The following is a 55891-nucleotide window of genomic DNA, read 5'->3' as shown; positions in this document are numbered from 1 at the left end:
CCCCACATGGCACTGTATGGCGGGGGAGCCGACGGCATGGAAATGCCTGCGGCGGCCGCAGCCGCTGCCGCACGCCTGTTGCGGCGCGGCGGCCGCTTCGTCATGGAGCACGCCGAAGTGCAGGCCGAACAAATGGCGGCACTGCTGACGGGCAGCGGGGACTGGGATGATGTGCGCACCCACCTCGACCTGACCGGACGGGACAGGGCAACGAGCGGCTGCCGCCGCTAGCTTGCGGCAGGTGAACTTCATGATTGGCCGGACGCGTTCAATCCCATGGGCGCCGTGATGAAAGAATGAGTCTGTGAGTACCACTTCCTATAACTGCACCAATGAAGCCCAACGCGCTGAAGGCCTGGCCCATGCCCAGAAAGCCATTGCAGCGAAGCAGGTCATTGTCATGCCCACCGACACCGTCTACGGCATTGCCGCCGACGCGTTCTCCCCGCAGGCAGTGGCGACGCTGCTGGCAGCCAAGGGGCGCGGACGCAACATGCCCCCGCCGGTGCTGATCCCGAGGATTGGCACGATGGAGGGCCTCGCCGTTGAAATTTCCGACGACGCCCGCAAGTTGGCTGAAAAGTACTGGCCCGGCCCGCTCACCTTGATCTTCCACGCCCAGCCAACCCTGACATGGGATCTGGGCGACACTGTCGGCACTGTCGCGCTGCGTGTCCCCGACGACCAGTTGGCCCTCGATCTGCTCACCATCACCGGGCCGCTGGCTGTTTCAAGCGCGAACAGGACCGGTCAGGCTGCGGCCCAGACAGCCTCGGAGGCCCGTACGCAGTTGGCCGAGTCCGTGGAGGTGTACCTTGAGGGCGGTTTCCGCCCGTTGGAAGGCACCGATGGCACGCCGTCAACCATTGTTGACGCAACCGGCCTTCGCCTGCGTGTAGTCCGCGAGGGGGCCGTCTCACTGGAAGAAATCCAACGGATGATCCCCAGCGCCCTCGGCGCGGATGTGGAGCCGGAAATGTGGTCCCCGGTGAACTTGGTGAAAAACGATCCTGTGGAAGCTGCAGAAGCTGCCGGGGAGGCTGTTCCTGCCATTGACCTGGTGAAGAAGGACGCTGCCGAAGCCGCCACAACGGCCGCCGGTGACGCCGGTGACACCAAGGATTCAGCCGACGCCAAGTCGTAGCCTTGCAATACGGCCGTGGCCCCCAAATTCAGGATTTGGGGGCCACTGCTGCATTACCGGAGGGGTCTGGGTGATCAGGGGGTCGCCGGGTACTCGACGTCGCCGACATGGTCGCCCCATTCAGTCTCGGGTCCCTCCTGGCCTTCATCCAGGGCCTCCCACATGGCCAGATGGGACATGAAGTCCGAGGGCGTTGCACCGTGCCAGTGCCATTCACCCGGGGGAGTGTAGACGGTGTCGCCGGGAAGCATTTCCACGATCTCCCCGCCGCGGGACTGCACCAGGCCACGGCCATCGGTGACGTGCAGCGTCTGGCCGTTGGCATGCCGGTGCCAGGCTGTCCTTGCCCCTGGTGCGAACCTGACAGTGTTGACGCGCAGCCGGGACGGGGCCTGTCCGGCGGCAATGACGTCGAAATGGACGTCGCCGGTAAACATTTCGGCAGGACCCTTTGTGGTCGGGGTCTTGGGCACTCGTTTCATGGGTTGCTCCTTTGGTGTATTGATGGGTCTTGGGCTGCAGCGTCGGGGCCGGACTGGGCCGGTGCGCTTGTCCAGCTGCCAAGCAGTTGCAAGGCATCCGACGAGGGGCTTCCTGCCGGGGCGGTATATACGAGCATCGTCAGGCCGGGGTCAGACGGGAACTCCATGGCCTCGTAATTCAAGTCCAGGCCGCCCACCAGGGGGTGATGCAGTTTCTTGGTGCCGGTTCGGTGAAAGCGCACATTGTGTGCTGCCCAGCGCTGGCGGAAATCCTCACTGCGGGTGGACAGTTCCCCCACCAGCTCGGTCAGCGCCTTGTCGCAGGGGTTCCTTCCGGCCTCTTGACGCAGCATGGCAGCGAGGTCGTCTGCGGCCCGGTCCCAGTCGGTGAAGAAGCTTTTGGACGACGGGTCAAGGTAAACAAACCGTGCGGTGTTTGCCGGCTGGTGGGGCGAGCCCAATATGGGCGCATACAGCGCCCTGGCCAGGTGGTTGCCGGCAAGGAAGTCGTGCCGGGCGTTGCGGATCCAGGCGGGGATGCCCGGCATCGCATCAAGCACCTCCTGCAAATTGGGCCGGACCGCCACCGCTGCCGTCCGCCGTCCTGCCCGCGCAACAGCCACCGGCTTTTTGGCCAAGGCAAATTTTCCGGCCAGGGCGAGCAAGTGCTCGCACTCGGCGTCGTCAAGCTGCAATGCGTGGGCGACAGCCTCCAGCACGCCCTCCGACACGCCGGCCAGATTGCCGCGCTCCATGCGAACGTAATAGTCGATGCTGACGCCGGCGAGCAGGGAGACTTCCTCCCGGCGCAGCCCCTTCACGCGGCGGGTGCCGCCGTACGACGGCAGGCCAGCCTGCGCAGGGGTGATCTTGGCCCGGCGGCTGGAGAGGAACTCGCGGATCTCAGATTTGTGGTCCATGTTCTCCACAGTACGCCGGGGCAGCGGGCCGAGGGAGGCACTGCCATTACCTGTATTGGGAGGAACTCCCACACGAAATACCGCCATGCTGCGGGCGGCATCGTCATCGCACCCTTGGCGTGCTCCTGCGGGAACTGTGCGTTCTGCCGAAGGGTGGTGTGGTTACACCTTCTGTCGGGCTGACCGGGCTGTCTGGGCCCGCTCCAGCACGCCGCGCACGGCCGGAGCCGGGCTGATCCCGGCCGACTCCGCCCAGCCGGGCGACTGCGCCTGGCCAAACCACATCAGTTCGACCCTTCGGATGGGGCCGTGGAGGCGTTCGCCCAGCAGCCTGGACACAAAATACCCGCCGGACAGGACCGTGTGGCACATCCACTCCGGCAGGCGCAGGGGTGTGCGGCCCCCTGCAGCAGCCAGGACGTCGCTGACGGAAAGGCCTTCCCAGGGTTGCAGCACCAGCGCAGGAACAACTCCCTGGTGCTGGCCGGTTTCGACCACAAACCAGGCCAGGGCGTTGATTGAACTTACCGGTGTGGGGGCAGTGCCGGGAGCCGCGACGGATGCCAGCGGCGATGCGGCGACCTTGGCCAGGGACAACGTGGTGGGCCGGTTCGGGCCTTGAACCGACGTGGCGCGCACCGTGACCCAGCCGGTCTCAGGCAAAGCGCCTGTCTCCCCAGCCGGAGCGGCTGATTCCCCGGCCAGCAGTTCCAAAACTTCCTCGCCCAGTGCCTTTGACCGCGAATACGCCGAAAACGGTGCGCGGTCGGAGCCCTCGTCAATGACCCGGCGGTGGCCCTGGACAGACGCACTGCTCAGATGGACAAGGCGGCGCACTCCCGCGGCCCGTGCGGCCAGGGCGATGACGGCGGGCAGCAGGGCATTGGCACCAGTCAGGGCAGGTGATTCGCCGTCGCCCGGGGTTGCCAGGCCGGCCGCATTGACGACGACGTCGGCGCCGGCAAACGCCTGGCGCAGCGAAACAAACGTGGCCCCGGCGGACGCAGCGGCGGCCCGTGCCTCCTCGGCAAGCAACCCTGCCGTTTCAGCGGTGGCAAGGAGCCTTGGCGCGGACAAGGTGTCGACATCGAAGCCGCGGTCGCGCAGTTCAGCGACAATGGCACTGCCGACAAAACCCGTGGAGCCGAGGACCAGCCAGCGCAAGCCGGAAGAGTTGCCGGAAGAATTGACAGTCATGTTAGACGTTGCTTTCCATTGGGGGCATGGTCTCAAAATCGGTGGCGGCCAGGATTCTGCGCGATTCACGCCAGCCGGCAAGCAGCCAGCCGCTGCCGCGCAATGTTTTTTCAACACCCACGAGCCGCAGCAGCTCCTTGGCGGCTGTCAGCGCCGTGCCCAGGCCAAATCCGACGCGGTTGAACTTGCCGTGGGCGCGCAGATATTGGGCCACCAGGCCACGGTTTCGCATCACGTAGTAGCGGCTCAGGTCGGAGGAGTCGTTGAGGTGCCTGATGCGCAGGTCAATGCTGCGCTGGGCCCGGGCTTTGTGCAGCACAAATTCGTTGACGTACATGACGGGGCGCTGCAGGGAGATCTGCCAGCCATAGATGGTGTCGTCCCAGGTCAGGAAGAAGCGCGGATCCGGCAGGCCGACACCCCTGACGGCGTCCGAATGCAGCAGCATGCCTTCGAAACACCCGACGTTCGTGGCGAATTCGTTCGACTTCTCAAAGGCGTCCCCGCGCACCGGCAACGGGAATCCCAGGAAGGTGTTGAAATTGTTTTGCCAGTAAAACGGCTTCCCGGCTGCGTCATAGCGGCGCCCCACGATGGCGTCGTATTTGTCCATCCACGGGCCAAAGGCGCCGATGGCCCCGGGAACGCACGTGACGTCGTCGTCCATCAGCCACATCCACTGGGCGCCCTCGGCCAGGGCCCGTTCCACGCCCGCCGAGAACCCGCCGGCACCGCCAACGTTCTCTGCGAGGCGGTGGTGAACCACCGAAATCGGCCTTGGCAGGGCGGCGAACTGTCCCTGTACGGTCGCAACCAGCGAGTCGGTTGAGTCGGTGCTTGCGTTGTTGACGATGATGATGCCGTCGGGGGCGGGGGTCAGCGCCGCGACGGAGGCCAGCAGGTCGGTCAGGTAATCCACACGGTTGAACGTGGTGATGACAATGAAGAAGCGCTCGCGCCGGTCCAAACTCAAAACTTTTGGTCCTTCATGGGGCCGAATTTTGCGCCCCGCAGTCCGGCTCCGTAGGTGCGGACCCACTTGGCAAGGCCCTTGACGTCGCCCTTTTTAAGGAAGAAGAGCGGATACCCGACGGCGTCAGCCACGAAGGAGCGCACGCGGAGGTGCTTGCGGGTGAGGTAGCCGCGGTTGCGGTAGTAGTAAAAGCTCTTGAACGGCGTTTCCGGGACCAGCACATGGAGCCTGTCGCCGAGCACTTCCTGCACCTCGCCCCAGCCGGCCGGATGCGTCAGGGCCACCGAGGTGACGGTGCCAAATTTCACCTTGGCCTGGCGCAGGCGGAGCATGAAATCTGTTTCGTCGCCGCGGATGAACAGGCGCAGGTCCGGCAGGCCGACCTTGAAAAACACGTCGGTGCGGATCAATGCGCCGTTGAAAAATTGGCCCACATTGTCGATGAAGCCCAACGGCTCAACCACCGAGCGCTCATGCGTCAGGTGGCCGTCAATGCGGAACGGGAAGGACAGCTTGGTGGGCTCGCCGGGTGCCACAATCAAGGGCACGACGACGTCGAGCCGGCGGGACTTGGCGGCCGCCAGCAGCGTGGCCAGGCAGGCAGGATCTTCCGGATGGGCGTCGTCGTCCATGATCCAGACCCAGTCGGCACCGGAGGCGATGGCGTTCAGGATGGCAAGGGAGAAGCCGCCAGCGCCACCCAGATTTGCCAGCGAACGCACATAGTTGACCTCGGCGGGCGCGGCGGCGGCGATGTCCTCCACGGCTTCGGTGCCCGAGTCCACCAAGGCAATGGCATGGGGGGTGTGGGTTTGCGCCGACAGGGCCCCCAGCAACGTGCGCACGTCCTCGGGCCGGTCAAAGGTGACGGCAGCGACGGCTACAGTATCTGTCAAGTGGAGTCCTTTCGGGTGGTGCTCGCGGCGTTGCCCGGCATCCGGCACGGCTAAACAGTGAGTAGTCATCGGAAGGGATTACTATTCTTGTGTAGCCTCCACTTTAGTACAGCCTCAGTCCCGTGGACTGTTGCGCCGTGGACAACAGTGCCCTAGCGGGCAACACCTTGGCAGAATACGGAAATACGAATCACGTTGAATACCTCAAGCACGCAGCCATACGGAAAAGCAGGGCTCACTTCCACTGACGGTGAAAGCAAGCCGCGGCTGTGGCTTTGGTCACAAGGAATTCTTGATTCGCTGTGCTGGGTGATTGCCTTGATGCTGGCCGTGTTGCTGCGCTACGAGCTGGATGTGAAGCTGATTAACTTCCCCGGCCTCACGGTTTTGATGGCCATCGCCGTTGCCACCCAGCTCATCGCCGGGTGGTACATGGCACTGTACCGGGGACGCTATATTTTCGGCAGCATTCAAGAGGCCCGCGTGCTGATTGCGGTGACACTGATAGTGGGTGTTGTCACAAGTATTCTTTTGTCAGTTTTCATCAACGAGCTGCACATCGCCCGTTCCGTGGCCGTTATTGCGTTCCCCTTCGCCGCACTTTCCATGGCAGCCGTGCGGTATGCCAAGCGGCTCTATGTTGAGGGCAAGCCGATTTTTGGTGAAGAAGCCCAAAAAACCTTGATTTACGGTGCCGGTTTTCTCGGCAATTCACTGGTGACCCGCATGGTCCAGGACCCGGAATCGCCTTACGTCCCGGTGGGTCTCATTGACGATGACGCCGCGAAAAAGCACCTGCGCCTGAGCTCGGTTGGCGTTCTGGGCGGCGGTCATGAGCTCCCTGAAATCATCAAGCGCACCAGGTCCACTGTGATCGTGCTGGCCATGACCCACCTCAGCGCCAAGCGGATCCGCGAAATCTCCGACAGCGTCTCGGGCCTTGGCGTCAAGGTGCTGGTGCTCCCGCCGCTGCAGGAGATGCTGAGCCCCGACACCAACCGGGACAACAAGGGCGGACTGACCGATTTCCGTGAAATCGACGTTGCCGACCTCATTGGCCGCACACCCGTGGAAACCCAGGTGGAACAAATCGCCGGCTACGTCAGGGGCAAGCGGGTGCTTGTCACAGGCGCCGGCGGTTCAATCGGTTCCGAACTCTGCCGCCAGCTCAGCAGCTTCGAGCCAGCCGAGCTCATGATGCTGGACCGGGACGAATCCGGCCTGCAGCACACCCAGCTTTCCATTGAGGGCCACGGCCTGCTGAACAACAAAAACATCCTGCTGGCGGACATTCGGGATGCGGATGCGTTGAACCGGATCTTTGCCAAGCGCCGCCCCGAAGTTGTTTTCCACGCCGCCGCGCTGAAACACGCACCCCTGCTGCAGATGTACCCGGAAGAGGGCTGGAAGACCAACGTAGTCGGCTCCCTGAACGTGCTCCAGGCGGCCCGCGGCGTGGATGTTGAAACGTTTGTGAACGTCTCCACTGACAAGGCTGCCAGCCCCACAACCGCATTGGGCCACTCCAAGCGGGCAGCTGAAAAGCTGACGTCCTGGATGGCGGGGGAGACGGGCAAACGCTACGTTTCGGTCCGCTTCGGCAACGTCATCGGCAGTCGCGGCTCCATGCTGCCGCTGTTCACCGACCAGATCAACAACGGCGGCCCTGTCACAGTCACCCACCCCGATGTGACGCGCTTTTTCATGACCATCCCAGAGGCCTGCCAGCTCGTCATCCAGGCAGGCGCCATCGGGCACGGCGGCGACGTGCTGATCCTCGACATGGGCGAGCCCGTGCGCATCATGGACGTGGCGGAGCGCATGATCGCCATGTCCGGGCGTGACATCAAGATCAAGATCACCGGCTTGCGCCCCTCGGAAAAATTGCACGAGCAGCTCACGGGTGACGACGAGGTCAACGACCCGGACGGCCACGCCAAAATTTCGCACACCCACGCCCGGCCACTGAGCCCGGCGGACCTGGACCTGGCGCTGTGGCTGCAGCGCTGCCAGGATGAGGCGGGCCCCGACGCCCCCAGCATTGACGAGTCCGACGGCGACGTTGCGGCAGGCGCCTGATGGAAACCTGGGCACAGATCACCGTTGGCGCCGTCGCGCTTGTCTTGGCACTGCTTCTCCCGTTGGGGGTGCGTCCGTTGTTGGCGCGGGCAGGGGTCCTTGACGTGCCCAATGCCCGTTCCTCCCATACGGAGCCCACCATCCGCGGCATGGGCATTACGACGGCGGCCGCATTGTCCGCCGCCATCCTCGTGGCGGTGTTCCTGCCGCAGAGCGGGGACGCAAAGCGGGCGTCGCTGACCCTGGTGGTGATCCTCGCCGTCGTGCTTGCCGCATCCGCCATTGGCTGGATTGAGGACATCCGCGGGCTGTCGGTAAAAGTCAGGGCCGGCCTGCAGCTGACCGTGGGCGGGCTCGCCACAGCCGCCGTGGCGATCATAGACCCCGGCCAGCAGCAGTTGTGGCTGATTCCGGCCGGCGCCATTGCTGTCGCCGCGTATGTCAACGTCACGAACTTCATGGACGGCATCAACGGCATTTCCGGCACGCACGGCCTGCTTGTGGGCGGGTTTTACGCCTATGCCGGTTTTGTCGCCGGCCACGGCTGGCTGGTTTACGTTGGCATTGCGATCGCCATGGCGTTCACCGGCTTCCTGCCGTGGAACTTGAGCCGCAACAAGGTTTTCCTCGGCGATGTTGGCAGCTACCTGCTCGGCGCCTCGATCGCCGTGACGGCCATGTGCGCGTTTTTGGTTGGCGTGCCCGTTGAATACATTTTCTCGCCGGTGCTGATCTACCTGACCGACACCTTTGTGACGTTCCTGCGCCGGCTCCTGGCCGGTGAGCGCTGGTATGCAGCCCACCGCCAGCATGTGTACCAGCGGTTGACGATCGTTGGCCTGAGCCATATTCAGGCCACGGCAGTTGTCTGCGCGGCGACGATTCTTGTCAGCGTCCTCGGCATCATGGCAGCACAAGGCGGAGAAGTCGCCCAGATTGTGGCCACGGCCGCCGGGTTTGTTGTGGTGTTGCTTTACCTGCGCACACCCACCCTGTTCCAGAAGCTCCTGCAGGGGCGTGCCGGGCGGGCCCGGCGTGCGGACGGTGCCAGCGGCGCTGGCGTGAACCCGCAGGACTGAAGCCCGGACCGCTGAAACGTCAGGGCCGGCGGGAGTTGTGAGGCCCTTGGCGCTTCGCGTCGAATTCAAGTTCTATCTCGTGTAGAATTTCTTTTGGTGACATTCACCCGTCTTTTTCCGCTTTGCCTTGATTCACTTGAATCGCTGGGCTGCGGAGTCAGGCGATCCTCCCTGACGATGGAGTTCCCATGAAGGACAAAAATGCCGCCGGCGGTGCTGTGCGCGGTCATTTGGCGGCTTCTGGTCCTTCTGCGAGCCCCAGCTGGAACATCCTGAAAAAGTGTCTTCTGGTTGACGGCATTGCCGTCGTCCTCATGGTGGTTCTGGCTTTTGTCTTCACCGACTCGGACGGCGTGCTCAGCGTGTTGTTTGGTTCCCTTCTGGTGGTGGCCTTTTTCGGTCTCAGCCTGCTGGTGGGCCACATCTTCAGCAGGAGAATGCCGGAGGCGGTGATGGGCATCTTCGTGATGACATATTTCGTCAAGGTGGTTGGATTCGCCGCCGTACTGTTTGCACTTGGCACACCCACTTGGCTGAACAAACCCTGGTTTGCCGCAGCTGCAGTGGTTTGTGTCTTGCTGTGGCAAGCCACCGAGGTTGTCATCTTCAGCAGGCAGCGCTTCCTGATCTTCGATCAACCAGCCGCGAAAATTCCGTCGGAAGATATTCGTCCGGACGGGGAATTGCCGGCGGGCGGCGACACAAAGGATCCTGCACATGACAACTAAGAAGCCTGACGACAATGAACGCCAGCACGTGGTGGTTCCGCCGAAGAACAATGCAGGGAAGCTGGACTACACCTACATTATTGGCGGAATCCTGCTCTGGGGTTTGATAGGGTGGGGACTGGACTTTTTGTTGCAAACGTCATGGATTGTGTTCGCAGCCATACCCGTTGGGGTTGTCTGCGGATATTACCTGGCACGACATCATCAACGGCATGGTCGCCAAGATGATGGCAACTAGCAATGAATCCCACCATCAGACTTTTTCACGGTGCTGATCATCTTTTGATGGACCACCACACTTGCCCTATGACCGAAACTGCAGAGAGGACAGCGCGTTGACCGCGTTTGCGCTTCCGATGGCCTCGAATGACGGTGGCTTCATTCCACCGACGATTAGCGACACCCACCTCCCAGACATCCTTCCCTGGATGGCCGAATACGGCACCGGGATTGGCAAGCAGATGATCATGGTCATCTTGTCGGTGGTACTGATTGCTGTGTTCTTTAAGGTCGCGATCCGAAACCCGAAACTGGTTCCGGGCCGAGTCCAGTTCTTCGCCGAAGGCTTCTACAGCTTCGCGCGCAACACAGTTGGCCGCGACATCATGGGTGAGAAGAACTTCCGCCCCTGGGTGCCGCTGCTCTTCTCCGTGTTCTTGTTTGTGCTGCTGAACAACATTTTTGGCGCCATTCCGTTCCTGCAGCTGCCTTCCTTCTCCCACGCCGGCAGTGCTTATGCAATTGCCTTGATCATCTACTTCACGTGGATTGCTGTTGGCGTGCAAAAGAATGGCATCCGCTTCTTCAAGCTGGCAGTCGTTCCTTCAGGTGTACCTGGCTGGATCCTGCCGCTGCTTGTGCCGTTGGAAATCATTTCCAACTTCATTGTCCGCCCGCTGACGCACTCCTTGCGTTTGATGGCAACAATGCTTGCCGGCCACATGATTGTGATCCTGGCAGGCAGCGGCGCGCAGTACTTGATCATGGAACAAGACAACATCCTGCTCAACGCCACCGGCGTCGCAGTGATCGCCGGTTCGGTGGCCATGTATGGCCTGGAACTGCTGATCATGGTGCTGCAGGCGTTCGTCTTCACCTTGCTGACCGCAATCTACATCCAGGGCAGCCTGGACGCGGATTCACACTAATTCTTTCTCCGCACCACCTTTGTTTTCTCGAATATAGAACCACCTCACAACCTGCCGGCACAACGCCGGTATCTTGAAAGGAACGAAATGGAACTCCACGGCTCGCTCAACATGATTGGCTACGGCCTGGCCGCAATTGGCTCGGCTATTGGTGTTGGCATGATCTTCGCTGCTTACATCAACGGTGTAGCACGCCAGCCGGAAGCTCAGCGCATCCTGCAGCCCATCGCACTGCTTGGCTTCGCCCTTGCAGAAGCACTGGCCATCCTTGGTCTGGTCTTCGCCTTCGTCGTTGGCGTCTAGTCCAAAGTCGTTTTTGTCCTGTCTTTTCGGGGCTGAAATTTTCATGGACGAATATCAGATAAGGATAAGTGAGAAATGATTACCGCAGAAGTAATCCTCGCTGCTAGTGAGGGTGCAAACCCGCTCCTGCCGAACTGGTGGGAAGTTCTAGTTACAGCTGTGGCTTTCGCTGTCCTGCTCTTTGTGGTGAAGAAATACATCGCACCCACCTTCGAGAAGTCATACACGGACCGTGTAGAGGCCATCGAGGGTGGAATTGAGAAGGCGGAAGAGGCCCAGGCCGAAGCTAACGCCCTCTTGGAGCAGTACAAGGCCCAGCTGATGGACGCTCGCACGGAAGCCAATGGCATCCGTGAGACCGCCCGTGCAGAAGGCGCCCAGATCCTGGCAGACCTGAAGGCGAAGGCTGCAGAGGAATCTGCACGCATCACCGCACAGGCACAGGTTCAGATCGAATCCGAGCGCGTTGCCGCAGTGAACTCCCTCCGCAACGAGGTTGGCACTTTGGCTACATCGCTGGCAGGCAAAATCGTTGGCGAAGCCCTCAACGACGATGCGCGTTCCAACCGTGTGGTTGAGCGCTTCCTGGCCGATCTGGAAAACCAGTCGAACGCGGGTGCATCGAAGTAATGGCAGGTGTATCGAGCAAGTCATTGGCAGCGGCTCTGGAGTCGTTGGAACCCAAGCTCGCCACTGCGTCGATCGCATTGGCCCAGGACCTTTTTGCAATCTTGGAGCTCCTGGACAGCAACGCCGGCCTGCGCCGCGCCCTGACCGATCCCACTCGCGAGAGTGCGGCCAAGGCAGCACTGGCCACCACGCTCATTGCAGGCAAGGTCAGCCCCGATGCACAGTCAGTGTTTCTGGAACTGGTTGCCTCACGCTGGAGCTCGGCACGTGACCTGGGCGATGCACTGGAAGTCTTGGCAGCAACCTCGGCGATCGCGGTTGCCGAAGGTCAAGGTGGCGGTTCTGCCAACCTGGACAAGCTTGAAGAGGAACTCTTCACGTTTATCCGAGTTGTTGGGTCCAGTCATGAACTGCAGCGCGCATTTGACGATGCACAGGCTGCGGGTTCGGCCAAGGGCGCCCTGGCGCTCAAGGTTGTCCCCGAGGCCGGCGACGTTTCCGCGCTGTTGATCCGCCAGGCCGTAACTTCCCCCCGGGGGCTCAAGCCCACGGCCCTGGTGCAACGTTTCGTGGAATTGGTTGCCAAACGCCAGCAGCGCTGGATTGCCTACGTCAGTGTCACCCGTGACCTGACCGCAGTGCAGTTGAACCGCTTGCAGGCCGGCTTGAACAATCTCTACGGTCGCGAATTGAAGATCAATGTCAATATCGATCCGACATTGGTCGGCGGAATCAAGGTTGTTGTGGGGGATGAGGTTGTTGACGCAACCGCAGCCACACGACTGGCTGATCTTCGCCGCCGGTTGGCAGTCTAGGAAGCTTTAGTTTCCTGACAGCCAGTCCACAACAGACTGAATCAAACATTTCGGCCACCGCAGCCACTATCGCGGCGGTAGCCACAACTTAGGAGAGCAGGGACTGCAGATGGCCGACTTGACCATCAATGCCGACGACGTCCGCAATGCCTTGAATGAGTTCGCAGCGTCCTATGAACCGGGCAACGCGGAACGCGTCGAGGTTGGCCGGGTCACCACGGCAAGTGACGGCATTGCCAAGGTGGAGGGACTTCCCTCCGTCATGGCCAACGAGCTGCTTCGTTTCGAAGACGGCACACTGGGCCTGGCCCAGAACTTGGACACTCGCGAGATCGGTGTTGTAGTCCTTGGCGACTTCACCGGCATCGCCGAAGGCCAGCAAGTCCACCGCACCGGGGAGATCCTCTCCGTGCCGGTAGGCGACAACTTCCTTGGCCGCGTCGTTGACCCCCTGGGTCAGCCGATTGACGACCTGGGCGAGATCGAATCCGATACCCGCCGTGCCCTGGAACTTCAGGCACCCGGTGTTACCGAGCGCAAGTCGGTTCACGAACCGCTGCAGACCGGTATGAAGGCCATCGACGCCATGATCCCGATCGGCCGCGGCCAGCGCCAGCTGATCATTGGTGACCGCCAGACAGGCAAGACGGCCCTGGCCGTTGACGCCATCATCAACCAGAAGGCCAACTGGGCTTCCGGAGATGTCAAGAAGCAGGTTCGCTGCGTTTACGTGGCAATCGGCCAGAAGGCATCAACGATCGCTGCCGTCCGCCAGACCTTGGCAGATCACGGCGCCTTGGAGTACACCACCATCGTGGCCTCCCCGGCATCTGACCCGGCCGGTTTCAAGTACTTGGCTCCGTACGCCGGTTCGGCCATCGGCCAGCACTGGATGTACGCCGGCAAGCACGTCTTGATCGTGTTTGATGACCTGTCGAAGCAGGCTGAAGCCTACCGCGCCGTGTCACTGCTGCTGCGTCGCCCGCCGGGCCGCGAAGCTTACCCCGGTGACGTGTTCTACCTGCACTCCCGCCTCCTGGAACGTTGTGCCAAGCTCTCTGACGAGCTCGGTGCGGGTTCAATGACCGGCCTGCCGATCATTGAGACCAAGGCGAACGACGTGTCGGCCTACATCCCGACCAACGTCATCTCCATTACGGATGGTCAGATCTTCCTGCAGTCGGATCTCTTCAACGCCAACCAGCGTCCCGCCGTCGATGTGGGTGTCTCTGTCTCCCGCGTCGGTGGTGCAGCACAGGTCAAGGCCATGAAGAAGGTTGCCGGTACCTTGAAGCTGGATCTGGCCCAGTACCGTGACATGCAGGCATTTGCCATGTTCGCCTCCGATTTGGATGCCGCAACAAAGCAGCAGCTGACACGTGGCGCGCGTTTGATGGAGCTGCTCAAGCAGGGCCAGTACGCGCCGTTCCCGGTCGAAAACCAGGTTGTTTCAATCTGGATGGGCACCAACGGCTACCTGGATTCCGTCCCGGTGGAGGATGTCCTCCGCTTCGAGACAGAATTCCTCGAGCACCTGCGCCACAACACGTCGGTCCTGACCACGTTGGCTGAAACCAACCTGCTGGAACCCTCAACTGTGGACGCGCTCAAGTCCAACATTGACTCCTTCAAGAAGGGCTTCTTCGCGGAGGGCGACGACCAACTGGTTGGCGCCGGCCATGAAGAGTTCGGTGCTCTTGCCTCCGAGGACGTTGACCAGGAAAAGATCGTCAAGCAGAAACGCTGACACCATCCCTGAGAAGGTTGCCGGCCCCACGGGGCCGGCAACCCGAACAAGGGTAAGGAAAGGACAAACATGGGAGCCCAGATACGGGTTTACCGCCAGAAGATCGCATCGACCACGTCGATGCAAAAGATCTTCAAGGCGATGGAACTTATCGCTGCGTCCCGCATTGGAAAGGCACGTGTACGTGTCACGGCGTCATTGCCGTACTCCAATGCGATTACCCGTGCCGTTTCTGCCGTTGCGTCCCAGTCCGAGGTCGACCACCCGCTGACCACCGAGCCCACACAGATCCGCCGGGCTGCGGTATTGGTAATGACTTCAGACCGTGGTCTTGCCGGTTCCTACTCCGCCAGCGTATTGAAGCAGGCAGAGCACCTTATTGAATTGCTGCACGGAGAAGGCAAGGACGTCTCGACCTATTTGGTCGGCCGCAAGGCGCAGGCGTACTTTGACTTCCGTGGCCGCGATTACGCCAAGGTGTGGACCGGCGGAACCGACGCCCCGGAATACGAAACAGCACGTGAACTGCGCGTGGCCCTGCTAGAGGACTTCGCAACAGACTTTGAAGAGGGCGGGGTTGATGAGATTCATGTCGTCTTCACCCAGTTCAAGTCGATGGTTGTTCAGGAGCCGACGGTAATTCGTTTGCTGCCGCTGGAAGTGGTGGAGGAAGAAGTTGAGTCTTCATCCGAGCTGCTGCCGCTGTACGAGTTCGAACCGCAGCCGGAAGACGTCCTGGACGCCTTGCTGCCGCGGTACATTGAGTCACGCATCTTCGCGGCACTTTTGCAGGCAGCAGCTTCCGAGCTTGCGGCCCGCCAGCGCGCCATGAAGTCCGCCGGTGACAACGCCAGCGACCTGATCAAGAAGTACACGCGACTTCGTAACAACGCCCGGCAGGCGGAAATTACGCAGGAGCTCTCCGAGATCGTTGCCGGCGCTGACGCGCTCAACGCCTCCTAGCAGCCCGATCAATACTTATTCAATGCCATCCACACAAGTGAAGTGAGAGAGATGACTGCCCAACTTAACGAGCAGGGAACCGCTGCGAAGGCAGGTGCCACAGGCCGCATCGCGCGCGTCATCGGCCCGGTTGTCGACGTCGAATTCCCGGCAGACGGCATTCCCGCCATTTACAATGCGCTCACCACCGAGATCACTCTCAACGGTGAGACCAAGACCATCACCTTCGAGACCAGCCAGCACCTTGGCGACGGCCTCGTACGCGCCATTTCCCTGCAGGCCACCGACGGACTTGTCCGCGGCACCGGTGTGCAGGACTTGGGCGCCCCGATCACCGTGCCCGTGGGCGACGGCGTCAAGGGCCACATCTTCAACGTTTTGGGCGAGCCCCTTGACGTGCAGGAATCGGAGCTCAACATCTCCGAGCGGTGGCCCATCCACCGCAAGCCCCCGGCATTTGCCAGCCTCGAAGGCTCCACGGAGATGCTCGAGACCGGCATCAAGTCAATTGACTTGCTCACCCCGTACATCAAGGGTGGAAAGATCGGACTGTTCGGTGGTGCCGGTGTCGGCAAGACCGTTTTGATCCAGGAAATGATCACCCGTGTGGCCCGCAACTTCGGTGGTACTTCGGTATTCGCCGGTGTTGGTGAGCGCACCCGTGAGGGCAACGACCTTTGGGTTGAAATGGAAGAAGCAGGTGTTCTCAAGGACACCGCACTGGTCTTCGGCCAGATGGATGAGCCGCCGGGCACGCGTTTGCGCGTTGCCTTGTCGGCACTGACCATGGCTGAGTACTTCCGCGACGTGCAGAACCAGGATGTGTTGCTCTTCATCGACAACATCTTCCGCTTCACGCAGGCCGGTTCGGAAGTTTCCACACTGCTGGGGCGCATGCCTTCCGCTGTGGGTTACCAGCCCAACCTTGCCGACGAGATGGGTCTCCTGCAGGAGCGCATCACCTCGACCAAGGGTCACTCGATCACGTCCATGCAGGCCGTTTACGTGCCTGCTGATGACTACACCGACCCGGCCCCGGCCGCGACCTTCGCCCACTTGGATGCGACCACGGAACTTTCCCGTGAAATCGCTTCCCGTGGACTGTACCCGGCCATCGATCCGCTGACGTCCACGTCACGAATCCTTGACCCGCAGTACGTGGGCCAGGCTCACTATGACACGGCTGTCCGTGTCAAGCAGATCCTGCAGAAGAACAAGGAACTCCAGGACATCATCGCGATCCTCGGCATCGACGAGCTCGGTGAAGAGGACAAGATCGTTGTATCGCGTGCTCGCCGCATCCAGCAGTTCCTGTCGCAGAACACCTACACGGCCAAGCAGTTCACGGGCGAAGAAGGCTCCACGGTTTCCATTGCGGACACCATCGAAGGCTTCACCGCGATCTGTGACGGCGACGTTGACCACATCGCCGAGCAGGCGTTCTTCAACATCGGTGGCATGGACGATGTAGAGCGTCAGTGGGCTGCAATCCAGGAATCGACGAAGTAATCATGGCTAATCTGGAAGTTGAAATCGTAGCGGCCGACCACGGTGTGTGGTCGGGTGCAGCGACCCTGGTCAAGGGGTTTACCAGCGAGGGCGAGATCGGCATTCTTCCCGGTCACACCCCGTTGCTCGCGGTTTTGGCGCCGGGCTTGCTGGAAATCGCCCCTGTTGACGGATCCCGCTTCTTTGTTGAGGTGGACGGCGGCTTCTTCTCGGTTGATGACAATCGGGTTGTAATCGTTGCTGACAATGCGCAGTTGAAAGACGGCGCAACGTCTGGCTCAGGTATCCGCTAGCACGCGATTGATGAACGAACTCGGTATGCCGTTCATCGCACTGGCCGGAGCATTCCTGCTGGTTGTTGTAATACTGTGCCTGTTCGGGGTGCGCCGCATGACATTGCGGCGCACCCTGGGCACAGTTGACGCCTCCATTTGCACAGCGAACAATCGCTGGGCAATGGGGGTTTGTCGTTATCAGGAGTCGGTCCTTGAATGGGTCCGGCTCCTTTCGTTAAGCCCCCTCCCCGCACGGACGATGCAGCGCAGCAAGATAGTGCTGGTGGGCCGCCGCGAACCCACCGAGCTGGAGCTGACCCGGGTCCCGCCGGAAGTGGTCATCGTGGTCTTGTCCTACGAAGGGCGCGAGGTGCTCCTGGCCATGAAATTTGGCGCCTACGCCGGCCTGTCATCATGGCTGGAGGCCGGCCCGCACATCGGTGTGGGCACCTGGCGTTAGGGTCCGGCAAGTTCCCAGTCTGTGCCGCTAACATGACTTCGCTTCCACTTTTTTGAGTGGGTGTCCCTCAAAGAGTGCGGCGGCCAAGTGAACTGGATCAACGAACTGAGCTTGACCAGCGGCCCCCTTCCCGTCATATTCCAGCTGCTGGGAGCGGCCGCCGTCGTTTTCCTGCTGGTCCGGCGCTCACTTCGCTGGTGGCTGTTTGCCGCGGCAACCGCGGCCGCTTCCTGGCTGGCCTCCATGGCCGCCTGCTGGGCCGTCATCCACGTGCTCTACTGGTGGCCCGAAGACCTGCCCGCAGCGGTCATCGGCAACCTTGCACTGGCACTCTGGGTTGTGGTTTTGGGAAGCACGACGGCGGGAGGCCGCCTTGGCGGATTCGTGGGGTCGTTGCAACACTGTTGTTGGTTAGGTGTTCAATAGTAGGTCACGCATGCGCTCGGCTGGTGTACTCCAGTCGAGCGTTTTGCGTGGGCGTGCGTTGAGTTCTTGGGCGACGTGTTCGAGGTCTTCGGGGCTGTAGATGCTGAGGTCCGTGCCTTTGGGAAAGTATTGGCGCAGGAGACCGTTGGTGTTTTCATTGGATCCGCGTTGCCAGGGGCTGTGGGGGTCGCAGAAGTAGACGTCCATGTCGGTAGCGATGCTGAAGGCCTTGTGCTTGGCCATTTCCACGCCTTGGTCCCAAGTCAGTGAGCCGCGCAGGTGGGCCGGCAGGGTCATCATGGTCTTGATGAGGGCATCGCGTACTGTTTCGGCGGTGTGGTCACCTGGCAGGTGCACGAGCATGACGTAGCGAGTGCTGCGCTCGACCAGGGTCCCGATGGCCGACTGATTGGAGGCGCCCATGATGAGGTCCCCTTCGTAGTGGCCCGGCACGGCACGGTCCTCGATCTCAGCTGGACGCTCGGAAATATTGATCATCGGGTCCCGGAACCTAGATGTGCGTTCTTCCGGGTTTTTACGAGTTATTCGGCGGGTCCGACCCCTTCTCAGCGCCGTGGATACCTCACGACGAAGTTCACCTCGGGATTGGAAGTAGAGGGCTTGATAGATCGTTTCGTGGCACACACGCATGTCCTGATCGTCGGGGAATTCCAGAACCATCTTGTTCGATATTTGTTCCGGTGACCAGCGCTTGCGCAGTCCGTCTTTAATGAAGGACTTCAGCCGCGGGCAGTGCTGGATTTTTGACGGTTTAGGTCGTGGCCGCCGAACCACAGAACTACGGTGTGCACCATAGGGCCGATAGCCACTGACCGGACTGCTGTTGCGCTTGATCTCGCGGCTGATCGAGGAGACGTTTTTCTGCAAGGTTGTGGCTATTGCTCGTAAAGATGCCCCTTTGGAGAGCATGTCGTGAATGACCTCCCGATCGGCCAAGCACAGATACCGACTGTCAATGACGCGTTCAAGTCGTTGCAACGTCGCTCGAGGAGAGCCAGAGGCGTTAGTGCGAGAAGTCATTCCTTTGTTATAGTCCACGGCCCGGCCATTGGGATAAATACGGCCATTCTTTGTCCTGTGGATCCCGGCATCCCACTCCTGCGCCGTGGTGGAGTGAATGCCCAACTTCATGGCTGCGTCATGGCGTGTGAGCCCCTCGGACCGAAGCCGCAGGAAATCCTCCCGGCTGGGCTGTTCGGAACGCTTACGTGCCAGTCCTGCCCGTCTTACCCACTGATAACAGGTATTCCGATTCAGGCCCAGGATGTTTGTCACCGTGGTGACGTTGCCAATCGCCTCGAACAGATCGAAGAACTCTTGCTTCTGCTCCGGCGAATACTTAGGCCCTCCCGATGGCCTCTGACTCCCAGGAGATTCCTTCGTTAAAACGTTCTTTTCCGTTAAAGACGACATGGTCGTTGCAACTCCCAAAAAGATTAGGTGTTGCAACGACCACTGGAACCCAAGCCTGCGCCGCCGTCGTTCCTCCCGCTCGCCCCGGCCAGGCAGGGCTGCCGGAAACTCTGCGCTTCGCCGGGGCCTGTCCGTGGCCTCCACCCTAGTGGTTCTCCTGCTTGTCGGGGTTCAGATAAACGCCGTCTTCGGCCAGTACCCCACCGTTGGCAGCGTGCTGGATTCGCAGCCGGCGATCTCCACGGCAGCCCCGCCGGCGGTGCAATACGGTGCCGCAGCACGCGATATGTCAACGCCGGTGCGCGAGCGGTGGACCGCGCCAGCCGGGCTGGGCACCTCGGGAACGATACTGTCTGCAGCCATTCCCGGAACTGTCTCAGGCTTCAAGGCCCGCAATGCCGTGGTGTATCTGCCCCCAGCATATTTCACCACCGTTCGGCCCGTGCTGCCAGTTTTGGTCCTGGTCAGCGGGCAGCCCGGGTCGCCTGAGTCGTGGCTGCGCTCCTCCACGCTGGTCCAGGAGCTTGATGCCTTCGCCGCGGCCCATGGGGGCGTGGCGCCACTGGTGGTCATTCCCGACCCCAACGGCAGCGAGGAGGTCAATACCATGTGCATGGATTCGGATCTGGCCCGGGCAGGGACGTACATGTCCCAGGATGTGCCCGCCTGGATCAAGACCCACCTCGACGCCGACACGAACCCGGCCCATTGGGCAGTGGGCGGTTTCTCGTACGGCGGCACCTGCGCCATGCAGATGGTCACCCGCCATCCCGGCGTGTACCAAACGTTCATGTCCATTTCGCCGGAAAGGGAACCGGCATTGGCGATCAAGCGGACTGTGACGGTTGGCCGGGCCTTCCACGGCGACACTGCCGCGTTTGATGCACTGCTGCCTTTGACGTTGATGGCCCACAACAAATTTCCCGAGATTCACGGGTGGTTTGCCTCGGGGAGGCAGGATGCCGCGTATTCTGCCAATGTGAGGGTGCTTGAAGCGGCGGGACGCAGGTCCGGCATGAGGATTGGAAGTGCCCTGTTCGACGGCGGGCACTCCTGGTCAGTGGTCAATGCGGCACTGCCGCAGGGGCTCAGCTTTGTCTTTTCCCGCATTGGCCTGGAATGAGCGGCAACGGGACGGCTGGCCGGGCTTCGAAAGGCAGGGCCCCTTTCCTGCCTGCGGTTGCGCGCGCTGCCGTTGGCTGGGTGCGCCGTGCCCCGCTGAGTACGGCCCTCATGGGTGCCACGATCATTGTTCACGTGATGACCGGGGCGTTCCTTGACCGCTTGCCCGGAACGGTTGCCGGCGACTGGGGGTACCAGTCCACAGACCTGCTGAGCACGCATGGGTGGAACATCTTCACCACTGTTTTCCTCAGTTCCAGCACCGCCGCCGCGCTTCTCGGAGTTGTCGTGCTGGGAGCGGTGCTGGGTCTGGCCGAATCCACGCTTGGCACCCTGCGCACGGCCGGACTTTTCATCGCGGTCCAGGTTGCCGCCGTCGTATTTTATTCAGCGGCTCTTGGTCTGGGCGGCCTCGCCGAGATCGACATGCCTGCCGGGATGGACCAGGCGACGTTGCTCGGACCATTTGCGGCGTCGGCGGGTACCTTAATGGCTGCCAGCCAGGGCATCAGCCTCCTCTGGCGGCGCCGGGTGCGGGTGTTGATTCTGGCTGGGGCGTTGATGCTCAGCGTGTATGTGGGCCACGCCCAGCACATCTTTATCCTGCTTGGGTCGGTGGCGGGGCTGGGTTTGGGATTGCTTTTTCTCAAGGCCGCCGGGCACGGTGCCGCGGGGCGGTCCACGAGCCGTGAAGTGCGGACGATTCTGGCCATGGTGGTGGCAGTTTTTGCAGTTGGCCCGCTGGCTGCTGCCGTGGCGCATGTGCCTGTGGGCCCGCTGGCAGTGATGCGCACCTGGATCACGAGCCAGGATCCCACGCTGTCCCAGTGGCAGGGGAGTTGCCTGGTTGCCAGTGCGGCGTGCCACGGGATGGAGCACAATCTGGGGCTTTTGGGATCGGGCGGGCATTTGCTGGCCTTGATGCCGATGGTGCTGCTGCTTGTCTGTGCCGAAGGGCTGCGCCGCGGCAACCGGCTGGCATTGTGGGCCGCCGTCTACCTGCACATAGTCATCGGCATAGTCTCGGCATTTTATTTTCAGGTCTTTGCGGGGCTGGGGCTGTCCCTGCGCCGGGGGCACCGCAGCCTGAGCGTCGACGAGTCCGTGTGGGAGCTCCTCCCCGTCGTGCTGGTTCCGGTGGTCATAGCGGTTCTGTTGGTGGTGTTTCGCAGGCATTTTCGGGTGGACCCCGATCCTGCACTGCGGCGGCGGTCGCTGGTGTTCCTGCCGCTCACCTTGCTTGCTTTGGTGGGTGCATACACGGTGGCGTGGCTGGTGGAGGGCAACCTGCGCAATCCGCTCGGGTTGGTCGCCCTGGTCGCAAGCATTCCCCGGATCGTGCTGCCGTATCCCTTTCCGTTCACCTACTCGGCGAGCGTTTATCCCCACGGCTTCTTTTCCGAACTTCTCTTTAGTTTTGGCGGCCCGGTGCTGTGGGTGCTCAGCTCGGTGAGCATTCTGGCCGTATTCCTCAGCCGGCACCTGCACAGCGGTGCGGCTGACCGGGGGAGGGCACAGGCGCTGGTGCGGCGGGGAGGAGACTCGCTGTCGTGGATGACCTTGTGGCCCAACAACCAGTACTGGTTCAACGCTGCGGGGACGGTTGGCGTGGCGTACCAGCCGCACAGCGGTGTTGCCGTCACCGTGGGCGGGCCCATGGGTGAAGCGGCCGAATATGCAGGTGCTGTGGACGAATTTCTCGATTATTGCTCCGACGAGTCCCTGACGGCATGTTTTTATTCTGTGTCGGATGCCGCGGCCGATCTGCTGGAGCAGCGTGGCTTTCGGCGCATCCAGGTTGCCGCGGAAACACTGTTGGACATTCAAACAATGGACTTCAAGGGCAGGGACTGGCAAAACGTGCGCACTGCGTTGAACAGGGCGGCGAAACTTGGCGTCACTGCCCAGTGGTGCAGCTACGGCGACCTGACACCGGGCCAGCGCACCCAGGTCCACGAGATCTCGGAGGACTGGGTTTCCGGCCAGGCACTGCCCGAACTCGGATTCACCCTCGGCGGCCTTGAGGAGCTCAAGCATGATCCGGTGCAGCTTTGTCTGGCGGTGGACAACTCCGGGAAGATTCACGCGGTGACTAGTTGGCTGCCGGTTTTTGCACAGGGGGAGGTCGTGAGCTGGACGCTTGATTTCATGCGCCGCAACGCAGGATCCTTCAACGGGGTGATGGAATACCTCATTGCCCAGGCCGTCCACCACTTCGCGGCCACCGTGGAGTACATATCGCTGTCGGGCTCGCCCCTGGCCGGCAATTCCGCAAATGCCGACGCGGAAGTTGGAAACCTGGACCGGATCCTGGCACTGCTTGCCCGCACCCTGGAACCCGTCTACGGCTTTGCCTCGCTCGCCAACTTCAAGCAGCGCTTCAAGCCGCGCCACAGGCCCCTGTATTTGATGTATCAGGATCCGTTGTCGCTCCCCGGCATCGGCCGGGCGGTGGGCGAGGCCTATATGCCCAACATGTCGGTCAGGTCGCTGGCCAGACTGTTGCGCAATCCCTGATCCGGGGTCCGGACCTGTCGCCAACTGCCCCAGGGCACAAAACAGCCCCCGGTGTTGGAACCGGGGGCTGTCCCGTAAAACCGATGGGTGGTTGCCGCCAGTTTAGAGCGTTGTTACGCCGGTGGCCTGAGGGCCCTTGGCGCCTTGGCCAACCTCAAACTCAACCCGGGCGTTTTCTTCCAAGCTCTTGAATCCGCCGCTTTGGATCTCCGAGTAGTGGACAAAGACATCTCCCTCGGCGTTGTCCGGGGTGATGAAGCCGAAGCCCTTTTCAGCGTTGAACCACTTGACGGTGCCCTGTGCCATACTTTTCTCCTTGTAATGAAAACCAATACTGTACTGCTCTGTGTATTGCCCGGCCGTGGCATGGAAGCCGAAGACCGGGCGAGTTCAGCATGACATGTGTCACATGCAAGGTCAATGACGTGACCTGCGGTGTTGCCAGTGTGACTTAGTTGAGCCACTGTCCGGCGCGCATGACGCGCTGCAGGGCCAAATCGGCGTCAACAATCAACACGTCGGCGCGCAGTCCCCGGCGAAGTGCGCCCACCTCGTCAGTCAGTCCCAGCACGGCGGCCGGAACAGCCGTGGCAGATTCCAGTGCATCCGTGAACTCCACTCCTGCCGCCGTGGTGCGCCGGACGACGTCAAGCAGCGTGGCGGTGCCGCCCGCGATGGAGCCCGTGGCGTCCAGGGTGGCAACGCCGTTTGAAACCGTGACGGGCGAGGGGCCGAGCATGTACTGGCCGTCAGCCAGGCCGGCAGCCGCCATGGAGTCCGTGACCAGAATAATGTTCGCAGAACCCACAATGTCAAAGACCGTCTTGACCGTTTCAGGGTCCAGGTGGGTGTTGTCGGCAACAAGTTCGACGGCGGCGTTCCCGGCGCTGGCGGCGCGCAGGCACGCGGCCACGGGGCCGGGGGAGCGGTGGTGCATGGGCGGCATGCCGTTGAAGAGGTGGGTCACCGTGGGACGTCCGGAGACGCCGTCGAACCCGGTGGAATCCAGCCCCTCCCGGGCCTGCTCCAGGGAATCGGCGGCCGTCGGGGTGTCGCAGTTGGTGTGGCCCACCGAGGGGGTGACGCCATGCCGGGTCAGCAGGTCGACCAGATCGGCCGCCCCCGGAAGCTCGGGGGCGTAGGTCATGGTCACGATGGAGCCCTGGCCGGCCTCGATCAGCGCGGACATGAGCTCCAGATCAGGGTCCAACAGGAAGGCCGGGTTCTGGGCGCCGCACCGGGCATGGGAAAGGAACGGGCCCTCAAGGTGGATGCCTGCCAGCAGGCCCTCAGCCGTCAAGCCGGCGTAGACGCCGATCCCCTTCAGGAGATCTTCGGGGGAGGCCGTCACCATGCTGGCAAGCAGCGTGGTGGTGCCTGCCCGGTGCAGGAAGTCCACGGCTGTCCTGGCCGAGGCCTCGTCGCCGCTGGGGAAGTCCCCGCCATTGCCGCCGTGGTTGTGGACGTCGATCAGTCCGGGCAGGATCCGCTGGCCCGACGGCAGCGAGATGACGTTCGCGGCAGCCATCCCGGCGGGCTCAAAGCCGGGCTCATCGAAGTGGTCCGCACGTCCGGCGTAGACAATCCTGTCGTCCTCGACGGCCAGCAGGCCATCTTCAATGATGCCGTCGTCGGTGACAACGGCACCGTGGATCAAGTATTTGGTGGATGCGGGCGCAGGAATCGGAGCAGTCATGCCCCAAGTCTAATCAGCCCGGACGCCGCTATCGCTAGAACAGCCGCGAAGAGCTGTCATCCACGCCGCGCATGGCGTCGTAATCGAGCGTTTTGCACTCAATGCCGCGGTCCGTGGCAAGGGTTTTTGCCTGCGGCTTGATCTGCTGGGCGGCGAAGATTCCCCGCACCGGTGCAAGCAGCGGGTCCCGGTTCAGCAGTTCCAGGTAGCGGGTGAGCTGTTCGACGCCGTCAATGTCGCCGCGGCGCTTGAGCTCAATGGCAACAGTGGCCCCGGTGGAGTCCCTGGCCAGAATGTCGACCGGGCCGATGGCAGTGAAATATTCACGCCTGACCAGGGTGAATCCGGTGCCCAGAAGCTCGATTTGTTCGGCCAGCAGGCGCTGCAGGTCGGCTTCGACGCCGTCCTTGATCAACCCCGGGTCGATGCCAAGGTCATGGCTCGAGTCACTGAGGTGCTCATAAATGTTGATGATCAAGCGGTCGTCGGCCTTGCTTGACTGCACGATCCACTGGTCGATGACGCCTTCCTCAAGATCGACGTCGTCGGGGCTGACACTGCGCAGGGTCGCAGGCGGACTCATCCAGTTCAGCGGCTTGTAGGAGCCGCCGTCCGAATGCACCAAAACGGAACCGTCGGCCTTGACCAGCAGCAGCCGTACGGCGAGGGGAAGATGGGCTTTGAGGCGTCCGACGTAATCGACGGAGCACTTGGCAATCACTAAACGCACGCCCTCCACTCTAGCCGTTGGGAGCGGATCCGTGGTGCGCTGGCGCGGCGGGGTCGCCGGGTCGCAGCAGGTAAGCGGGCCCGGTCCAACGCAGGCCGGCCGCGTCGCGAAGGCCCCCGCCGTGCGGCACAATGGAACCATGCCCCGCTCGAACCAGCCCCGCCGCCGCCGCACGTCCTCATCACGGAGCACCAAGCCGGCCCGGAGCACCAACGACGACGGCGAACTTGACCTGAACCGGATCAGAATGGGCATTCCAGCCACCGAATCCGCACCCGACGGCGTGTGGGCGGTCCGCGCCATCAGCGTCGGCAACGCACAAAAGGTGTACACCTGCCCCGGCTGCCACCACAACGTGCTGCCGGGTGTTGCACATTTGGTGGTGTGGCAGGAGGACGCCATGTTTGGCGCCGAGGCCGGACTGCGCGACCGCCGGCACTGGCACACAAACTGCTGGCGCGGACGAAGCTACCGCTACAGGTAGCCCCGCCGGTTCTCCTGGTTCGCCGGCTCTCGTCGTCCCGCGGCTGCGGGACCGGGTGCGGCGCCCAGTAGGGTGGAAGTCATGGTTTTTGATCCAGCAGCCCTTGACTACGTTGACGCCGGCACGCCCGTGGCAGTCCGCGCCTCCACCATCCTGCCCGCGGTGCGGGAGAACATTGAGTTGAAGACCGCAGACGGGCTCACGCTCGTAGGCGAACTGGCCATGCCTGCCGACGGCGTCGTGAAGGCCACATTGATCATGCTCCACCCGCTGCCCACACACGGCGGCTTCATGGACTCCCATGTTTACAAGAAGGCGTCCTACCGGCTGCCCGCGCTGGCCGGCATTGCCGTGCTGCGCTTCAACACCCGTGGCACCGCCTCGCCGCGGGGCACCAGCGGGGGCACCTTTGAAGAGGGCATCGGGGAGCGTCTGGACGTTGAGGCGGCCGTGCAGTTTGCCGTTGACCGCGGCCTGCCCAACCGCTGGCTGATCGGCTGGTCTTTTGGGACCGAACTGGTGCTCAAATATGGTGCTGTGCCGCCGTTGGCAGAACTGGTTGAGGGGGCAGTGCTGCTCTCACCGCCGCTGCACAGGGCGGACGACGCCGACCTCAAGACCTGGGCTTCCCAAGGGAAGCCGCTGACCGTCCTGGTGCCGGAGTTCGACGACTATCTCCAACCTCCAGCCGCCACAGAACGCTTCGCACTCGTCCCGCAGGCCCGCCTTGTCGCGGTCGACGGCGCGAAGCACCTGTGGGTGGGGGAGAAGTACGCGGGCCGGGCGTTGAATGAAATTGCCTCAACAGTCCTCGGAACTCCGGTTGAGCTGGCCGTTGAATGGCACGGGCCGGTGGCGGCGCTGCCGGCTTAGATCTTGTCCTGTCTGGCAATGAAGACTTCCTTGACCAACAGCATGACGGCGGCTGCAGTCGGGATGGCGATCAAGGCACCCAGGACGCCCAACAAACTGCCGCCGGCGATCACTGAAATAACTGCCACTGCACCCGGCACGGCCACAGCCTTTTGCATGATGCGCGGTGAAACAAAGTAAGCCTCAAACTGCAGGTAGGCCAGGTAGCAGATCGCATAGATCAGCGCCGTCTGCCAACCGGCCGTCAAACTGACCGCGATGACAACAACCGCCGCAATCATGCCGCCGACCAGCGGGATGAACGCCAGCAACGCCACCAGGAACGCCAACAAGACGCTGAACGGGACATCCAAGATGGTCATGATGATGAAGGCAACCGTGGCATTGAGCACCGCAACACAGACCTGGCCGATCACGTAGTTGCCGACCCCGCGGGTGATTTCCTCGCTCAGCTCCTCGACCCGTGCACGGCGCGAACGGGGAGCAAGGCGGTAGCCCCACTTCTTGATGGCGGGCAGCGATGCCAGGAAGTACAGGCTCAGCACCAGCACAATCAAGGTGCCGAAGAGGCCGTTGGCAATCGTGCTCCCCACTCCCAGCACACCACCAAAGATGCCGCCTACAGCCTGTGCGTTCTGGAAGAACTTGGCAACCTGATCGTTGATGGTGTCAAGGACGTGGTACTGCACATCCAGCTGCTGGAAGAACTCGGAGTCAAGGAAGTCCTTGATCCAGGTTGGTGCCTTGTTGACGATCTGGGTGGTTTGTTCAATGATCGTCGGGATCAAGGTGGCGAAGAACAACGCCACCACGCCCAGCAGGGCCCCCAGCACAATCACAATCCCCAACGGCCGGGGCACCTTGCGCTTCTCCAGCCAGCGAACCACCGGATCCAGCCCCAAGGCAATAAACAGGGCTGTCACGATCCACAACAGCAACGACTCGGTGTTGGCGAGCATGTAGCTCAGGAACAAGGCGATGCCGACGCCCACAGTGCCCATGAAACCAAAATAAATGGGGTGGCGGAACATGCCGCTTGCCGGCGCCGCTTCGACAGCCTTGACTGCGGCCGCCGTGGCCTCGGGCTGCCCGTCGGGATCAACGGGAAGGTCAAAGCGGACGCGCGGCTGGGCCCCCGGCAGTGGCTGGAGCACCTTCTTCAGCACCCAGGCCCGCCAGCCTCGTGGCTGCGGCGCCCGGGCGCCGCGCTCGGACGCCATGGCGGCAGTCACGGGGGCGGCCGTGATGGTCAGCGACTCTTCAGGCAGCCCGGAGGCATCCCCGGCAACAGCGGAAGGCGAGGCGTTGCCGCCGTCGTCCCCGGCATCCGCCGAGGCTGCATTTTCATGCTGGTGGGCGGCCGGATTGTCGTCCGGGAGGGGGGCCGTTGCGCTGGGATCTGGGGTGGAGCTCACTGTTAAGGCCTTCGGATCAGGGGCGGCGGCGGCAGTAGCCTCCGATTCTCAATTGTCAGTAGAGTACCAGCGCCGGGCGGCTGCGGCGGCAAGCCACGGGTATGAGGACGTGAGAAATCTCAAAGGAGCATGACCGATGTATAACGGTTCGGTTACCCTTGAAATAACGACCACAGCAGTGTTCCGTCGATGTTAGGTAATTTCTTGCGTTTAAAAATTGCGATCGTCCTGGCTGTTCTGGGCCTTCTGGTGTTGGGCACCGGCATTGGCCAGCGCACCATTTGGCTCCCGCCTGCCACGCTCACGGCCAGTGCGCCGGCCGGAGTCACTCCCGCGCCGTTGACTGTCGTTGGGCCCGAGCTGCTCAACACTCGTGACGGCAAGTTCACCATGACCGTTAAAAGCGATGGCCCCATCCAGCTGGCCGTGGCGCGCGAGCGTGACATCAACGGCTGGATCGGCGACGCCGCCTACACCATGGTCGGCGGTGCCAACGACGACTTCACAGCCCTGTCCACCGAAAGCAAGGCCGGTGCTGAAAAGGTGCCCAACCCGGCCGGCTCGGACATGTGGGTCAGCGAGGAAAAGGCCACCGGTGAGCTTACCTACACCTGGCAGTCACCCGGTCACGGCGACTGGGCACTGCTCCTGTCTTCCGACGGCACTGCCCCTGCACCGACAGACCTTTCAATCACGGTTGACAACGAATCCGGTACGCCCTGGGCAGTGCCGCTGATGATCATTGGCTCGGCACTGCTGGCTTTGGCTGCACTGCTGTTCTTCCTGGCCCCGCGCAAGCCCAAGACCGCCGAGGCTGCGCCCGGCCGACGATCCGCAGGCCGGGCGCCCTCCGACCCCGCCACCGGTGCCCTGGAAGTAGACAAGATTGTTGCTGCGCGCGGCACTGCTGCTGCCGCCGGAGTGCCGGATGGCGACTCCACTGACACGAAAACCACTGACACGAAGTCCACGGACACGTCCGACGGCGCAACCGGAACCGATGGTGCCGCTGCCGCGACAAAACCGGCTGCCGCCGGGGACGCCACGGCGGCACTGCCTGCCTCCCTGCGGGGCGACACGGAGAAGTCCGACTCAGTGAAGTCCGGCACAGCGCCGGCTGCCTCACCGTCCAAGGCGGAGGGAGCCAAGCCTGCTGCCGGAGCTGCTGCCGGCACTGATGCTGGAAAACAGGACGCGGATAGCGCCGCGCAACCAAGCCCCGAAGATGCTGCGTCACCGAAAACGACAGGCTTGCCTGTCGCAGGGACTGCTGCAGGACTCAAGGGGGCCGGTGGCACGAGCTTGGATCAGGATCCAGCTGCTGGCAGCAATGCTTCAGCCAAGACTGACGCCGCCGCTGGGACTGACACTGCTGCTGGGGCCACGGCCACAGCAGAAGGGGCCGCAAAGGCTTCCGGCAGCAACGCCGCCGGAAACGAAGGTTCCTTTATGAAGAATGTCTTTAAGAGGGGCAGTGCCAAGAAATCTGCCGGCAAGGATCCCAAGTCCGGCCCCGACAAGGATTCACCCGACAACGATTCAAAGGGCGATTCCGGCCCAGGTCCCGATTCCGGCTCAGGTGGCAACCCCGCCGCAGCCGCGGAGTCCGGCAAGAAGGTCCTGCCCGCTGATGAAGCCGGGCAACAGGACGGGACGAAGAAGGAGGACGGCAAATCCGAATTCAGTGTGTCCCGCTCATTCGAACTTCCGGCAGACGCTGCAAAAAACCCAACCGCTAAGAAGGGCCTCCAAATGAAAGCACGTTGGGGTGCTGCGCTGGCAGTTGTGTTGGTCGCAGGAAGCGTGGGGCCGGCCGTCGCTGATGACTCCAGCACACCGGCTCCGGCGCCCAGCGTCACGGCTGAGGCCCCCGCCACTTCCGGTGCCTCCTCGACCGCCAAGGCGACAGAGGATTCCGACGCACCGGGCTTCCCCAACCTGCTGGACAGCCAGGTGCAGCGGATTGCGGAGTCCGTGGCCACTGTGGTTGCTTCGGCTGACAACGCGAAGGATGCCAAGGTACTGGAAGCCCGTGCTGCCGGGACGGCACTGCAAATGCGCACCGCCAACTACAAAATTCGGGCCGCTGTTGAAAAGCAGGAAGCCGCTGAACCGGTCAATGCCACCAAGATCCTGGCCAAGGTGGTCACCACCACCGAGACCTGGCCCAGGTCGGCCATGTTTGTGACGCAGGGCGAGAACAACGCCCTGCCGCAGCTGCTGACCCTGGTGCAGACAAGCCCGCGGGAGAACTACAAGCTGACCTCGGCAACCCCCTTGCTGCCCGGCCAGACGTTCCCCACCGTGGACAAGGAAGGCACCAAGGAAGTGGCGCTCGACTCTGCCGACGGGCTGAAGATGAGCCCCGAGGCGGCAATTTCCGCCCTGAGCGACCGCCTGACCAAATCAGACAGCAAGTTCAAGGATTCATTCAACGACAGTGTCTACATCACCAGCGTCTTTGACCTGCAGAAAAAGGTTGCTGCCGAGGCCAAGGATGCGGATTACGTGTTCAGCCACAAGGGCAACAAGGACACTGCGGTATCCATGCGCACCGCGGACGGCGGCGCCTTGGTCGTGGTTGACAACACCTTTGGCATCGACGCAACGAGCAAGGCCAATGCCACACTGACCGTTGGCGACGACGCTGCCGTATTCACCGGTGGCAAGACAACGACCACCGGGTTCAACTTGAACTACGCAGAACCCGTTGTCATGTACATCCCGCCGGCCTCGGGGGATGGCAAGATCACGCTCGTGTCCGCGACCCGCGCCCTTGTCGGTGCATCGTTTAAGTAGCCTCCGGCAGCCAGAGGCACAGCCATGGCCAAGCGAAGCAAATGTCCCCAAGTTTCACCCGCGGCGAGAATTCGAATCGCCGCGGGCCGGCACAGTTAGAGTGAGTTCATGAGTCAAAACAGCCCCATGCCGCCCAACGCCGCGCCAGGGATCAACCTTCGCGGCGCCGTCGACCTTTCAGCCCTCAAGAACCGGGCCACGGCAGCCACGCCGGGCGCCCCCGCCGGCGGCTCGCCGTACGCGGTGGACGTCAACGAGCAAAGCTTCCAGGAGTTTGTCCAGCTGTCCCAGAAAGTCCCCGTGGTTGTGTCGCTGGGATCAGGGCGCTCCCACCAGTCCGCCCAGGTCAACGCGGTGCTTGAACCGCTCGTGACAGAGCAGGGCGGCAAGCTCGCACTGGGCCGGGTTGATGTGGACACCAGCCCACAGATTGCACAGGCGTTTGGCATCACCGCCGTTCCCACCGTCATTGCGTTGATCAACGGCCAGCCCGTCCCCATGTTTGAGGGGGAGCTTCCCGAGGAACAAATTCGGGAATTCTTCACCGAACTGCTCAAGGTTGCGGCCAGCAACGGTGTCACAGGCACCTTGGGCGGCACCCCGGACCCGGAAGCCGAGCCGCAGGAACCACCGCTTCCCCCGTTGCACCAAGCAGCGCGCGACGCCATCGACGCCGGTGACTTGGCCTTGGCGGAGACGAGTTATGAGAAGGCGCTGGCTGAAATGCCCAATGACGCCGCGGCCAAGATCGGGCTGGCCCAGGTGCACCTGATGCGCCGCACCGCTGAAATCAACGTTGCGCAGGCAGAGGAAATCCGGGCGCGTGCGGCCGGGGACCCGGACGACGTCGATGCCGCCTTGGCAGTGGCTGACCTGGATGTTACGGGCGGCCATGTTGAAGACGCGTTGGCGCGCCTGGTCAAGTTCATCGGCACGCACTTTGGCCCCGAGCGCGAGACCGTCAGGGTGCGCCTTCTGGCACTGTACGACGTGGTGGGCGTGAGCGACCCGCGCGTTTCGGCGTCGCGCCAGGCACTGGCCCGCGCCTTGTTCTAGGAACGGCAATGTTCTAGGAACAGCACTCTTCCAGCAACGGCACTGTTCCAAAGGCGGCTTCCTCCGGGAGGCCGCCTTTTGCCTGCCCAGCACGCTCAGGCGGGCAATCTCATCCTTTTGGATAAGTCACAGGGCCCACCCGGATTGTTAGGGTGTGAAGATGAACACTTCTTCTGCACAGTCTCCAGGCGAGGGACGACCTCCGGCCCTGTCCATCCGCGGATTAACCAAACGATTTGGGCCCAAGATCGCCGTGGACAACATCGATCTCGATGTTCCGGCGGGCTCCTTCTACGGTCTGGTGGGACCCAACGGTGCAGGAAAAACCACCTCACTGTCGATGGCCACGGGCTTGCTGCGTCCGGACGCCGGACAGGTGTGGGTCCATGGGGTGGACGTTTGGCAGCAGCCGTTGGAGTCCAAGCGGCTCATGGGCCTGCTGCCTGACGGCGTGCGCCTCTTTGACCGGCTCAGCGGCGAGCAGCTCGTCGGCTATGCCGGCCTGCTGCGTGGCATGGACAAGGACACCGTGGCGTCCCGGGTCAAGGACCTCCTGGCCGCCCTGGACCTGAGCAAGGATGCAGGAACCCTGGTGGTTGACTACTCAGCCGGCATGACGAAGAAGATTGCCCTGGCCGCCGCCTTGATCCACGCCCCGCGGCTGCTGGTGCTTGATGAACCCTTTGAATCGGTGGACCCGGTCTCGGCCGCAAACATCCGGGACATTCTCCACGACTACGTCAACTCCGGCGGAACCGTCATTGTCTCCAGCCACGTCATGGACCTGGTGCAGCGGATGTGCGACCACGTTGCAGTGATCGCCGGCGGACACGTCCTGGCCGCCGGCACGGTGGACGCCGTCCGTGGCAAACAAAGCCTTGAAGAGAAATTTGTGGAGCTCGTTGGCGGCCGCAATGAGAGTGCAGGGCTGGCATGGTTGCGCACCTCGTAAGGCTGAAGCTGACCCTGCTGCGCAACTCGCTCAAGCGCAGCCCGTGGCAATTGGTGGGGTTGATCCTGGGCGGACTCTACGGCCTGGGCGTGCTCGTCATGATCCTCGTGGGGCTGGCAGCCCTTGGCATGGCAGAGCCGGACCTCATTGGGACCGTCATCGTGCTTGCCGGTGCCGCCGTGACCCTTGGCTGGCTTGTCATCCCCGTGGTGGCTGCCGGTCTGGACATGACACTGGACCCGGCCCGGTTCACGACTTACTCGATCCCGATGAAGTCAATGCTTGCGGGTCTGCTGGTGGGCAGCTTTATTGGCATCCCGGGCGCTGTCACCTTGGTTGCCTCGGTGGGCACCGCGGCGTCCTGGTGGCGTCATCCGCTGGCGGCAGCCGTTGCCGTGGTGTGCGGCGTGCTCGGTGCCGTGACCTGCATTGTTGCCTCACGGGCCATCACGGCGGCCAGTGCCAGCCTTGCCTCCTCACGCCGTTTCAAGGATGTCAGCGGCATCGTGCTGTTGATCCCGCTCATGTTCCTCGGCCCCATCATCAGCGGGGTTTCCGCCGGTGTGAGCGACTTCCGCGAGTACCTGCCGGCGCTGGCAAACACCGTGTCCTGGACGCCGCTGGGGGCAATTTGGTCGGTGCCTGCCGACGTTGCCCATGGTTCCTACGGTGCGGCCGGCTTGAAATTCCTGATTGCACTGGCCACGATTGCCGCCCTGGCCTGGGCATGGAAGGCGTGCCTGTCCCGCGCCCTCGTCACCCCTGCCTTCGCCGGAGGAGCCCGCCGCGGCGGCGGAAAACTGGGCTTCTTCAACTGGTTCCCGGCAACTGCCACGGGAGCCGTCGCCGCACGCTGCCTGACGTACTGGTTCCGCGACCCCCGCTACAGCGCCGGGCTGCTCATTGCCCCGCTGCTGCCGCTGATCTTCGTGTTCGCGGGCTCACAGGCAGGCGGCGGCAGCGCCATCGGCCTGGCCCTGGGCTTCGGCGGCGCCCTGGCCGCGTTCCTTGTGGTCTGGTCCATCAGCGCTGACATCTCCTACGACAACACAGCCTTCGCGCTGCACATTGCCACAGGTGTCAACGGACTTGCCGACCGAACCGGCCGTGCCGTTGCCGCCGGGGTGCTGGCGCTGCCGCTGGGAGTGCTGTACGCCGTCGTTGGTGCGATCTTTGCCGGTGACATTGGCCAGCTGCCGGCAACACTGGGCGTGGTCCTGGGTGTTGTGGGATCCGGGCTTGGGCTGTCAAGCGTTTTCTCGTCGCGCTTCACCAGCAATGTGCCGCTGCCCGGCGACAGCCCGATGAAGACCCGGCCCGGCAACGGCTTGTCCACGGCGTTGATTCAGCTGGCCGGGTTTGCCGGTCTGGGCGTGCTGGTGCTCCCGGAGCTGGTGCTCGCGATTGTCGGCATCGCAACAGGACAGCTGCTGTACTCGTGGCTGGCCCTGTTGGTGGGGATTGTGCTCGGCGCCGTCTTCCTCGTTGTGGGCATCCGGCAGGGTGCCGGCATCTACAACAAGCGCGCCCCCGAGCTGCTGCTCGCGGTGTCTGTGGACCGTTAGTGGAAGGCGCCGGGCAAAGCTAAGGTTGAAGCAGCAAAACAGCGATATTTGAGAATTGCACGGCACGTGGGTGCCGCGAAAGGAAGCGTGTTCAATGGAGGTCATCATCCTCCCCAGCAGCAAGGAAATTGGCGCCCTGGCCGCCGACGCCATCGAGGCCCTGGTGCGCAACAAGCCCAACGCCGTCATTGGGCTGGCCACTGGGTCATCCCCGCTGCCGATTTATGACGAGCTGGCACGCCGCCACGACGACGAGGGCCTGAACTTCTCCGAGGCCAGGGGCTTTGCCCTTGACGAGTATGTGGGGCTGCCGGTTGGCCACTACGAGTCCTACCGCGAGGTCATCCGCCGCGAGTTCACGAACCGCGTGGACGTCGCCCCGGACAATGTGCACGGCCCGGACGGTGCCGCCGCCGACATCGTGGCGGCGTGCCGTCAGTACGAGGATGCGATTGCGGCCTCCGGCGGCATCGACCTGCAGATCCTGGGGGTTGGCACGAACGGGCACATCGGGTTCAACGAGCCCGGTTCGTCCCTTGCCTCGCGCACCCGCATCAAGACCCTGGCGGAGCAGACACGCCAGGACAACGCACGATTTTTTGACAACATCGACCAGGTCCCGCACCACGTCGTGACCCAGGGCCTCGGCACCATCATGGACGCCCGCCACCTGGTCCTTGTGGCCTATGGCGAGGGCAAGGCCGACGCCGTGCGCGACTTCGTGGAGGGCCCCGTGGCCGCCGCATGCCCCGCATCGATCCTGCAGTTCCACCCGCGTGCGACGGTCATCATCGACGAAGCCGCAGCGTCCAAGCTGGCGGGTGCGGCGAGCTACCGCAACGCCTACAGCAACAAGCCCGTCTGGCAGGGCGTCTAGGGAAGAACGACGGCGGCCGGGCAGGCGGTCACTCAACCCGGCTGCCCGACCGCCCTTGGGAAATGGCTTTGGAGAATGGCTTGGCCGGGGGAGCGTCACCTCGGTGAGTCGTGGACGCGATGACGCTAGAATGGTTTCATGAGTTTGCCTCCAGACCCCTTCGAAAACCAGCCCATGGGAAACCCCGAGCGCAGCGGCGGCTCAACAGCCGTCATTGAGCGCGAGGAATTGCGCCAACAAGTTGAACCGGGTGACAGCGAGCGGTTCTCGCACTATGTGCGCAAGGAAAAGATCATGGAGTCGGCCATGTCCGGCGATCCAGTTGTGGCGCTGTGCGGCAAGGTCTGGACGCCGGGGCGCGATCCCAAGAAGTTCCCCGTGTGCCCCGATTGCAAGGCCATCTATGACGGGTTGATGCCTGAAGGTGGCAAGGGCAAGGGACCCAAGAAGCCCAAGAAATAGTTCGGGCCGTAATTATTGTTTGGAACGGCGCAATGCCGTTGATTGGCCGCGCCCGGAATTGGCTGCGGAGATGTGAAAGAAGTGATTGGATGGCGGGAATTTCGTGACGGAGACTTTGTTTGGTGGCCCGTCGCTGCCTCCGGCCTACCCTGAGCGTGCCGCGTGGGGAACCGCCCAGAAGCTCAGGGCCTGGCAGTCCGAGGCCATGGAAAAGTATTTCCTGGAAAGTCCCAAGGACTTTCTGGCAGTGGCCACCCCGGGTGCTGGAAAGACCACGTTTGCCCTGCACATCGCGACGCAGCTGATCGCCCGCGGCAGCATCAACAGGGTCACGATCGTCACCCCCACCGACCACCTGAAACGCCAGTGGGCGGATGCCGCCGCGAGGGTCGGCATCGCGATCGATCCCAACTTCAAGAATGCGGACGGCCGCCACGGCAAGGGATTTGTTGGCGTGGCCGTGACGTATGCCCAGGTGGCCAGCAAGCCGATGCTGCACCGGGCCAAGACAGAGGTAGCGAAGACCCTTGTCATCCTGGATGAAATCCACCACGGCGGCGACGCCCTGTCCTGGGGTGACGGCATCCGCGAGGCATTTGACCCCGCAGTGCGGCGGCTGGCCTTGACGGGAACGCCATTCCGCTCCGACACGGCAGCCATTCCCTTCGTGGAATACGCCGAGGACAAGGATGGGATCCGCCGCTCCAAGGCCGACTACACCTACGGCTACGGGGAAGCGCTGAAAGACCATGTGGTCCGCCCCGTCATGTTCATGGCCTACTCGGGCCAGATGCGCTGGCGCACGAGCGCCGGCGAGGAAATGGCTGCCAGCCTTGGCGAGGCAGTCACCAAGGACGTCACCGCCCACGCCTGGCGCACGGCCCTGAACCCGGCAGGGGAGTGGATTCCCGCCGTGTTGGCCGCGGCCGACAAACGCCTCACCGAGGTGCGCCGTGCCGTGCCCGACGCCGGAGCCATGGTGATTGCCACCGACCATGAGGATGCCCGGGCCTATGCGGCCCAGCTAAAGAAGATCACGGGTGAATCGCCCACCGTGATCTTGTCCGATGACGCCAAGGCTTCCGACAAGATCGACGAATTCTCTGCCGGCGACAAGCGCTGGATGGTTGCTGTGCGGATGGTGTCCGAAGGTGTTGACGTGCCCCGTTTGGCCGTCGGTGTCTATGCCACCTCGACCGCGACGCCGTTGTTCTTCGCCCAGGCCGTGGGCCGCTTTGTGCGCGCCCGGAAGAGGGGGGAGACGGCGTCGATCTTCCTGCCCTCGGTCCCCAACCTGATGGAACTGGCCAACCAGCTGGAACTTGAGCGGGACCACGCCCTTGACCGCCCCGACAAGGACCCCGACGGCTTCATCGAGGAAGACGACGAGATGGAGGAGGCCAACCGTGAGGAAAAGGCCTCCGACACCCTGGAAAAATTCAAGTTTGAGGCTCTGGAATCGCAGGCGTCCTTTGACCGCGTGTTGTTCGACGGCGGCGAATTCGGCACCGGCGGCGCCATCGGCAGCGATGATGAAATGGATTTCCTCGGCATCCCCGGACTGCTGGACGCCGAACAGATGGGCGTCCTGCTCCGCCAACACCAGGCGGACCAGCAAACCCGCAGGAGCAAAAAAGCCCCGGCCGCCGAGCCGGAGGCGCCACCGCTGATTGACCACCGCATGCTCATGGACCTGCGTGGCGAGCTGGCCAAGAACGTTTCAGCGTGGAGTGCCCGGTCCGGGATGCCCCACGGCATGGTGCACAGCGAGCTGCGGCGCATCTGCGGCGGACCGGCGGTGGCCCAGGCCAACGAATCCCAGCTGCAGACCCGGCTGAAGAAGCTCCAGGACTGGTTCATCGGCCGCAAATAGAACTAGCCCGCAGAAGTGGTTGCTAAATCAACCGTAAATGGATGATTCAGCAACCACTTCTGCGGGCCAGTTGCCGGGAGCGGGACTATTTGACCTCTACGCCGGCGTCTTCGAGCTCCTCGAGGGCTTCCTCGATGGCGTCCTCGTCGATGCCCGTGATGTACTCGCGCAGCACGGTGGTGTTGTAGCCGGCGTTGACGGCATCCAGGGCCGTGGCGCGGACGCAGTGCTCGGTGGCGATGCCAACGATGACGACGTCGTCGACCTCGTTTTCACGCAGCCAGTCATCCAGGCTCACGGGCGCCTCGGCGTCCTCCTCGGCTGCTTCGTGGGCTTCGCGTTCGCCCACCGCGACCTCGTCCTCAGGGGCCAGCAGCCCGTCGAAGCCTGAGTAGGCGGCGTCAAACTTGCCCTTGCGGAAGTACGCGTCGATGTCCTCGGTGTCCAGGTTGCGGTGCAGGGCGGCACCCTTGGAACCGGCAACGCAGTGCACCGGCCAGCTCGTGCGGAAGTCAGGGGTGTCGGAGAAATGCGCCCCCGGGTCGACGTGCCAGTCCTGGGTGGCAACAACAAAGTCCAGGTCCAGGGAATTTTCCATCAGTTCACTGATCTGGGTCGCCAGGTCGGCGCCGCCGTCAACGGCAAGGGAGCCGCCTTCGCAGAAATCATTCTGCAGGTCGACAATGATGAGGGCCTTGGGCATGGGGTTGCTCCTTTTAGTTCGCTGCGGACTGGTTTGCCGCAGGTATTGCTTGTTCATACTCGGTGGGGATCACGGGCTCCCCGCGCTGGAGCCGCCGTGCGGCACCGGGCAGTTCAGCCATGGACGCGGCATGTCGGGCGGTGGCCCGCTCCACGCCTTCGGAACCGGTCCAGCCCGGCACCAGCACGCCGTCGACCATGAACTGCTCCAGCAACACCCTGTCATTGCTGTCGCCGGCGGGACTGTGCCCGATGCCGACAACCTCGCTGGTGGCAATGCCGGCGGCATTCAAGCGGCGCGTGGTGTACTTTCGTCCACCGACGCTGGCCTTGTTCTTTGCAGCCTTCGCCACTGAAACAAATTCGCCGTCGTCGCCTTCACGGGACACCAATTTATACACCATGGAGGCCGTGGGCGCACCCGAACCTGTTACCAGGGACGTCCCGACGCCATAGGAGTCAACCGGTGCGGCGGCGAGGGCGGCGATGGCGTACTCGTCCAGGTCGCTCGTGACGGTGATGCGTGTGTTGGTGTTCCCGAGCGAATCCAGCAGGGCCCGGACGTCGCGCGCCTGGGCGAGCAGGTCCCCGGAATCCAGCCGGACGCCGCCCAGGGCGGGCCCCGCAATGGCGACGGCCTTGCGGACGGCGGCTTCGACGTCGTACGTGTCAACCAGCAACGTGGTGCCGGCGCCCATGGAACCGATTTGTGCGCGGAAGGCTTCCTCCTCGGAATCGTGCAGGAGGGTGAAGGAGTGGGCGGCGGTGCCTTGGGTCAGCACGCCGTAGCGCAGGCCGGCTTCAAGGTTGGAGGTGCTGTGGAACCCGGCGATCACGGCGGCGCGGGATGCGGCCACGGCGGATTCCTCGTGGGTGCGCCGCGAACCCATCTCGATGCACGGGCGGGAGCCGGCGGCGCCGATCATGCGGGAGGCGGCGGAGGCGATCGCTGAGTCGTGGTTGAGGATGGAAAGGACGTACGTTTCCAGGATGCAGGCCTCGGCAAACGTGGATTCAATCGTCAAAATGGGTGAATTCGGGAAGTAAAGTTCGCCCTCTGCATAACCGAAGACGTTGCCAGAGAACTTGAAATCGGCCAGCCACGCCAGGGTTTCGTCGTTGACGACGTTGTTTTGGGCCAGAAATTCCAGTTCTTCCGGGCCGAAACGGAACTGTTCCAGACCCTCCAGAATGCGTCCCGTGCCGCCCACAACGCCGTAGCGGCGGCCCTCAGGCAGGCGCCTGGCGAACGCCTCAAACACGCTGCGGCGGTGCGCCGCCCCGGAGTGCAAGGCGGCCTGGAGCATGGTCAGCTCGTAGTGATCCGTAAACAGTGATGTGCGGGGGTGGGCCCAGCTTGATGGCGTAGTCACGGAATTCACTTTAGTGCGGCAACACTAGAATGGACACATGAGTGTCAGCACAGCCCCGGAAACAGACCGGGAAGTCTCAACCAGCGAACTCATCTCCCCCGACATCCCGTGGGAATTAATCGTGTGGAACGACCCGGTTAATTTGATGAGTTACGTCAGTTACGTCTTCCAAAGTTATTTTGGCTATTCAGAGGCGAAGGCGGCGAAATTAATGCTTGAAGTTCACACGGAGGGCAAGTCCGCCGTGGCGCACGGAGCAAAGGAAAAAATGGAAGCACACGCTGTTGCCATGCACGGCTTCGGACTGTGGGCAACAGTGCAGAAGGGCGGCCCCCGTGGCTAAAGCCTTCTCCGCCGGCCGCCGCGGCATCACCGGCTTCCTGGAACCCGCCGAGCGCGACCTCCTGCGCAAGCTTTTCGCCGACATCATCACCATGCTGGAACCTGAAACCCCCGCACACGAGGACCCGCTGGCCGCGCTGATCGGCCTGGACATGGACGTCGCCGTCCCCGCGGACCCGGCCCTGCTGCGGCTGCTGCCCAACGCGGTGAAGGACGACGACGACGCGGCACTTGAGTTCCGCCAGCTCACCGAACGCTCGCTGCGGGAAACAAAGATCGGCGCGCTGCGTGCTGCCGCGCTGGGCCTGGAATCGGAGAAGCTGGTCCTCGACGACGAAGCCGCCAAGCTGTGGGCCATGGCCTTGAACGACGTCCGGCTGGTCCTGGCGGAACGGTTGGAGATCCGGGACGAAGAGGACGCCGAGAAGGTGCACGAGGTTCAGGACTGGGGTGAGGCGGACGACGTCGAAAGTTACCTGAGCCTGGTGTACAACTTTGTGTCCTGGCTGCAGGAGAGCCTGGTCCAGGCCATGCTGTCGGCACTGCAGCGCACCAAGTGAGCCGGCATGGCCCGAAAGTGTGTTCTTGGGCGCAAATGACACGCCTGCGCGCGGTGACAAACTATTGTTGAGACGACCATGAGCACAACACCAACAAGCCCAGCCGCTGACCGGCCCATCGGGATTTTTGATTCCGGGGTGGGCGGATTGACCGTTGCCCGGGCCGTCATCGACCAGCTGCCCAACGAATCGATCCTCTACGTGGGCGACACGGCGAACGGTCCGTACGGTCCGCTGCCCATTGCCGAGGTCCGTGCCAACGCCCTGGGCGTCATGGATGAGCTGGTGGACTCGGGGGTGAAGCTGCTCGTCATCGCCTGCAACTCGGCCTCCGCTGCGGTGCTGCGCGACGCCCGCGAACGGTACACGGCCCGCTACGGGATCCCCGTCATCGAAGTGATCCAACCGGCCGTTCGGCGTGCCGTTGCTGCGACGCGGGAGGGCCGGGTTGGTGTCATCGGCACCGTCGCAACCGTGGGCTCCCGCGCCTACGAGGACACGTTCGCCGCAGCCCCGAACCTGCGCATCACCTCCGTCGCCTGCCCCGACTTCGTGCGGTTTGTCGAGTCCGGCATCACGGCCGGCCCGGAACTGCTGTCCACGGCCGAGGCGTACCTGGCCCCGCTGAAGGCAGCCGCCGTTGACACGCTGGTGCTTGGCTGCACGCACTACCCGTTGCTGACGGGCGTCATTTCCTACGTGATGGGGGATTCGGTCACGCTGGTCTCCAGCGCCGAAGAAACAGCCAAGGACGTGTTCCGGGCCCTTGTCAGCCACGACCTTGAACGGCTGTCGGATACAGCCCCCACGCACCAATTCCTGTGCACCGGCGACGCCGACAACTTCGGTGTGCTGGCCAGGCGCTTCCTTGGACCCGAGGTCCACGGCGTGGAACAGGTCAGCCATGTCTCGGCACACTATCCCACCGGATCGCTTGCCCTGGTTACGGACGACATGTTGGCGGCAGCCCGGCAAACTGCGTCCGGAACTGTTGCCGGACGGGTCTCCAATTTTGTTTTGGCCGATTCGGTGGGCAGACTGGCTGTTCCGGGAGATGGCACGGGGGAGCGAACATGAAATTGACGATTGTTGGATGCAGCGGGTCCTTTCCCGGTCCGTCGTCGCCCGCGTCCTGCTACTTGTTGCAGGCACACGACGGCGTGCGTCCCTGGCGCGTGCTCATCGATTTGGGCAGCGGTGCCTTGGGGGCCGTGCAAAAATACATGGATCTGGAGGACATTGACGCGATCTTCCTCAGCCACCTGCACCCGGACCACTGCATGGACCTTTGCGGCCTGCACGTGGCGGTGCGCTGGAACCCCGATGGCTGGAACCGCGGCCGCATTCCAGTGTGGGGGCCGGCCGAAACAGCCGACCGGCTGGCGACCGCCTACGGCCTCGACCTTGATCCCGGCATGCGTGAAGAGTTTGACTTCATCAATTGGCAGGAACGCGAGCCTGTCACGGTGGGCCCGTTCAAAATAACCCCGTTTGCTGTCAACCACCCTGTCCCCGAGGCGTATGCGCTGCGGGTGGAAGTCACCGAATACGACGGCACAGGCCTTGACCGCACAGCCGTGCTGACTTATTCCGGCGACACGGACAGTTGCCAGGGCCTGGAAGACGCGGCACAGGACGCCAACTTGTTCCTCTGCGAGGCCGCCTTCGAAGAGGTCCGCGACGACCACATCAAGGACGTGCACCTGACAGGAAAGCGGGCCGGCGAGGCCGCAGCCCGTGCCAACGTCAAGCGGATGCTGCTGACCCACATCCCCGTCTGGACCGACACCAACAAGGTGGTGGCGGAAGCCCGAGAGGTGTTTGACGGCGACGTGGCCGCTGCCGTGGCCGGCGTGCATTACACGATCTAGCTGCCTTTTGTGAGGTGCCATTTGCTGGGAATATCCTCCGAAAGGATTATCCCCTTATCCGTTCGAGGCGGCTAGGATCGGTGGCAGGAAAGGGCGGCAGCCGCCGTCGAACTTCATTAGCAAAGGACGCCAGCCATGAGCGACATGCCACGCTACAACCCCGAACCAGCCGAATTTTCCCAGGGCCAGGGACAGGGACAGATTCAGGCGCCCGTCAGGCCGTCCATCATGAACACCATCTTCTTCATGCTCATCGGTGCCGCCGTGCTGCAGATCATTGCCACCATTTTTGGTGTCCTGAACATGCAGTCCGATGAATCTCGCACGGAACTGGTGGAGAAGCTTGAGGCCCAAGGTGCGCAAAACTTCGACGCCAACATGATCGATACGACCATCTTGGTTTCCACTGGCACCGCGATCGTCATGGCCGTGGTGTCCGTCATTCTGTATGTGCTGATTGGCCTGTTCATCAAGATGGGCATGGGCTGGGCCCGCATTGTGGGTGTCGTGCTGGCCGTTGCCTCGCTCTCCCTGCTCTGGGGTTTGACCATGCCCGGCGGGATCGCCACGATTCTGCAGGTGCTGCTCGGCATCGGCGCCATGGTGTTGTGCTTCACCGGGCCCGCCGCCGTGTACTTCAAGGAGAAGAAGAACTTCAAGCTGGCCACGAAGGGCCGCTAGCCCCCGCACACGATTGCGGACCTGATCCCGTTCCCCTTTCCGACACCAGAACCCTGGCGTCGGAAAGGGGAGCGGGATCTTTTTTGTTTGCGCCCACTGCCCTCCTCGGCCGGTAGCGCCTCCCGACCTCCCCAGCCTCGCTGCGCTCGGCCGTGGCCCCTCGGCCGGTAGGCTTACTTCATGACTTCCACTGAAACACTCCGCGCCGACGGGCGCACCAACGACCAGCTCCGCGACATCACCATCACCCGCGGTTGGTCCAAGCAGGCCGAAGGTTCGGCCCTGATCGAATTCGGCAACACCCGCGTGCTCTGCACGGCCTCCTTGACTCCCGGCGTGCCCCGCTGGCTCAAGGGCGAAGGCACCGGCTGGGTCACGGCCGAATACGCCATGCTGCCGCGCGCCACAAACACCCGCAACTCCCGCGAGTCCGTCAAGGGCAAGATCGGCGGCCGGACGCACGAGATCTCCCGCTTGATCGGCCGCTCACTGCGTTCCATCATCGACACCAAGGCCCTCGGCGAGAACACGATCGTCCTGGACTGCGACGTCCTGCAGGCCGACGGCGGCACCCGCACCGCAGCAATCACCGGCGCCTACGTTGCCCTGGCCGAGGCCATCGCATTCGCCAAGGAAAACAAGCTGATCGCCAAGAACGCGCAGCCGCTGATCGACACGGTCTCGGCCATCTCCGTCGGCATCATCGACGGAGTCCCCATGCTTGACCTGCCCTACGTTGAGGATGTCCGTGCCGAGACCGACATGAACGTCGTCGTCACCGGTTCCGGCAAATTCGTCGAGGTCCAGGGCACCGCGGAAGGTGCACCGTTCGACCGCGACGAGCTCAACCAGCTTCTGGACCTGGCCTTGATCGGCACCACCGAACTGGCCCAGATCCAGCGCGAAACGCTCGCCGGCTGATGACAGCGCCAAAGCTGGTCCTGGCCACGCACAACCAGGGGAAGCTGCGGGAGCTCCGCGAGCTGCTCCGCGGTCAGGTCCCCGGACTGGATGTTGACACTGACGTGGTCGACGCCGGAGCGATCGGTGCGCCGGATGTCGCCGAAACAGGGGTCACCTTCGCGGAAAACGCGCGGCTGAAGGCCCACGCCGTGTCCCAGTTCAGCGGCGCCCTTGCCATCGCCGATGATTCTGGCCTGGCCGTGGATGTGCTCGGCGGTGCCCCCGGCATCTTCTCGGCGCGCTGGGCAGGCGCCCATGGCGACGATGAAGCGAACCTGAAGCTGCTGCTGGCCCAGCTTGGCGACATCGCCGCCGAACACCGGGGAGCACGGTTCGTCTGCGCCGCGGCCTTGGCAAGCCCGGATGGCACGCTGGATGTTGTGGAGGAGGGGACCCTTGACGGAACCCTGTTGCCGGAACCCCGCGGTGACGGCGGCTTCGGCTACGACCCCATCCTGCAGCCGGTTGGACTGGACCGTTCATGCGCCGAGCTGACAAGTGCCGAGAAGAACGCCATCAGCCACCGCGGCAACGCGTTTCGGGCGCTGCTGCCGCACATCGTGAAGGCCCTCGCCAGCTAGGCTGCGCACACCACATCGACTTTGCACTTATTCGACTGGAAGGCGCTTCCCGGAGCCGAATCCGTCCAACAACTGCAAACTCGAACCCTGGGTGGGGGAAAACGACGGCGACCCCCGGCACCATGCCGGAGGTCGCCGTCGTACTACCGGATTGCTAGTTTCCTAGCCGGGCAGGCGCCATTGTCTCGAGCCAGGGAAGCATGGTGGGCAACGCCCGCAGCGCAGCGAGCCCGTGCCCGGTCTTGGGGAGCACTTCGCTGGTGACTTTTGTGCCGAGTGCTTGCTGCTTGGCCACGAATGCGGCAGTGATTTCCGGTCGTACGAGTGTGTCGTCAGCGCCTTGAGCGACAAAGAGCGGCATCTGAAGTTTGCTTCCGCCAGGCGTATTCTCGCCCAACAGAGTTGCCCACGGTTCCGTCGAGGCAGGGTCGGCGGCGAGGAAATTACCCAGCAGGGGGCGGCTGATGTCGTGCAATTGGCTATTCTGCCCCAGCAGACACAGGCCCGCCATGTGGGGCAGTGCCGCCACGGCGGGGGCGGTTAGGATATTCCTCGGATCCGCTCCGCGCGTCCTCTGGTAGACGGAGGTGTACGAGTCGAACGCATAGGCAGCGATGGTTACTCCCGAGATGTCGGCGATGTCAGCATCCAGGAGTGCCGCGAGGTTTACGGCAGGTGCGGCGACGGCGATGGCCTGCACCTTGAGCTCCGGGGCGTAGGACTCCGCCAGTTCAGCCGCGAAGAGCGCGGCATGGCCTCCCTGGGAGTGCCCCCAGAGCGCCACGCGGCTGCTCGCCCCGACGTCCAGCCTGCCTGCGGCCCGTACCGCATCCAGCATGTTGCGCCCTTCAGTGCCGCCGACGAGGAAAGAATCGGGGCCGGGCGCGCCCATGCCTGCGTAGTCGGTGGCGACGACAACGTAGCCGCGGTCAAGCAACGACTTCATGCCCTCGATGAGGTCGAAGGGATCGATGCCCACCGAGGGGGCGCAGCGGGTTCGTGTCCCTGTGGTCGGGTGCCCCCATGACACCACTGTGCGGCCGCCCTCGGGTGCAGGCCCCTCCGGAGCCGCCACCACGCCGGAGACGAGGATCCCGTTGCCGTAAAGGTCTTTCGAGTGGTACAGCACCCGCCAAGCGTTGACGCCGTCCGGTGCACTCGCCAGTGGCTCGCTGCGCACGAGCTCTCCTGGGGCGCCGGTTGGCAGCGGCGTGGGCAGGGCATAAAAGGGCCCCTCCGACGCCTCCTCCGCGACGCCTTCGACGATCCGCCGGGAGCACGAGTATCCACCGAGCAGTCCCAGCATGAGCACGGCGGCCACAGCGAAGGCCGCCACCCTTGACGAGATGCGCGGGTGTTTCCGGTGGCGGACCAAGATGTCCATGATCGAGGTGGCGGCTGACCGCGGCAGCGGTCAGCCGACCCCCGGCACCCGGCCGGCGAGCCAGTCGAACACCCGTTGTTCCGTGAGCTCGCGTCCGAGCGGCTGGCAATGTCCGTTGGCGCCTTCTGTGGCCGAGAATTCCATGAGTTCGGCTCCCTCAACCAGTGCGGCAAGTTCCTGGGACTGCCCTGGAAAGAACTGGTCGTCCTCGGGGGCAGTGACAAGCAGCGGGGTGGTGACCTGCGCCGCCACGTCCCGCACGGTGTACTTGCGGACCTCATCAAGCGTCGCCGAATACCCTGACGTGCCGTAGGGCCGCGAGCGGAAGGTCCAGGTTGCCGCCGTTGCCTTTCCCCCTGGCAGTTTCATCCCGATGGCCATGTTGCGATCAAATTTCCCCTTCTCGCCCCTGCCATAGAGGGTCTGCAGCGACCGTGGAATCTGGCTTAACCACGACGTCGACACATCCACCACCCCGCCGTCCACCACCGCTGCCGCGAAACGATGTTCAAACGCAAGGACGCGTGGCACCCAGTAACCAGCTTGGCTGACGCCGTAAAGCACCAGTCGCGCCGTGTCAACGTCCCCGCGCGAGGCCAGAAAGTCCACGACGGGAGTGATGACTGCCTCCCAATCTGGCCGGAAACTTGTCCCGCGTTCGAAAAGCATCGACTGCTGGCCGGGCCCGTCGAACAGCAGCACGTTGTATCCGCGTTCGATTGCCCCTTCAGCGCCCTCGCACCACAGGCCGCTGATTGAGCCATCGCTGCCATTGTTCATTACGAAGGTTGGACGGGCCCTCATGGAGTCGTCGGGGCGAACGAACCAACCGGGCAGGCTGGTTTTTTCGTAGGGGATGTCAACACGTTCCGCTGCCCAGGCGGACTCGTCCACGAAGGATTCCCACGCCGCCCGATGGGCCCTGAACGTCGGCAGGAGCTGCGCGGTGTCAGGCAGGCCGTCAATGGCTTCGAGCGCGACGGCGTAATAGTTGGCGGCGCGCAGAAAAGCCCGCGCCGCGCTGACTCGGTGTCCGCCGCGCTGGCTTGTTGCCGCCGTGGCGGCGATGCGGTCGGCGAGCTGGGTCCATGCCTCGAACCATCCGGGGTGGTCCCCGGATTTCACTCCGGTGATCGTCGCCAGCACCTCACCGGCATCAGCGCCACCACGGGCGGTCTTGCCCAGGATGGAACGGACGGCGAAGTCGAATCCGCCGTGGTAAAAACCGGTGGCAAAAATTTCATGGGGTTTTGGGAACAGCCGCTCACGGGCATTCAAACCGGCGAAACCCATGTCTGTCCCCAATCAAAGTTTGCGGAGAAAGCCTTCCTGCGACAACGACAACGACAGCCACCGCAAGAACAGTGCGTAGTTCAAAAATAGTGCAAGGCCGGTACCACGTAAATAGTTGGGCATGCATCAACACAAAGGCGACCCCCGGCACACAAACCGGGGGTCGCCGTCGTACTTTAAGAATTGAGCCTGTTGAGGCCGGGTCTAAGCCTGCTCGGAGTCCGGCTGGGGCTGCTGTGACTTCTTCTTGCGGGCGGAGGCGATGGCCCGCAGGAACTCGATGCCGATCGGGATGATCGAGACGGCCACGATGGCGATGAAGATGATGTCGAGGTTGTCGCGCACCCACGGCACCTTGTTGCCCAGGATGTAGCCCAGCAGCGTGATGCCGCCGGCCCACAGGATCGCGCCGATGGCGTTGAAGAGCACGAACTTGCGCATGTCCATCTTGGCCACGCCCACGATTACGGGGACAAAGGTGCGCACAATCGGGACGAAGCGGGCCAGGATCAAGGCCTTGCCGCCGTGCTTTTCAAAGAATGCGTGGGCGGTGTCGACGTGCTGCTTCTTGAAGAGCCTTGATTCGGGTTTGTTGAAGATGGCGGGGCCGGCCTTGTAGCCGATGAAATACCCCAGCTGGTTTCCGATGAATCCGGAGACGATCAGCAGAGCCATCAAAACCCAGATGTTTACGGGCATGGTGCCGGTGCTCACCAGCAGCCCCGCCGTGAACAGCAGGGAGTCGCCGGGGAGGAAGAACCCCACCAGCAGGCCGGTTTCGGCGAAGATGATGGCGCAGGCGATGACGACGACCCACGCGCCGATGGCCTCGTTGCCGAGGATCGTCATGGGGTCCAGCCAGTCAGGCAGCAGGCCGAGGGAAGGAACGGCTCCGTGTCCCACAAGCGCGGGCAGGGCAGAGTCAGTCAAAGCAGTAATGATCACGGTTCAAGATTACGTTACTTCCCTGACAGCGCCCTCCACCCTTAGGAGGACATTGGGGGTTGACTTCCACCCGGATGGTTATATGGTTAGTTACATGAGTAACGAACCAATGGGGCTGGCGCGGTTGCCCGCACGCGGGGAGGTGGTTGTTGGTGATCGATGACAGCAGGCCGATCTTCCTGCAGATTGCAGAGATGATCGAAAACGACATTGTGGACGGCGTCCTGGCCGAGGAGGCACAGGTTCCCTCCACCAATGAATTTGCGGCGTTCCACCGGATCAACCCGGCCACCGCGGCCAAGGGTGTGAACCGGCTGGTGGATGACGGAATCCTTTACAAGAAACGGGGAATTGGCATGTTTGTTGCCACCGGTTCCCGGGCCGTCCTGGTGGACCGGCGCCGGGAGGACTTTTATGAACAATTCGTCCGCCCGCTGGGCCGGGAAGCCCGCAAGCTGGGGATCGATGCCGATCAGCTGCTGGCCATGATGGCCCGCGAAGCGGCCTCGGGCGCAGCCTCTGGCGTGGACAATATGACAGTTACCGAGAAAGAAGGGGCGCTATGAGCATTCCCATCGTTCAAGTGCACAACCTCTCCCGGAGGTACCGGGATGTCACGGCGCTCGACGGCGTCAATCTCACCTTGGAGCAGGACAAGATCTACGGACTGCTGGGCCGAAACGGCGCCGGCAAGACGACCCTCATGTCCATCCTGACCGCGCAGGGCTTTGCCAGCTCGGGCGACGTGCAGGTCTTTGGCGAACGTCCCTATGAAAACGAAAAGGTGCTCAGCCGGATCTGCTTCATCAGGGAAGCCCAAAAGTACCCGGATGATTTCAAGCCGGTGCACGCGTTCAAGGCGGCCGCCCTCTTTTACAAGAACTGGGACCACGCCATGGCGCTGAAGCTTGCGGAGGAATTCCAGCTGCCCATGAAGCGGCGCATCAAGAAACTATCGCGCGGCCAGCTTTCGGCGGTCGGGGTCATCATCGGCCTGGCCTCCCGGGCGGAGCTGACGTTCTTTGACGAGCCGTACCTGGGCCTTGACGCGGTGGCCAGGCAGCTCTTCTACGACCGCCTGCTCGCCGATTATGCCGAGTTCCCGCGCACCATCGTGCTGTCCTCGCACCTGATCGACGAAGTGGCAAACCTGCTCGAACACGTCATCATCATCGACAAGGGCCGCATCCTGGTGGACGACGACGCCGAGAACATCCGTGGTTCGGCGGTCAATGTGGCAGGGACGAGCGCCCGTGTCGAGTCGTTCGCGGCCGGGCGGACCATCCTGCACCGCGAAAACGTTGGCGCCTTGGTCTCACTGACGATTGACGGCGCACTGAGTTCCGCCGAACGCCGCGAGGCACAGGAGCTGGGACTGGAATTGAGCCCGGTCTCGCTGCAGCAATTTGTCATTAGAAAGACGCTCGACGCCGGAGCTCCCCTTGCGGACACGGCCGACGGCGCCGAGCCGGTCAAGCCCGCCGGCACAGCAACCCGGACGGGAGCCATGCGATGAGCGCCACATTGAACGCCACGAACAGCACACTGAACCCCAACGCCAGACACCGCGCCCTCGGGGTTGTCCGGATGCAGCTCATCAACAAATGGACATTTCTGGGCATACCGGCGGTCATCATTGCCGGGTCGTTCCTGTTCAGCGCCGTCATTTGGGCGCTGATTCCGGATTCGGTGGGGGTGAAGTACTCCGGCGCCGGCCAGGCCGTCATGTGGTATTTCTTCGGCCTCGGCATCCAGTCGCTGACATTGAGCTTCCCGTTCTCGCAGGGACTGAGCGTGAGCCGGCGCAACTTCTTCCTCGGCACGGTGGGCCTGTTCACGGTCCTCGCCGCAGCCATCTCCGCCCTCTACGTGGTCCTTGGCATCATCGAGAAGGCCACAAACGGCTGGGGCCTGCAGGGCCAGATGTTCGCCCTGGAATGGGTCGCCGAGAAATCCTGGTTCATCCAATGGTTTTTCTACTTCGTCCTCATGATGTTCCTGTTCCTGCTCGGATTCTGGGCTGCCACCGTCTACAAGCGCTGGCAGGCCACCGGGGTGCTGGTCATGACCCTGTCGGCGGCAGTGCTGCTGGTGGGCGCCATCGCCCTCATCACCCTGCAGGGCTGGTGGCCGGCCGTCGGCGCCTGGATCATCGCGCTGACCCCGCTCTCATTGGGCGTCTTCGCACTGCTCCTGGTGCTCGTGCTGGGCGGCGCCGCGTACCTGACCCTGCGCCGCGCCACCCCGTAATACGGACGGGACACGGCAAGTGCAAGGAAGGTGCGGAGGACCTGACCCTGGACGTCATCAGCGAACTACGAGAACGAACGGGCCTCAAGGTGGTAGTCACGAAGGCCGCAGGCTCGGCAATCCAGTCAGCGGCCTTCTTGGGGTCTCCGCACTGTCGTTGTGCTAAGCGTCCAAGATCCTCACCAGCTGGCTAACAAATGCCACTGGATCCGTCGCGTGCACGAGGTGACCGGCGTCGACGGTGACCATTCGACCGTCCGGGACGACGCTCACCAGATCGGCTATCGCCTTCGGCGGGACATGACTCCGTGCGCCGCCAGCGACCACCAGAGTGGGGGCTGCGATCGAGGCCACAACCCGGGACCAGCTTGGATCGAAGTTGTCGATTTCTCGGCGCACCTGCTCCACAACTTCCCAGTCGAATGTCAGGACACCCGAGGGCTTGGATGGAGGAACCGGCAAACGAGGTTGAAGCAGCCCTATGTCCTCGAGCACAAGTCGGCGCACCAGGTCGGGACGTGCGGCAGCGACCTGGCAGGCCACAAGGCCGCCCAACGAGTGGCCGACAAGATCGACGGGGGCTTGGTCAAGACCCGCGTCCAATAGTCGCGTTATGTCTTCTGCCATCAGCCGGATCGCGTAAGTTCCCGGCCAGTCGCTGACACCATGGCCCCGTAGATTGACGGCGAACACGGTCCGTGACGAACTCAGTGCCGCCGCCACAACGTCCCAGTCTTCGGCGGATTCACCTGTGGCGGGCAGCAACACCACTGGTGGGCAATTAGACGGCTCTTCGGCGGTCCACGCCCGGACTGCCAGGGTGACGTTCCCGACAACTACGGATAGGTTTGTTGGCATCTGCCCACGTTCGCCCATTCGCGCGTGAACCGCCATCCAATTCGCTCTTGGCGCAGGTGTCGTGCCCAAGCGACCGAAGAACCACTTGTTTTCCGGACAACTCCGATGGCGCACAGAGGGTTGCCCTATCGGTGTCTCTTGGCCCGAGTGCCGAACTCGTCAAGAACCCGCACGACATCCTTCGCCAGCCAAATGCGGTTGCGTCTTCCGCTCGAGATTTGGGTCAAGATGCCGGCATCGACAAGGCGGTTGATAGCGACCTGGGCGTTGACGGTTGAAATACCAAGTTCAGTTGCAGCGGCGGCGCTGTCAATGACTGGCTGGCGAAGGAGGATACTCACGAGCCGGTGGGCCGCGGAGTCTCGTCTTGCCCTAACACGGTCGCGCCACTCAAGCTGGACGGTTTCCAGGTCGCCGACGAGGATGCGACCGTTGTGAACTGCCGCGAACGATGCCTCAGCGATGGCGCGGACTATCGGTGCGGTGTCCCCGGATCGGTAAGCTCCGAGCGCATCGAAATAACGACCCGTGTTGTGGAGCAAACCCGCGGAGACTGGAACGGTGACATTGCGCGTTAGCTGTCCTCCACGCAGCATCGCCTGGATAAGTGCTCGACCGGCTCTGCCATTGCCATCGGGGAATGGATGGATCGTTTCGAATTGGGCGTGGGCAATCGCGGTCTGAACAAGAAGAGGTAGGTCGACGCGATTGGCAAAGGTGACAAGATCGTCCATGAGTGCGGTGACTCGCTCGTGATGGGGCGGGACGAACTGTGCGGTATGGGGTCCGAGGATCCCTCCTCCGATCCACACTTGCCGATCGCGCCAATGGCCGACGATGTCGGGGCTGCTTTGCTCCAGTAGGGCGCGGTGCATTTCCAGGATGGCGTGGCCATCAATGGAATCGGACAGTGCGAGAGCTGCCTGCATGGCCCTGACGTTGCCCACGATCAGCTGCGCATTCTTCGAGGCATGCGCACCGAGCTCCGCCAAGGCGATCTGTCGGGCGCCGCTGGTAAGGTTCTCAATCTCTGAGCTGGAGGCACTTTCGGTGCGCAAGAGAATGGCTGCGAAGGGTGCTGCAATGTGCCCCACTTCGGCATCGAAGCGGGCAAGTTCACTGGCTGCTTCTTCGGTCAGTGCTTGCAGTTCGCCATCGATATGGATTTCCAGACCGGAAATGCATGGGGGCACCGCCGCCAGATAAGGTCCGGAAGCCCGGCGTCTTTGCGTGCGTGAGCCACACTTGTCTTGCATGTTGTGCCAGGGCCGCTCTTCATAGCTGAGTGATGGCCAGGCCACGTTCTGCTCAAACATTGACATGACTCAATCATACCAATGCTTAATTAATTAAGCATTGGTATGTGTCGTTGCAATTCTGATTTGCTTCACGCGACGCCGCCCGGCGGCCGAGTACGGTTTCCCAGGTCCCGCAGACCGTTCCCCTTATGAGACTGCAAAACCAATCCCCAGCCGGCAAGTTCGAGTCTTGCTGCCAACAGCAGTCAGGTCGTCGACTGGTGACGCGCTGATGAATCGAATTCCGGATCAGTGACACATGGCTTCGGGGCCTACTGTGACGCCCGGCTCGTGATGTGCCCGGTGTCGGTGCCCGGGGGTAGCCTAGAAGCGTGGCCTTGGACTTTACTGCAATCGATTTTGAAACCGCCAACGGATTTAGGGGATCTCCCTGTTCCGTCGGTTTGACGAAGGTTCGTGGCGGGGTGATCGTCGATGAGGGGTACTGGCTCATGCGCCCGCCCGAGGGGCACGACCACTTCGATTCGCGCAACATCACCATCCACGGCATCACGCCCGACGACGTCGCCGCTTCGCCCCGCTTTGCGCAGGTGTTTCCCGAGGTGCACGCATTCATCGGTGCAGATGCCCTCGTGGCCCACAATGCCGCCTTCGACATCGGCGTGATCCGCTCGGCCTCCGAGGTGTCGGGCCTGCCCGCCCCCGCCTTTGACTACGCCTGCACTGTGGTCTTGTCGCGCAAGAATTATTCGCTGCCGTCGTACTCGCTGCCGTTTGTGGCCGAGGCTGCCGGCGTGCCGTTGCTGAACCACCACGACGCCACCGAGGACGCCCGCGCCTGCGCCGGGATCATGGTCGACATTGCCGCCAAGCACGGGGCTGCTTCCGTCCGGGACGTCTTCGCCGCGATGAAGCTGGCCATGCCGCACATCGACTCCTACGACCCTGCCACCGACGACATGTCAAAGGCCACGCGCTCGGCGCTGGAAAAGATGGCTGAACTGAAAGCCGGGCTGGCCAACGGCACGGCCCGGGCCGGACGTTCCAGCTGGTCAACGGAAGGGCCCAACCCCGTACCGAACCCGCACGCCGACATGACCCACCCGCTGTACGGGCAGACGCTGGTGTTCACCGGTGACATCGGCCTGGGCCGGCCCGAGGCGAAGGTCAGGGCCGCCGGCTACGGGGCGCAGTGCGCCAGCAGTGTGACACTGAAAACGACCGTGCTCGTGGTGGGCAGCGGCTTCACCGCAACAGACCTGCGCAGCGGCAGGCTCACCTCCAAGGCTGCTCGGGTGCTTGAACTGCAGCGCCGCGGCCAAGGCATCGAGGTGCTCTCCGAGGGCGAGTTCATGCAGATGATCGGCTAGGACGCCGAATCACAGCATCCGCCGGCGGGGGCTGGCGGTGCTCGCCGGGCGTGCCTAGGATACTGGCATGGCCCATCCGAAAATGTACTCCGATGATGATCCGCTCCTGCTCCGGCTGCGGCAGTTGTGCCTGGCCTTCCCCGATTCCACCGAGAAGGAAACGTTTGGCCGGCCAACCTTCCGATGCGGCAAGATCTTCGCCTATTACGGCCAGGGTCAATCCGGGCTCCCCAGACCAGCCTCCGTTCAGGTGCTCCCTGACGCCGCTGAGCGGGAAGCCTTGCTGGGGGATGCACGTTTTTATGTGCCCTCCTATAGTGGCCCATACGGCTGGGTGGGCCTTGACCTGGCCATGGCAGCGCCAGACTGGCAGGAAATTGCGGAGCTGCTCGACAGTTCCTACCGCAGGATTGCGCCGCCGCGCTGCGTTGTCATGCTGGACCGGGACGGTTCGCCCGCAGACCGCAAGGTTTGACCAGCTCGCAGTGTCCCCTGCGAGCAGGCCTGTTGTGTCATGCTGCGCAACAATCCTAGGGAAGAGGCGGCCCGGAGTCCTAGTGTGGGCCCATGACCCAACTTTCCAGCAGCCGCCCCGTCGCCGAATTCATCAAGGCGCCGCAGGCAAGCCGGCTGAGTCGGTTCTTTGCCTTCCCCAACCCTGTCAACGACCACGCCGCCCGGTTCACAGCGGGCATTGTTGTGCTGTTGGCGCTGGTTGCCATCGTCGCCCAACAACCGTGGCTGGTGGGCGTCATCGCCGCCGGTTTTGTGCTGCGCCTGGCGTTTGGTCCGCGTATTTCCCCGGCGGCGCTGTTGTCGGTGAAGTTCCTTGCCCCGCTTGCTGGGGAACCCAAGCTCGTCCCGGGACCGCCCAAGCGTTTCGCCCAGGGCATCGGGGCTGTCCTGTCCACGGCCGCGTTTGTTTTGCTCCTGGCCGGGGCGTCATTGGCCGGCTGGACACTGGTTTTGGTGCTGGTCTTGGCGGCCTCGTTGGAAGCCTTTATCGGCTTGTGCCTTGGCTGCGTGATCTTTGGGTTTCTGATGCGCCGCGGCATCATTCCCGCGGACATCTGCCAGGAATGCGCGAACTTCAGCGTCCCCATAAAATAGGCGGCACCGGAACGGCTTGGTTGGTCGACCCCAGGAGGGCTCCGGTCGTTGGGTTCGATTTACCCCACCGCAACACGAGAATCGTGCCGTGTCTGGCGCCATTTCTCCCCGAAATCCGGCATGGTGAACGCAACGATGTTACGGTCACCAGGATCAGCTGGAACCGTACGCCAGACGCCTTTCGTTGTTTTGACAACTTCCAACAGTGGTCGTGGAAATCTGTTGAATCCGATGCTACTTTTTGACAGCAGCTTCAACTGGGCTGCGATTCACGGGAATGATGGCAAATATTCTGCCATGGGCGCTTACAGGTGCAAGGTTGCGATGGAGACTTCCTCCTGCATCTCTCCGTGCACGCTCGTCTCACATGACACAACCGTGAATATTCCGTCCAATGATTTCTCGTGGGGCTGTGTCTAGAATCAATATTTCTCGAAATGGTGTCGTTACCGCCACTATCCTTGCTGCCCTTCTGAGCGCAGGTTGTACGGGAACAGTGGGTGGCGCCGACACGCACCGGTCCCCAACCCCAAGCGAATCCGAAATGGCGGATCTCAAAGCGACGGTGCAGTCCGAATTAGGGTCGACAACAAAGCTGGGCCTCGCAGGAGTTGGAAATTACCGCAAGATCGGGTTTACAAACACCCCCATGTTGAACGGGGCACCTGACGAAGTCAGGCTCATCGTTGCCTGCAACGGTGGTGGTGAGTCGACGGTTCA

General features: G+C 62.8%; 58 protein-coding genes (2 of these 58 only partly in view). 41 read left to right on the top strand and 17 right to left on the bottom strand.

The features are described 5' to 3' along the window. Together prmC and ACT3TS_RS06660 are read left to right on the top strand one after the other, a co-directional pair. On the top strand, nucleotides 1-231 hold the 3' end of the coding sequence (gene prmC / locus ACT3TS_RS06665; RefSeq protein WP_444530715.1) for a peptide chain release factor N(5)-glutamine methyltransferase. It extends 654 nt beyond the left edge of the window; 231 of the gene's 885 nt are visible here — the last part of the coding sequence; its start codon lies off the left edge, out of view; its stop codon occupies nucleotides 229-231. A 73-nt stretch (nucleotides 232-304) separates the two neighbouring features. After that, on the top strand, nucleotides 305-1144 hold the full coding sequence (locus ACT3TS_RS06660; protein WP_444530714.1) for an L-threonylcarbamoyladenylate synthase: 840 nt from the start codon (nucleotides 305-307) through the stop codon (nucleotides 1142-1144). 74 nt (nucleotides 1145-1218) lie between these two features. Here ACT3TS_RS06660 and ACT3TS_RS06655 read toward each other — a convergent pair whose 3' ends face one another. The 5 genes from ACT3TS_RS06655 to ACT3TS_RS06635 form a co-directional block, all read right to left on the bottom strand. After that, nucleotides 1219-1626: a (R)-mandelonitrile lyase gene (locus tag ACT3TS_RS06655; protein ID WP_444530713.1), complete on the bottom strand. Its 408-nt coding sequence runs from the start codon at nucleotides 1624-1626 to the stop codon at nucleotides 1219-1221. Further along, on the bottom strand, nucleotides 1623-2546 hold the full coding sequence (locus ACT3TS_RS06650; RefSeq protein WP_444530712.1) for a helix-turn-helix transcriptional regulator: 924 nt from the start codon (nucleotides 2544-2546) through the stop codon (nucleotides 1623-1625). Before ACT3TS_RS06650 ends, ACT3TS_RS06655 begins: the two co-directional genes overlap by 4 nt. A gap of 162 nt (nucleotides 2547-2708) precedes the next feature. Then, complete coding sequence (locus ACT3TS_RS06645; protein WP_444530711.1) at nucleotides 2709-3743, bottom strand: NAD-dependent epimerase/dehydratase family protein; 1035 nt, start codon at nucleotides 3741-3743, stop codon at nucleotides 2709-2711. 1 nt (nucleotide 3744) lies between these two features. Next, nucleotides 3745-4716 (bottom strand): glycosyltransferase, encoded by a 972-nt coding sequence (locus tag ACT3TS_RS06640; protein ID WP_444530710.1) that lies wholly within the window; start codon nucleotides 4714-4716, stop codon nucleotides 3745-3747. Beyond that, nucleotides 4713-5612, bottom strand: coding sequence for a glycosyltransferase family 2 protein (locus ACT3TS_RS06635; RefSeq protein WP_444530709.1), 900 nt, complete (start codon nucleotides 5610-5612; stop codon nucleotides 4713-4715). The genes ACT3TS_RS06640 and ACT3TS_RS06635 overlap by 4 nt, the downstream gene beginning before the upstream one ends. Nucleotides 5613-5921: 309 nt before the next feature. Between ACT3TS_RS06635 and ACT3TS_RS06630 the strand changes: the two genes are divergently transcribed. From ACT3TS_RS06630 to ACT3TS_RS06565, 14 genes are all read left to right on the top strand, one after another. Continuing rightward, nucleotides 5922-7691 (top strand): polysaccharide biosynthesis protein, encoded by a 1770-nt coding sequence (locus ACT3TS_RS06630; protein WP_444530708.1) that lies wholly within the window; start codon nucleotides 5922-5924, stop codon nucleotides 7689-7691. After that, nucleotides 7691-8770 carry an MraY family glycosyltransferase gene (locus ACT3TS_RS06625; protein WP_444530707.1) on the top strand — a complete coding sequence of 360 codons (1080 nt, stop codon included), beginning with the start codon at nucleotides 7691-7693 and terminating at the stop codon, nucleotides 8768-8770. The genes ACT3TS_RS06630 and ACT3TS_RS06625 overlap by 1 nt, the downstream gene beginning before the upstream one ends. Before the next feature lie 188 nt (nucleotides 8771-8958). Beyond that, the gene (locus ACT3TS_RS06620; protein WP_444530706.1) at nucleotides 8959-9498 is read left to right on the top strand and encodes a hypothetical protein; all 540 of its coding nucleotides are present in this window, start codon (nucleotides 8959-8961) and stop codon (nucleotides 9496-9498) included. Continuing rightward, complete coding sequence (locus ACT3TS_RS06615) at nucleotides 9488-9736, top strand: hypothetical protein (RefSeq protein WP_444530705.1); 249 nt, start codon at nucleotides 9488-9490, stop codon at nucleotides 9734-9736. The genes ACT3TS_RS06620 and ACT3TS_RS06615 overlap by 11 nt, the downstream gene beginning before the upstream one ends. Before the next feature lie 97 nt (nucleotides 9737-9833). Next, nucleotides 9834-10646 (top strand): F0F1 ATP synthase subunit A, encoded by an 813-nt coding sequence (gene atpB / locus ACT3TS_RS06610; RefSeq protein WP_444530704.1) that lies wholly within the window; start codon nucleotides 9834-9836, stop codon nucleotides 10644-10646. Nucleotides 10647-10733: 87 nt separating this feature from the next. Further along, nucleotides 10734-10949, top strand: a complete 216-nt coding sequence (locus ACT3TS_RS06605) for an ATP synthase F0 subunit C (protein ID WP_038463392.1) — start codon at nucleotides 10734-10736, stop codon at nucleotides 10947-10949. Nucleotides 10950-11024: 75 nt separating this feature from the next. Next, entirely contained in the window at nucleotides 11025-11579 is a 555-nt protein-coding gene (locus tag ACT3TS_RS06600) for a F0F1 ATP synthase subunit B (protein ID WP_444530703.1), read from the top strand. Next, nucleotides 11579-12394 (top strand): F0F1 ATP synthase subunit delta, encoded by an 816-nt coding sequence (locus ACT3TS_RS06595; RefSeq protein ID WP_444530702.1) that lies wholly within the window; start codon nucleotides 11579-11581, stop codon nucleotides 12392-12394. The genes ACT3TS_RS06600 and ACT3TS_RS06595 overlap by 1 nt, the downstream gene beginning before the upstream one ends. Before the next feature lie 109 nt (nucleotides 12395-12503). Beyond that, a complete protein-coding gene (atpA, locus tag ACT3TS_RS06590; protein WP_444530701.1) occupies nucleotides 12504-14141 on the top strand; it encodes a F0F1 ATP synthase subunit alpha in 1638 nt (545 codons plus the stop codon). A gap of 69 nt (nucleotides 14142-14210) precedes the next feature. Next, entirely contained in the window at nucleotides 14211-15104 is an 894-nt protein-coding gene (locus ACT3TS_RS06585; RefSeq protein WP_444530700.1) for a F0F1 ATP synthase subunit gamma, read from the top strand. Between the two features lie 51 nt (nucleotides 15105-15155). Continuing rightward, entirely contained in the window at nucleotides 15156-16613 is a 1458-nt protein-coding gene (atpD, locus tag ACT3TS_RS06580; protein ID WP_444530699.1) for a F0F1 ATP synthase subunit beta, read from the top strand. A gap of 2 nt (nucleotides 16614-16615) precedes the next feature. Next, the gene (locus ACT3TS_RS06575; protein WP_444530698.1) at nucleotides 16616-16906 is read left to right on the top strand and encodes a F0F1 ATP synthase subunit epsilon; all 291 of its coding nucleotides are present in this window, start codon (nucleotides 16616-16618) and stop codon (nucleotides 16904-16906) included. A gap of 10 nt (nucleotides 16907-16916) precedes the next feature. Then, nucleotides 16917-17348 carry a DUF2550 domain-containing protein gene (locus ACT3TS_RS06570; RefSeq protein WP_444530697.1) on the top strand — a complete coding sequence of 144 codons (432 nt, stop codon included), beginning with the start codon at nucleotides 16917-16919 and terminating at the stop codon, nucleotides 17346-17348. An 87-nt stretch (nucleotides 17349-17435) separates the two neighbouring features. After that, complete coding sequence (locus ACT3TS_RS06565) at nucleotides 17436-17774, top strand: hypothetical protein (RefSeq protein WP_444530696.1); 339 nt, start codon at nucleotides 17436-17438, stop codon at nucleotides 17772-17774. Here ACT3TS_RS06565 and ACT3TS_RS06560 read toward each other — a convergent pair. Beyond that, entirely contained in the window at nucleotides 17760-18926 is a 1167-nt protein-coding gene (locus ACT3TS_RS06560) for an IS30 family transposase (protein WP_444530730.1), read from the bottom strand. The two genes, ACT3TS_RS06565 and ACT3TS_RS06560, sit on opposite strands and share 15 nt — an antisense overlap. Nucleotides 18927-19341: 415 nt before the next feature. Between ACT3TS_RS06560 and ACT3TS_RS06555 the strand changes: the two genes are divergently transcribed. After that, entirely contained in the window at nucleotides 19342-20331 is a 990-nt protein-coding gene (locus ACT3TS_RS06555) for an alpha/beta hydrolase (protein WP_444530695.1), read from the top strand. A gap of 110 nt (nucleotides 20332-20441) precedes the next feature. Continuing rightward, entirely contained in the window at nucleotides 20442-22847 is a 2406-nt protein-coding gene (locus tag ACT3TS_RS06550) for a bifunctional lysylphosphatidylglycerol flippase/synthetase MprF (RefSeq protein WP_444530694.1), read from the top strand. A 102-nt stretch (nucleotides 22848-22949) separates the two neighbouring features. On the opposite strand, the gene ACT3TS_RS06545 is transcribed toward ACT3TS_RS06550, so the two are convergent. From ACT3TS_RS06545 to nucS, 3 genes are all read right to left on the bottom strand, one after another. After that, nucleotides 22950-23153 (bottom strand): cold-shock protein, encoded by a 204-nt coding sequence (locus tag ACT3TS_RS06545; RefSeq protein WP_444530693.1) that lies wholly within the window; start codon nucleotides 23151-23153, stop codon nucleotides 22950-22952. Nucleotides 23154-23298: 145 nt separating this feature from the next. After that, the gene (locus ACT3TS_RS06540) at nucleotides 23299-24543 is read right to left on the bottom strand and encodes an N-acetylglucosamine-6-phosphate deacetylase (RefSeq protein WP_444530692.1); all 1245 of its coding nucleotides are present in this window, start codon (nucleotides 24541-24543) and stop codon (nucleotides 23299-23301) included. A 34-nt stretch (nucleotides 24544-24577) separates the two neighbouring features. Continuing rightward, nucleotides 24578-25273 (bottom strand): endonuclease NucS, encoded by a 696-nt coding sequence (gene nucS, locus ACT3TS_RS06535; RefSeq protein WP_444530691.1) that lies wholly within the window; start codon nucleotides 25271-25273, stop codon nucleotides 24578-24580. A gap of 139 nt (nucleotides 25274-25412) precedes the next feature. Between nucS and ACT3TS_RS06530 the strand changes: the two genes are divergently transcribed. Together ACT3TS_RS06530 and ACT3TS_RS06525 are read left to right on the top strand one after the other, a co-directional pair. Further along, a complete protein-coding gene (locus ACT3TS_RS06530) occupies nucleotides 25413-25757 on the top strand; it encodes an ATP/GTP-binding protein (RefSeq protein WP_444530690.1) in 345 nt (114 codons plus the stop codon). 81 nt (nucleotides 25758-25838) lie between these two features. Then, complete coding sequence (locus ACT3TS_RS06525) at nucleotides 25839-26630, top strand: alpha/beta hydrolase (protein WP_444530689.1); 792 nt, start codon at nucleotides 25839-25841, stop codon at nucleotides 26628-26630. On the opposite strand, the gene ACT3TS_RS06520 is transcribed toward ACT3TS_RS06525, so the two are convergent. Beyond that, nucleotides 26627-27850, bottom strand: coding sequence for an AI-2E family transporter (locus tag ACT3TS_RS06520; protein WP_444530729.1), 1224 nt, complete (start codon nucleotides 27848-27850; stop codon nucleotides 26627-26629). The two genes, ACT3TS_RS06525 and ACT3TS_RS06520, sit on opposite strands and share 4 nt — an antisense overlap. A gap of 399 nt (nucleotides 27851-28249) precedes the next feature. Here ACT3TS_RS06520 and ACT3TS_RS06515 point away from each other — a divergent pair, with 399 nt between their 5' ends. From ACT3TS_RS06515 to ACT3TS_RS06485, 7 genes are all read left to right on the top strand, one after another. Beyond that, entirely contained in the window at nucleotides 28250-30844 is a 2595-nt protein-coding gene (locus ACT3TS_RS06515; RefSeq protein ID WP_444530688.1) for a hypothetical protein, read from the top strand. A 108-nt stretch (nucleotides 30845-30952) separates the two neighbouring features. Next, nucleotides 30953-31900 carry a tetratricopeptide repeat protein gene (locus ACT3TS_RS06510; protein ID WP_444530687.1) on the top strand — a complete coding sequence of 316 codons (948 nt, stop codon included), beginning with the start codon at nucleotides 30953-30955 and terminating at the stop codon, nucleotides 31898-31900. Between the two features lie 160 nt (nucleotides 31901-32060). Then, nucleotides 32061-32852, top strand: coding sequence for an ABC transporter ATP-binding protein (locus tag ACT3TS_RS06505; RefSeq protein WP_444530686.1), 792 nt, complete (start codon nucleotides 32061-32063; stop codon nucleotides 32850-32852). Then, nucleotides 32834-34417, top strand: coding sequence for a transporter (locus tag ACT3TS_RS06500; RefSeq protein WP_444530685.1), 1584 nt, complete (start codon nucleotides 32834-32836; stop codon nucleotides 34415-34417). The genes ACT3TS_RS06505 and ACT3TS_RS06500 overlap by 19 nt, the downstream gene beginning before the upstream one ends. Before the next feature lie 94 nt (nucleotides 34418-34511). Beyond that, a complete protein-coding gene (gene nagB, locus ACT3TS_RS06495; RefSeq protein WP_444530684.1) occupies nucleotides 34512-35294 on the top strand; it encodes a glucosamine-6-phosphate deaminase in 783 nt (260 codons plus the stop codon). A 138-nt stretch (nucleotides 35295-35432) separates the two neighbouring features. Further along, nucleotides 35433-35756, top strand: coding sequence for a DUF3039 domain-containing protein (locus ACT3TS_RS06490; protein WP_444530683.1), 324 nt, complete (start codon nucleotides 35433-35435; stop codon nucleotides 35754-35756). Between the two features lie 103 nt (nucleotides 35757-35859). After that, on the top strand, nucleotides 35860-37629 hold the full coding sequence (locus ACT3TS_RS06485) for a DEAD/DEAH box helicase (RefSeq protein WP_444530682.1): 1770 nt from the start codon (nucleotides 35860-35862) through the stop codon (nucleotides 37627-37629). A gap of 85 nt (nucleotides 37630-37714) precedes the next feature. Here ACT3TS_RS06485 and ACT3TS_RS06480 read toward each other — a convergent pair whose 3' ends face one another. Together ACT3TS_RS06480 and ACT3TS_RS06475 are read right to left on the bottom strand one after the other, a co-directional pair. Further along, complete coding sequence (locus ACT3TS_RS06480; protein WP_444530681.1) at nucleotides 37715-38332, bottom strand: isochorismatase family protein; 618 nt, start codon at nucleotides 38330-38332, stop codon at nucleotides 37715-37717. A 13-nt stretch (nucleotides 38333-38345) separates the two neighbouring features. Beyond that, a complete protein-coding gene (locus tag ACT3TS_RS06475) occupies nucleotides 38346-39704 on the bottom strand; it encodes a nicotinate phosphoribosyltransferase (RefSeq protein WP_444530680.1) in 1359 nt (452 codons plus the stop codon). Nucleotides 39705-39741: 37 nt separating this feature from the next. Between ACT3TS_RS06475 and clpS the strand changes: the two genes are divergently transcribed. From clpS to rdgB, 7 genes are all read left to right on the top strand, one after another. Beyond that, the gene (gene clpS, locus ACT3TS_RS06470) at nucleotides 39742-40047 is read left to right on the top strand and encodes an ATP-dependent Clp protease adapter ClpS (protein ID WP_444530679.1); all 306 of its coding nucleotides are present in this window, start codon (nucleotides 39742-39744) and stop codon (nucleotides 40045-40047) included. Next, nucleotides 40040-40606 carry a DUF2017 domain-containing protein gene (locus tag ACT3TS_RS06465; RefSeq protein WP_444530678.1) on the top strand — a complete coding sequence of 189 codons (567 nt, stop codon included), beginning with the start codon at nucleotides 40040-40042 and terminating at the stop codon, nucleotides 40604-40606. The genes clpS and ACT3TS_RS06465 overlap by 8 nt, the downstream gene beginning before the upstream one ends. A gap of 78 nt (nucleotides 40607-40684) precedes the next feature. Then, nucleotides 40685-41683, top strand: a complete 999-nt coding sequence (gene murI / locus ACT3TS_RS06460; RefSeq protein WP_444530677.1) for a glutamate racemase — start codon at nucleotides 40685-40687, stop codon at nucleotides 41681-41683. Further along, nucleotides 41680-42477 (top strand): MBL fold metallo-hydrolase, encoded by a 798-nt coding sequence (locus ACT3TS_RS06455; protein ID WP_444530676.1) that lies wholly within the window; start codon nucleotides 41680-41682, stop codon nucleotides 42475-42477. The genes murI and ACT3TS_RS06455 overlap by 4 nt, the downstream gene beginning before the upstream one ends. Before the next feature lie 135 nt (nucleotides 42478-42612). Beyond that, on the top strand, nucleotides 42613-43158 hold the full coding sequence (locus ACT3TS_RS06450) for a hypothetical protein (protein ID WP_444530675.1): 546 nt from the start codon (nucleotides 42613-42615) through the stop codon (nucleotides 43156-43158). A 180-nt stretch (nucleotides 43159-43338) separates the two neighbouring features. Then, the gene (rph, locus tag ACT3TS_RS06445; protein WP_444530674.1) at nucleotides 43339-44079 is read left to right on the top strand and encodes a ribonuclease PH; all 741 of its coding nucleotides are present in this window, start codon (nucleotides 43339-43341) and stop codon (nucleotides 44077-44079) included. Next, nucleotides 44079-44702: an RdgB/HAM1 family non-canonical purine NTP pyrophosphatase gene (gene rdgB / locus ACT3TS_RS06440; RefSeq protein WP_444530673.1), complete on the top strand. Its 624-nt coding sequence runs from the start codon at nucleotides 44079-44081 to the stop codon at nucleotides 44700-44702. The genes rph and rdgB overlap by 1 nt, the downstream gene beginning before the upstream one ends. Before the next feature lie 154 nt (nucleotides 44703-44856). Here the strand turns inward: rdgB and ACT3TS_RS06435 are convergent, their stop codons facing one another. The 3 genes from ACT3TS_RS06435 to ACT3TS_RS06425 form a co-directional block, all read right to left on the bottom strand. Then, the gene (locus tag ACT3TS_RS06435) at nucleotides 44857-46086 is read right to left on the bottom strand and encodes an alpha/beta fold hydrolase (protein WP_444530672.1); all 1230 of its coding nucleotides are present in this window, start codon (nucleotides 46084-46086) and stop codon (nucleotides 44857-44859) included. A 30-nt stretch (nucleotides 46087-46116) separates the two neighbouring features. Next, nucleotides 46117-47379 (bottom strand): alpha/beta hydrolase family protein, encoded by a 1263-nt coding sequence (locus ACT3TS_RS06430; protein WP_444530671.1) that lies wholly within the window; start codon nucleotides 47377-47379, stop codon nucleotides 46117-46119. A gap of 204 nt (nucleotides 47380-47583) precedes the next feature. Beyond that, nucleotides 47584-48309: a VTT domain-containing protein gene (locus ACT3TS_RS06425; RefSeq protein WP_444530728.1), complete on the bottom strand. Its 726-nt coding sequence runs from the start codon at nucleotides 48307-48309 to the stop codon at nucleotides 47584-47586. Between the two features lie 167 nt (nucleotides 48310-48476). Here ACT3TS_RS06425 and ACT3TS_RS06420 point away from each other — a divergent pair, with 167 nt between their 5' ends. The 3 genes from ACT3TS_RS06420 to ACT3TS_RS06410 are packed head-to-tail and all read left to right on the top strand — an operon-like array spanning nucleotide 48477 to nucleotide 50574. Then, nucleotides 48477-48890, top strand: a complete 414-nt coding sequence (locus tag ACT3TS_RS06420) for a GntR family transcriptional regulator (protein WP_444530670.1) — start codon at nucleotides 48477-48479, stop codon at nucleotides 48888-48890. Further along, nucleotides 48887-49840 (top strand): ABC transporter ATP-binding protein, encoded by a 954-nt coding sequence (locus ACT3TS_RS06415; protein WP_444530669.1) that lies wholly within the window; start codon nucleotides 48887-48889, stop codon nucleotides 49838-49840. Before ACT3TS_RS06420 ends, ACT3TS_RS06415 begins: the two co-directional genes overlap by 4 nt. Continuing rightward, complete coding sequence (locus ACT3TS_RS06410) at nucleotides 49837-50574, top strand: hypothetical protein (RefSeq protein WP_444530668.1); 738 nt, start codon at nucleotides 49837-49839, stop codon at nucleotides 50572-50574. The genes ACT3TS_RS06415 and ACT3TS_RS06410 overlap by 4 nt, the downstream gene beginning before the upstream one ends. Before the next feature lie 162 nt (nucleotides 50575-50736). Here ACT3TS_RS06410 and ACT3TS_RS06405 read toward each other — a convergent pair whose 3' ends face one another. Further along, on the bottom strand, nucleotides 50737-51432 hold the full coding sequence (locus tag ACT3TS_RS06405) for an alpha/beta fold hydrolase (RefSeq protein WP_444530667.1): 696 nt from the start codon (nucleotides 51430-51432) through the stop codon (nucleotides 50737-50739). A gap of 125 nt (nucleotides 51433-51557) precedes the next feature. Continuing rightward, the gene (locus ACT3TS_RS06400) at nucleotides 51558-52754 is read right to left on the bottom strand and encodes a Fic family protein (protein ID WP_444530666.1); all 1197 of its coding nucleotides are present in this window, start codon (nucleotides 52752-52754) and stop codon (nucleotides 51558-51560) included. 308 nt (nucleotides 52755-53062) lie between these two features. On the opposite strand from ACT3TS_RS06400, the gene ACT3TS_RS06395 reads away from it, so the two are divergent. The 4 genes from ACT3TS_RS06395 to ACT3TS_RS06380 form a co-directional block, all read left to right on the top strand. Continuing rightward, entirely contained in the window at nucleotides 53063-54061 is a 999-nt protein-coding gene (locus tag ACT3TS_RS06395) for an exonuclease domain-containing protein (protein ID WP_444530665.1), read from the top strand. 67 nt (nucleotides 54062-54128) lie between these two features. Next, on the top strand, nucleotides 54129-54536 hold the full coding sequence (locus ACT3TS_RS06390; RefSeq protein ID WP_444530664.1) for an MmcQ/YjbR family DNA-binding protein: 408 nt from the start codon (nucleotides 54129-54131) through the stop codon (nucleotides 54534-54536). Between the two features lie 92 nt (nucleotides 54537-54628). Next, nucleotides 54629-55171 (top strand): DUF4395 domain-containing protein, encoded by a 543-nt coding sequence (locus tag ACT3TS_RS06385; RefSeq protein ID WP_444530663.1) that lies wholly within the window; start codon nucleotides 54629-54631, stop codon nucleotides 55169-55171. Nucleotides 55172-55820: 649 nt separating this feature from the next. Continuing rightward, a protein-coding gene (locus ACT3TS_RS06380; protein WP_444530662.1) for a hypothetical protein crosses the window boundary here: on the top strand, nucleotides 55821-55891 show its 5' end (the start). 142 nt of this gene lie beyond the right edge of the window; 71 of the gene's 213 nt are visible here — the first part of the coding sequence; it begins with the start codon at nucleotides 55821-55823; the stop codon falls past the right edge of the window.

Source organism: Specibacter sp. AOP5-B1-6, assembly GCF_052376555.1.
GTDB lineage: Bacteria > Actinomycetota > Actinomycetes > Actinomycetales > Micrococcaceae > Specibacter.
The sequence above is the reverse complement of the archived record's forward strand: the minus strand, read 5'-3'. Positions and strand labels throughout refer to the sequence as shown.

What these genes read in the sequence shown, in the direction of transcription:
- ACT3TS_RS06545 (WP_444530693.1), bottom strand. Translation starts at nt 23,153, where the DNA reads ATGGCACAGGGCACCGTCAAGTGGTTCAACGCTGAAAAGGGCTTCGGC.
- rdgB (WP_444530673.1), top strand. Translation starts at nt 44,079, where the DNA reads ATGACAGCGCCAAAGCTGGTCCTGGCCACGCACAACCAGGGGAAGCTG.
- ACT3TS_RS06550 (WP_444530694.1), top strand. Translation starts at nt 20,442, where the DNA reads ATGGGTGCCACGATCATTGTTCACGTGATGACCGGGGCGTTCCTTGAC.
- ACT3TS_RS06415 (WP_444530669.1), top strand. Translation starts at nt 48,887, where the DNA reads ATGAGCATTCCCATCGTTCAAGTGCACAACCTCTCCCGGAGGTACCGG.
- ACT3TS_RS06405 (WP_444530667.1), bottom strand. Translation starts at nt 51,432, where the DNA reads ATGCCAACAAACCTATCCGTAGTTGTCGGGAACGTCACCCTGGCAGTC.
- ACT3TS_RS06480 (WP_444530681.1), bottom strand. Translation starts at nt 38,332, where the DNA reads ATGCCCAAGGCCCTCATCATTGTCGACCTGCAGAATGATTTCTGCGAA.
- ACT3TS_RS06500 (WP_444530685.1), top strand. Translation starts at nt 32,834, where the DNA reads ATGGTTGCGCACCTCGTAAGGCTGAAGCTGACCCTGCTGCGCAACTCG.
- ACT3TS_RS06530 (WP_444530690.1), top strand. Translation starts at nt 25,413, where the DNA reads ATGCCCCGCTCGAACCAGCCCCGCCGCCGCCGCACGTCCTCATCACGG.
- atpD (WP_444530699.1), top strand. Translation starts at nt 15,156, where the DNA reads ATGACTGCCCAACTTAACGAGCAGGGAACCGCTGCGAAGGCAGGTGCC.
- ACT3TS_RS06570 (WP_444530697.1), top strand. Translation starts at nt 16,917, where the DNA reads ATGAACGAACTCGGTATGCCGTTCATCGCACTGGCCGGAGCATTCCTG.
- ACT3TS_RS06645 (WP_444530711.1), bottom strand. Translation starts at nt 3,743, where the DNA reads ATGACTGTCAATTCTTCCGGCAACTCTTCCGGCTTGCGCTGGCTGGTC.
- ACT3TS_RS06625 (WP_444530707.1), top strand. Translation starts at nt 7,691, where the DNA reads ATGGAAACCTGGGCACAGATCACCGTTGGCGCCGTCGCGCTTGTCTTG.
- ACT3TS_RS06455 (WP_444530676.1), top strand. Translation starts at nt 41,680, where the DNA reads ATGAAATTGACGATTGTTGGATGCAGCGGGTCCTTTCCCGGTCCGTCG.
- ACT3TS_RS06605 (WP_038463392.1), top strand. Translation starts at nt 10,734, where the DNA reads ATGGAACTCCACGGCTCGCTCAACATGATTGGCTACGGCCTGGCCGCA.
- ACT3TS_RS06450 (WP_444530675.1), top strand. Translation starts at nt 42,613, where the DNA reads ATGAGCGACATGCCACGCTACAACCCCGAACCAGCCGAATTTTCCCAG.
- clpS (WP_444530679.1), top strand. Translation starts at nt 39,742, where the DNA reads ATGAGTGTCAGCACAGCCCCGGAAACAGACCGGGAAGTCTCAACCAGC.
- ACT3TS_RS06620 (WP_444530706.1), top strand. Translation starts at nt 8,959, where the DNA reads ATGAAGGACAAAAATGCCGCCGGCGGTGCTGTGCGCGGTCATTTGGCG.
- ACT3TS_RS06410 (WP_444530668.1), top strand. Translation starts at nt 49,837, where the DNA reads ATGAGCGCCACATTGAACGCCACGAACAGCACACTGAACCCCAACGCC.
- ACT3TS_RS06435 (WP_444530672.1), bottom strand. Translation starts at nt 46,086, where the DNA reads ATGGACATCTTGGTCCGCCACCGGAAACACCCGCGCATCTCGTCAAGG.
- ACT3TS_RS06390 (WP_444530664.1), top strand. Translation starts at nt 54,129, where the DNA reads ATGGCCCATCCGAAAATGTACTCCGATGATGATCCGCTCCTGCTCCGG.
- ACT3TS_RS06655 (WP_444530713.1), bottom strand. Translation starts at nt 1,626, where the DNA reads ATGAAACGAGTGCCCAAGACCCCGACCACAAAGGGTCCTGCCGAAATG.
- ACT3TS_RS06510 (WP_444530687.1), top strand. Translation starts at nt 30,953, where the DNA reads ATGAGTCAAAACAGCCCCATGCCGCCCAACGCCGCGCCAGGGATCAAC.
- ACT3TS_RS06615 (WP_444530705.1), top strand. Translation starts at nt 9,488, where the DNA reads ATGACAACTAAGAAGCCTGACGACAATGAACGCCAGCACGTGGTGGTT.
- ACT3TS_RS06525 (WP_444530689.1), top strand. Translation starts at nt 25,839, where the DNA reads ATGGTTTTTGATCCAGCAGCCCTTGACTACGTTGACGCCGGCACGCCC.
- ACT3TS_RS06575 (WP_444530698.1), top strand. Translation starts at nt 16,616, where the DNA reads ATGGCTAATCTGGAAGTTGAAATCGTAGCGGCCGACCACGGTGTGTGG.
- murI (WP_444530677.1), top strand. Translation starts at nt 40,685, where the DNA reads ATGAGCACAACACCAACAAGCCCAGCCGCTGACCGGCCCATCGGGATT.
- ACT3TS_RS06430 (WP_444530671.1), bottom strand. Translation starts at nt 47,379, where the DNA reads ATGGGTTTCGCCGGTTTGAATGCCCGTGAGCGGCTGTTCCCAAAACCC.
- ACT3TS_RS06540 (WP_444530692.1), bottom strand. Translation starts at nt 24,543, where the DNA reads ATGACTGCTCCGATTCCTGCGCCCGCATCCACCAAATACTTGATCCAC.
- ACT3TS_RS06595 (WP_444530702.1), top strand. Translation starts at nt 11,579, where the DNA reads ATGGCAGGTGTATCGAGCAAGTCATTGGCAGCGGCTCTGGAGTCGTTG.
- ACT3TS_RS06650 (WP_444530712.1), bottom strand. Translation starts at nt 2,546, where the DNA reads ATGGACCACAAATCTGAGATCCGCGAGTTCCTCTCCAGCCGCCGGGCC.
- atpA (WP_444530701.1), top strand. Translation starts at nt 12,504, where the DNA reads ATGGCCGACTTGACCATCAATGCCGACGACGTCCGCAATGCCTTGAAT.
- ACT3TS_RS06490 (WP_444530683.1), top strand. Translation starts at nt 35,433, where the DNA reads ATGAGTTTGCCTCCAGACCCCTTCGAAAACCAGCCCATGGGAAACCCC.
- ACT3TS_RS06560 (WP_444530730.1), bottom strand. Translation starts at nt 18,926, where the DNA reads ATGAAGTTGGGCATTCACTCCACCACGGCGCAGGAGTGGGATGCCGGG.
- ACT3TS_RS06505 (WP_444530686.1), top strand. Translation starts at nt 32,061, where the DNA reads ATGAACACTTCTTCTGCACAGTCTCCAGGCGAGGGACGACCTCCGGCC.
- nagB (WP_444530684.1), top strand. Translation starts at nt 34,512, where the DNA reads ATGGAGGTCATCATCCTCCCCAGCAGCAAGGAAATTGGCGCCCTGGCC.
- rph (WP_444530674.1), top strand. Translation starts at nt 43,339, where the DNA reads ATGACTTCCACTGAAACACTCCGCGCCGACGGGCGCACCAACGACCAG.
- ACT3TS_RS06400 (WP_444530666.1), bottom strand. Translation starts at nt 52,754, where the DNA reads ATGTCAATGTTTGAGCAGAACGTGGCCTGGCCATCACTCAGCTATGAA.
- ACT3TS_RS06585 (WP_444530700.1), top strand. Translation starts at nt 14,211, where the DNA reads ATGGGAGCCCAGATACGGGTTTACCGCCAGAAGATCGCATCGACCACG.
- ACT3TS_RS06385 (WP_444530663.1), top strand. Translation starts at nt 54,629, where the DNA reads ATGACCCAACTTTCCAGCAGCCGCCCCGTCGCCGAATTCATCAAGGCG.
- ACT3TS_RS06600 (WP_444530703.1), top strand. Translation starts at nt 11,025, where the DNA reads ATGATTACCGCAGAAGTAATCCTCGCTGCTAGTGAGGGTGCAAACCCG.
- ACT3TS_RS06520 (WP_444530729.1), bottom strand. Translation starts at nt 27,850, where the DNA reads ATGGCGTCCGAGCGCGGCGCCCGGGCGCCGCAGCCACGAGGCTGGCGG.